General features: G+C 65.1%; 50 protein-coding genes and 1 pseudogene (1 of these 51 running past the window's edge). 28 read left to right on the plus strand and 23 right to left on the minus strand.

Annotation, left to right across the window (positions count from 1 at the left end):
• Positions 1-127: 127 nt before the first annotated feature.
• The 3 genes from QO014_RS20800 (at position 128) to QO014_RS20810 (ending at position 5493) form a co-directional block, all read left to right on the plus strand.
• A complete protein-coding gene (locus QO014_RS20800; protein ID WP_266350673.1) occupies positions 128-3952 on the plus strand; it encodes a hydantoinase B/oxoprolinase family protein in 3825 nt (1274 codons plus the stop codon).
• A gap of 181 nt (positions 3953-4133) precedes the next feature.
• A complete protein-coding gene (locus tag QO014_RS20805) occupies positions 4134-5105 on the plus strand; it encodes a hypothetical protein (RefSeq protein WP_266350674.1) in 972 nt (323 codons plus the stop codon).
• 10 nt (positions 5106-5115) lie between these two features.
• Positions 5116-5493, plus strand: a complete 378-nt coding sequence (locus QO014_RS20810) for a CU044_2847 family protein (RefSeq protein ID WP_266350675.1) — start codon at positions 5116-5118, stop codon at positions 5491-5493.
• A 101-nt stretch (positions 5494-5594) separates the two neighbouring features.
• On the opposite strand, the gene QO014_RS20815 is transcribed toward QO014_RS20810, so the two are convergent.
• The gene (locus tag QO014_RS20815; RefSeq protein ID WP_266350676.1) at positions 5595-6602 is read right to left on the minus strand and encodes a zinc-binding alcohol dehydrogenase family protein; all 1008 of its coding nucleotides are present in this window, start codon (positions 6600-6602) and stop codon (positions 5595-5597) included.
• 136 nt (positions 6603-6738) lie between these two features.
• Between QO014_RS20815 and QO014_RS20820 the strand changes: the two genes are divergently transcribed.
• A complete protein-coding gene (locus QO014_RS20820) occupies positions 6739-7092 on the plus strand; it encodes a winged helix-turn-helix transcriptional regulator (RefSeq protein ID WP_266350677.1) in 354 nt (117 codons plus the stop codon).
• A 24-nt stretch (positions 7093-7116) separates the two neighbouring features.
• Here the strand turns inward: QO014_RS20820 and QO014_RS20825 are convergent, their stop codons facing one another.
• The 10 genes and pseudogenes from QO014_RS20825 to QO014_RS20870 form a co-directional block, all read right to left on the minus strand.
• Entirely contained in the window at positions 7117-7818 is a 702-nt protein-coding gene (locus QO014_RS20825; protein ID WP_266350678.1) for a hemerythrin domain-containing protein, read from the minus strand.
• A 126-nt stretch (positions 7819-7944) separates the two neighbouring features.
• Entirely contained in the window at positions 7945-8877 is a 933-nt protein-coding gene (locus QO014_RS20830; RefSeq protein ID WP_266350679.1) for an extensin-like domain-containing protein, read from the minus strand.
• Positions 8878-8987: 110 nt separating this feature from the next.
• Positions 8988-10049 (minus strand): DUF2336 domain-containing protein, encoded by a 1062-nt coding sequence (locus tag QO014_RS20835; protein WP_266350680.1) that lies wholly within the window; start codon positions 10047-10049, stop codon positions 8988-8990.
• Between the two features lie 474 nt (positions 10050-10523).
• Positions 10524-10844, minus strand: a complete 321-nt coding sequence (locus tag QO014_RS20840; protein WP_266350681.1) for an AzlD family protein — start codon at positions 10842-10844, stop codon at positions 10524-10526.
• Positions 10841-11539, minus strand: coding sequence for an AzlC family ABC transporter permease (locus QO014_RS20845; RefSeq protein ID WP_266350682.1), 699 nt, complete (start codon positions 11537-11539; stop codon positions 10841-10843). Before QO014_RS20845 ends, QO014_RS20840 begins: the two co-directional genes overlap by 4 nt.
• Before the next feature lie 35 nt (positions 11540-11574).
• Positions 11575-15308: pseudogene (metH, locus tag QO014_RS20850) on the minus strand (methionine synthase).
• Positions 15305-15724 carry an endonuclease domain-containing protein gene (locus QO014_RS20855; protein ID WP_370877185.1) on the minus strand — a complete coding sequence of 140 codons (420 nt, stop codon included), beginning with the start codon at positions 15722-15724 and terminating at the stop codon, positions 15305-15307. The pseudogene metH and the gene QO014_RS20855 overlap by 4 nt, the downstream one beginning before the upstream one ends.
• Positions 15725-15781: 57 nt before the next feature.
• Positions 15782-16708 (minus strand): methylenetetrahydrofolate reductase [NAD(P)H], encoded by a 927-nt coding sequence (gene metF, locus QO014_RS20860; RefSeq protein WP_266350684.1) that lies wholly within the window; start codon positions 16706-16708, stop codon positions 15782-15784.
• Positions 16708-17712, minus strand: coding sequence for an ArsR/SmtB family transcription factor (locus tag QO014_RS20865; protein ID WP_266350685.1), 1005 nt, complete (start codon positions 17710-17712; stop codon positions 16708-16710). The genes metF and QO014_RS20865 overlap by 1 nt, the downstream gene beginning before the upstream one ends.
• Positions 17713-17955: 243 nt before the next feature.
• On the minus strand, positions 17956-19419 hold the full coding sequence (locus QO014_RS20870; protein WP_266350686.1) for a catalase: 1464 nt from the start codon (positions 19417-19419) through the stop codon (positions 17956-17958).
• 151 nt (positions 19420-19570) lie between these two features.
• Here QO014_RS20870 and QO014_RS20875 point away from each other — a divergent pair, with 151 nt between their 5' ends.
• From QO014_RS20875 to QO014_RS20895, 5 genes are all read left to right on the plus strand, one after another.
• Positions 19571-20503, plus strand: a complete 933-nt coding sequence (locus tag QO014_RS20875) for a hydrogen peroxide-inducible genes activator (RefSeq protein ID WP_266350687.1) — start codon at positions 19571-19573, stop codon at positions 20501-20503.
• 142 nt (positions 20504-20645) lie between these two features.
• Positions 20646-22289 carry a restriction endonuclease gene (locus QO014_RS20880; RefSeq protein ID WP_266350688.1) on the plus strand — a complete coding sequence of 548 codons (1644 nt, stop codon included), beginning with the start codon at positions 20646-20648 and terminating at the stop codon, positions 22287-22289.
• Positions 22290-22352: 63 nt separating this feature from the next.
• The gene (locus QO014_RS20885; protein ID WP_266350689.1) at positions 22353-22598 is read left to right on the plus strand and encodes a hypothetical protein; all 246 of its coding nucleotides are present in this window, start codon (positions 22353-22355) and stop codon (positions 22596-22598) included.
• A gap of 45 nt (positions 22599-22643) precedes the next feature.
• Positions 22644-24062 carry an MBOAT family O-acyltransferase gene (locus QO014_RS20890; RefSeq protein WP_266350690.1) on the plus strand — a complete coding sequence of 473 codons (1419 nt, stop codon included), beginning with the start codon at positions 22644-22646 and terminating at the stop codon, positions 24060-24062.
• A 10-nt stretch (positions 24063-24072) separates the two neighbouring features.
• A complete protein-coding gene (locus tag QO014_RS20895) occupies positions 24073-25167 on the plus strand; it encodes an alginate O-acetyltransferase AlgX-related protein (protein ID WP_266350691.1) in 1095 nt (364 codons plus the stop codon).
• Positions 25168-25173: 6 nt separating this feature from the next.
• On the opposite strand, the gene tam is transcribed toward QO014_RS20895, so the two are convergent.
• Together tam and QO014_RS20905 are read right to left on the minus strand one after the other, a co-directional pair.
• A complete protein-coding gene (tam, locus tag QO014_RS20900) occupies positions 25174-25953 on the minus strand; it encodes a trans-aconitate 2-methyltransferase (RefSeq protein WP_266350692.1) in 780 nt (259 codons plus the stop codon).
• 93 nt (positions 25954-26046) lie between these two features.
• Positions 26047-26874, minus strand: a complete 828-nt coding sequence (locus QO014_RS20905; protein ID WP_266350693.1) for a helix-turn-helix domain-containing protein — start codon at positions 26872-26874, stop codon at positions 26047-26049.
• A 157-nt stretch (positions 26875-27031) separates the two neighbouring features.
• Here QO014_RS20905 and QO014_RS20910 point away from each other — a divergent pair, with 157 nt between their 5' ends.
• Positions 27032-27712 carry a hemerythrin domain-containing protein gene (locus QO014_RS20910; protein ID WP_266350694.1) on the plus strand — a complete coding sequence of 227 codons (681 nt, stop codon included), beginning with the start codon at positions 27032-27034 and terminating at the stop codon, positions 27710-27712.
• Here the strand turns inward: QO014_RS20910 and QO014_RS20915 are convergent, their stop codons facing one another.
• A complete protein-coding gene (locus tag QO014_RS20915; RefSeq protein WP_370877193.1) occupies positions 27713-27982 on the minus strand; it encodes an MOSC domain-containing protein in 270 nt (89 codons plus the stop codon).
• 591 nt (positions 27983-28573) lie between these two features.
• Positions 28574-30226 carry an energy-dependent translational throttle protein EttA gene (ettA, locus tag QO014_RS20920; RefSeq protein ID WP_266350696.1) on the minus strand — a complete coding sequence of 551 codons (1653 nt, stop codon included), beginning with the start codon at positions 30224-30226 and terminating at the stop codon, positions 28574-28576.
• Between the two features lie 270 nt (positions 30227-30496).
• Between ettA and QO014_RS20925 the strand changes: the two genes are divergently transcribed.
• Together QO014_RS20925 and QO014_RS20930 are read left to right on the plus strand one after the other, a co-directional pair.
• Positions 30497-31399 (plus strand): DUF6502 family protein, encoded by a 903-nt coding sequence (locus tag QO014_RS20925; RefSeq protein ID WP_266350697.1) that lies wholly within the window; start codon positions 30497-30499, stop codon positions 31397-31399.
• Positions 31396-32589 (plus strand): DUF5666 domain-containing protein, encoded by a 1194-nt coding sequence (locus QO014_RS20930; RefSeq protein ID WP_266350698.1) that lies wholly within the window; start codon positions 31396-31398, stop codon positions 32587-32589. The genes QO014_RS20925 and QO014_RS20930 overlap by 4 nt, the downstream gene beginning before the upstream one ends.
• 66 nt (positions 32590-32655) lie before the next feature.
• On the opposite strand, the gene QO014_RS20935 is transcribed toward QO014_RS20930, so the two are convergent.
• From QO014_RS20935 to QO014_RS20945, 3 genes are all read right to left on the minus strand, one after another.
• The gene (locus tag QO014_RS20935; protein ID WP_266350699.1) at positions 32656-33813 is read right to left on the minus strand and encodes an MFS transporter; all 1158 of its coding nucleotides are present in this window, start codon (positions 33811-33813) and stop codon (positions 32656-32658) included.
• 89 nt (positions 33814-33902) lie between these two features.
• Entirely contained in the window at positions 33903-35120 is a 1218-nt protein-coding gene (locus QO014_RS20940; RefSeq protein ID WP_266350700.1) for an NAD(P)/FAD-dependent oxidoreductase, read from the minus strand.
• Between the two features lie 83 nt (positions 35121-35203).
• Positions 35204-36103: an N-acetylmuramic acid 6-phosphate etherase gene (locus QO014_RS20945; RefSeq protein WP_266350701.1), complete on the minus strand. Its 900-nt coding sequence runs from the start codon at positions 36101-36103 to the stop codon at positions 35204-35206.
• A gap of 301 nt (positions 36104-36404) precedes the next feature.
• Between QO014_RS20945 and QO014_RS20950 the strand changes: the two genes are divergently transcribed.
• The 11 genes from QO014_RS20950 to QO014_RS21000 all read left to right on the plus strand — a co-directional run bounded on the left by QO014_RS20950 (position 36405) and on the right by QO014_RS21000 (position 46322).
• Positions 36405-37292, plus strand: coding sequence for a glucosamine kinase nucleotide-binding domain-containing protein (locus QO014_RS20950; protein ID WP_266350702.1), 888 nt, complete (start codon positions 36405-36407; stop codon positions 37290-37292).
• Positions 37289-38038, plus strand: a complete 750-nt coding sequence (locus QO014_RS20955; protein ID WP_266350703.1) for a GntR family transcriptional regulator — start codon at positions 37289-37291, stop codon at positions 38036-38038. Before QO014_RS20950 ends, QO014_RS20955 begins: the two co-directional genes overlap by 4 nt.
• Positions 38039-38078: 40 nt before the next feature.
• The gene (locus QO014_RS20960) at positions 38079-39104 is read left to right on the plus strand and encodes an SIS domain-containing protein (protein WP_266350704.1); all 1026 of its coding nucleotides are present in this window, start codon (positions 38079-38081) and stop codon (positions 39102-39104) included.
• Positions 39105-39134: 30 nt separating this feature from the next.
• Positions 39135-40298, plus strand: a complete 1164-nt coding sequence (gene nagA / locus QO014_RS20965) for an N-acetylglucosamine-6-phosphate deacetylase (protein WP_266350705.1) — start codon at positions 39135-39137, stop codon at positions 40296-40298.
• Positions 40295-41215, plus strand: coding sequence for an ROK family protein (locus QO014_RS20970; protein ID WP_266350706.1), 921 nt, complete (start codon positions 40295-40297; stop codon positions 41213-41215). The genes nagA and QO014_RS20970 overlap by 4 nt, the downstream gene beginning before the upstream one ends.
• On the plus strand, positions 41212-41952 hold the full coding sequence (locus tag QO014_RS20975) for a copper homeostasis protein CutC (protein ID WP_266350707.1): 741 nt from the start codon (positions 41212-41214) through the stop codon (positions 41950-41952). Before QO014_RS20970 ends, QO014_RS20975 begins: the two co-directional genes overlap by 4 nt.
• Before the next feature lie 122 nt (positions 41953-42074).
• Positions 42075-43241 carry an ABC transporter ATP-binding protein gene (locus QO014_RS20980; RefSeq protein WP_266350708.1) on the plus strand — a complete coding sequence of 389 codons (1167 nt, stop codon included), beginning with the start codon at positions 42075-42077 and terminating at the stop codon, positions 43239-43241.
• A gap of 87 nt (positions 43242-43328) precedes the next feature.
• Entirely contained in the window at positions 43329-44000 is a 672-nt protein-coding gene (locus QO014_RS20985; RefSeq protein ID WP_266350709.1) for a cysteine hydrolase family protein, read from the plus strand.
• Entirely contained in the window at positions 43997-44614 is a 618-nt protein-coding gene (locus QO014_RS20990) for a cysteine hydrolase family protein (protein ID WP_266350710.1), read from the plus strand. The genes QO014_RS20985 and QO014_RS20990 overlap by 4 nt, the downstream gene beginning before the upstream one ends.
• Positions 44615-44628: 14 nt before the next feature.
• On the plus strand, positions 44629-46044 hold the full coding sequence (locus QO014_RS20995; protein WP_266350711.1) for an allophanate hydrolase: 1416 nt from the start codon (positions 44629-44631) through the stop codon (positions 46042-46044).
• A gap of 152 nt (positions 46045-46196) precedes the next feature.
• The gene (locus tag QO014_RS21000; protein ID WP_266350712.1) at positions 46197-46322 is read left to right on the plus strand and encodes a hypothetical protein; all 126 of its coding nucleotides are present in this window, start codon (positions 46197-46199) and stop codon (positions 46320-46322) included.
• Positions 46323-46384: 62 nt separating this feature from the next.
• Here QO014_RS21000 and QO014_RS21005 read toward each other — a convergent pair whose 3' ends face one another.
• The 3 genes from QO014_RS21005 to QO014_RS21015 form a co-directional block, all read right to left on the minus strand.
• Positions 46385-47179: a carbohydrate ABC transporter permease gene (locus QO014_RS21005; RefSeq protein WP_266350859.1), complete on the minus strand. Its 795-nt coding sequence runs from the start codon at positions 47177-47179 to the stop codon at positions 46385-46387.
• Positions 47180-47259: 80 nt separating this feature from the next.
• Positions 47260-48210 carry a carbohydrate ABC transporter permease gene (locus tag QO014_RS21010; protein ID WP_266350713.1) on the minus strand — a complete coding sequence of 317 codons (951 nt, stop codon included), beginning with the start codon at positions 48208-48210 and terminating at the stop codon, positions 47260-47262.
• 216 nt (positions 48211-48426) lie between these two features.
• Entirely contained in the window at positions 48427-49707 is a 1281-nt protein-coding gene (locus QO014_RS21015; RefSeq protein WP_266350714.1) for an extracellular solute-binding protein, read from the minus strand.
• Positions 49708-50078: 371 nt separating this feature from the next.
• On the opposite strand from QO014_RS21015, the gene QO014_RS21020 reads away from it, so the two are divergent.
• The 4 genes from QO014_RS21020 to QO014_RS21035 all read left to right on the plus strand — a co-directional run bounded on the left by QO014_RS21020 (position 50079) and on the right by QO014_RS21035 (position 55094).
• The gene (locus QO014_RS21020) at positions 50079-51521 is read left to right on the plus strand and encodes an NAD(P)-binding domain-containing protein (RefSeq protein ID WP_266350715.1); all 1443 of its coding nucleotides are present in this window, start codon (positions 50079-50081) and stop codon (positions 51519-51521) included.
• A gap of 9 nt (positions 51522-51530) precedes the next feature.
• Positions 51531-52574, plus strand: coding sequence for a questin oxidase family protein (locus QO014_RS21025; RefSeq protein WP_266350716.1), 1044 nt, complete (start codon positions 51531-51533; stop codon positions 52572-52574).
• A gap of 11 nt (positions 52575-52585) precedes the next feature.
• A complete protein-coding gene (locus QO014_RS21030; protein WP_266350717.1) occupies positions 52586-53782 on the plus strand; it encodes an amidohydrolase family protein in 1197 nt (398 codons plus the stop codon).
• A gap of 85 nt (positions 53783-53867) precedes the next feature.
• Positions 53868-55094, plus strand: coding sequence for an MFS transporter (locus QO014_RS21035; RefSeq protein WP_266350718.1), 1227 nt, complete (start codon positions 53868-53870; stop codon positions 55092-55094).
• 90 nt (positions 55095-55184) lie between these two features.
• Here the strand turns inward: QO014_RS21035 and QO014_RS21040 are convergent, their stop codons facing one another.
• Together QO014_RS21040 and QO014_RS21045 are read right to left on the minus strand one after the other, a co-directional pair.
• Positions 55185-56336: an FUSC family protein gene (locus tag QO014_RS21040; RefSeq protein WP_266350719.1), complete on the minus strand. Its 1152-nt coding sequence runs from the start codon at positions 56334-56336 to the stop codon at positions 55185-55187.
• Positions 56337-56444: 108 nt separating this feature from the next.
• Positions 56445-57227, minus strand: coding sequence for an SDR family NAD(P)-dependent oxidoreductase (locus tag QO014_RS21045; RefSeq protein WP_266350720.1), 783 nt, complete (start codon positions 57225-57227; stop codon positions 56445-56447).
• Between the two features lie 150 nt (positions 57228-57377).
• Here QO014_RS21045 and QO014_RS21050 point away from each other — a divergent pair, with 150 nt between their 5' ends.
• Positions 57378-57671, plus strand: the 5' portion of a protein-coding gene (locus QO014_RS21050; RefSeq protein WP_266350721.1) for a DeoR/GlpR family DNA-binding transcription regulator. The gene runs 561 nt beyond the window's last position; only the first 294 of its 855 coding nucleotides appear in the window; it begins with the start codon at positions 57378-57380; its stop codon lies beyond the right edge, outside the window.

Here is a 57671-nt window from a genome sequence, read left to right on the forward strand (position 1 = left end):
GCTCCGCCGGCTCCGTTGCGGCAACCCGCTCCGCGCCTTGTGGCGAACCGCCTCGCAAGGCGGCTGCGCGCTTGCGGCGGTCGTGCGAGCTGTGGTTCTTGGGAGCAGACAAAACAAGGGGACAACCATGACGAAGGGTGCCAAGGCGGTCGGCTGGGATTTCTGGATCGATCGTGGCGGCACCTTCACGGATATCGTCGCGCGCCAGCCCGACGGCACCATTCGCGCCCACAAGCTGCTCTCCGAAAACCCCGGCGCCTATCGCGATGCCGCCATCCAGGGCATTCGCGAACTGATGGGCGTGCCGACGGGCGAATCGATTCCTGCCGGCGCGATCGACACCGTGAAGATGGGCACCACCGTCGCCACCAACGCGCTGCTCGAGCGCAAGGGCGACCGCACGCTCCTCCTCATCACACGCGGTTTCCGCGACGCGCTGAAGATCGGCTATCAGGCGCGGCCGGACATCTTCGCCAAGAAGATCATCAAGCCCGAACTGCTCTATGAACGCGTCAGCGAAATCGGCGAGCGCGTCCGCGTCGACGGCACGATCGAGATTTCGCCCGATCCGGTCGAGATCGAGACCGCGCTGCGCGCCGCCTTCGCCGACGGCCTCCGCTCGGTCGCCATCGTCTTCATGCATGCCTGGAAATATCCGGCGCATGAGGAAATCGCCGCCGCCATCGCGCGGGCCGTCGGCTTCCCACAGATCTCGGTCTCGCACCGTGTCTCGCCGCTGATGAAGCTGGTCGGGCGCGGCGACACCACCGTTGTCGACGCATACCTCTCGCCGATCCTGCGCCGCTATGTCGAGCAGGTGGCGGGCGAACTCGGCGTGCTGCCGAAGGACATTGCGCTGCAAGCCCCCTCCCAACCCTCCCCCCTGCGGGGAGAGGGCTTTTCCGCCTCGGCTGTGGAAACGCCCGCGACAGACGCAGGCGGGCCCTCTCTCCCCGCAGGGGGGAGAGTTGGAGAGGGGGCCTCGTCGAGCTCCGCTCCGTCCGACACCCACGCCCCGCGCCTGATGTTCATGATGTCCTCGGGCGGGCTCACCGCGGCCGAGCTGTTCCAGGGCAAGGACGCGATCCTCTCCGGCCCCGCCGGCGGCGTGGTGGCGGCGGTCGAGACAGCGCGGCAGGCCGGCTTTGGCCATGTCATTGGTTTCGACATGGGCGGCACGTCGACTGACGTCTCGCATTTCGACGGCACCTATGAGCGCTCCTTCGAGACCGAGGTCGCGGGCGTGCGCATGCGCGCGCCGATGATGCGCATCCATACGGTGGCGGCCGGCGGCGGCTCGATCCTGCATTATGACGGCGCGCGCTTCCGCGTCGGCCCGGATTCGGCTGGCGCCAATCCCGGCCCCGCCTGCTATCGCCGCGGCGGCCCGCTCGCGGTCACCGACGCCAATGTCATGACGGGAAAACTCCGGCCGGAATATTTCCCCCGTATCTTCGGCCCCGGCCGCGACCAGCCGCTCGACGCGGCGATCGTGCGCGAGAAATTCGAGGCGCTCGCGAACGAGATCGGCGATGGCCGCTCGGCCGAAGAGATCGCCGACGGCTTCCTGAAGATCGCCGTCGAGAACATGGCGAACGCGATCAAGAAGATCTCCGTCCAGCGCGGCTATGACGTCACCGGCTATGCGCTGAACTGCTTCGGCGGCGCCGGCGGCCAGAGCGCCTGCATGGTGGCGGATAGCCTCGGCATGACCACGGTGCTGATCCACCCCTTCTCGGGCATCCTCTCCGCCTATGGGATGGGCCTCGCCGATATCCGCTCCAACCGCAGCAAGGCGGTGGTGAAGCGGCTCGCGGCGGAACTCTATCCCGAGCTCCACGCACTTGAATCAAGACTTGAAGACGATGTTGCCGGCGAACTTCAAGGACAGGGCGTAAGCGATTCAGAGATCACGATCTTCGTCCGCGCCCATCTGCGCTATGACGGCACCGATACGCCGATTCCGATCGAGGTGCTGAAGAAGGATGCCGAGACCGGCACGCCGTCCTGGCTGCCGCTCGAGGAGACCATCGCCGCGTTCGAGGAGGCCCATCGCAAGCAGTTCGGCTTCGTTTTCGAAGGTAAGGCGATCGTCGTCGAAAGCCTGGAGGTCGAGGCCGTCGGCGGTGGCGCCGCCATCATCGAGCCGGCGCTGGATGCACCTGAATCCCACCCCGCGCCCACCGCCGAGGCGCCGCTCTTTTCCAGCGGCGGCTTCCATACTGCCGCGATCCACCTCCGCGCCGACCTGCCGCGCGGCGCCGTCCTGGCCGGCCCGGCCCTGCTGATCGAGCCGCACCAGACGATCGTGGTCGAGCCCGGCTGGCAGGCCGAGATCACCGCGCGCGACCATGTCGTGCTGAAGCGCGTCGTGCCGCTCCAGCGCAGCCGCGCTCTCGGCACGGAAGCCGACCCAGTCATGTTGGAGGTGTTCAACAACCTCTTCATGTCGATCGCCGAGCAGATGGGCGTGACGCTGCAGAACACGGCCTATTCGGTCAACATCAAGGAGCGGCTCGATTTCTCCTGTGCCGTCTTCGACGCTGAAGGCCATCTCGTCGCCAACGCGCCGCATATGCCGGTGCATCTCGGCTCGATGGATCGCTCCGTCGAGACGATCATCGACCTGAACCGCGGCACGATGAGCCCGGGCGACGTCTATGCGCTGAACGCCCCCTATAATGGCGGCACGCATCTCCCCGACATCACGGTCGTCTCGCCCGTCTTTGACGATGCCGAAAAGGAGATCCTGTTCTTCGTCGCGAGCCGTGGCCATCATGCCGATGTAGGCGGCTCGGCCCCCGGCTCGATGACGCCGCGCGCCACGACCGTCGACGAGGAAGGCGTGCTGATCGACAATCTGAAGCTCGTCGATCGCGGCCATTTCCGCGAGGCGGCCCTGGTCGAGGTGCTGACCAACCACCCCTACCCCGTGCGCAATGTCGTGCAGAACGTCGCCGACCTGAAGGCGCAGATCGCCGCCAACGAGAAGGGCGTGCAAGAACTGCGCAAGATGGTCGAGCATTTTGGGCTGGACACGGTCACGGCCTATATGGGCCATGTGCAGGACAATGCGGCCGAGAGCGTTCGCCGCGTGCTTTCGGCGCTCAAGGATTCCGAGTTCGAGGTCCAGACCGACCAGGGCGCGGTGATCAAGGTCAAGATCACGCTCGACCGCGACAAACGCGAGGCGACGGTCGATTTCACCGGCACCAGCGCGCAGCAGGCGACCAATTTCAACGCGCCCGAGCCGGTGACGCGCGCCGCCGTGCTCTATGCCTTCCGCGTGATGGTCGAGGGCGATATCCCGATGAATGCCGGCTGCCTCAGGCCGATCAACATCATCATTCCCGAAGGCTCGATGCTGGCGCCGCGTTATCCGGCGGCGGTCGTCGCCGGCAATGTCGAGACCAGCCAGCATGTGACGAACGCGCTGTTCGGCGCGCTCGGGGCGCTGTCCTCGGCGCAGGGCACGATGAACAATCTGACCTTCGGCAACCAGACCTACCAATATTACGAGACCATCTGCTCCGGCTCACCGGCAGGTGTGTTCAACAATGGCGAAGGCTTCGACGGCACGGACGGCGTTCATACCCACATGACCAATTCGCGCCTGACGGACCCCGAAGTGCTGGAATTCCGCTTCCCCGTCCTGCTCGAGGATTTCCACGTCCGCGAAGGATCAGGTGGCCGGGGCCAGTGGTCGGCCGGCGGCGGCACCAAGCGCACGCTGCGCTTCCTGGAGGAGATGGATTGCGCCATTCTCGCCTCCCACCGCACCGTCTATCCGCACGGCCTCGCCGGCGGCGATCCCGGCATGATCGGCCGCACCGAGGTTCGCCGCATCGACGGAACGATCGAGGAACTGCAGGGCTGCGACCAGACGGTGCTGAAGCCCGGCGAGGCGGTGATCGTCACGACGCCGACGGGCGGCGGCTACGGCCCGGCATGAGCTGAACAATCACCGGCCGCTCGGCACGAGGCTGCATGCTTCCAACGAGCGGCCGCTGGCGGTTCCCGTCGACAGGCGTCATGAGCCCGAAACCCCGACTGAGCCCTGGCCGGCGCCGATTGTGCGGCATCGGGCAAGGCGCTAGAATGCGCGGTGTTTCGCTCGCACTGCGAGGGCGTCGATGCGCTTCTCGACGGACGATCTGGACAAGATTCTCCCTCGGGATCTTCCTCCCCTCGCGGCGGTTCCCGGCGTGGTGGTCGCTGCCTATGACGAGCTCACCGAAGGCGACCATGATCCGCTGATACGGCGCTCCGCCTTCTGGACCCATGCGATCTTCGCTGCCCTGCGTCGCCGGAGCTGGTCCTTCGCGCCCGAGCGAGAGATACCGCCCCTCCTTGCGACCGCCTTTGGAGCGGACGGGTTCGGGCCCAATGCGACACTCTCCGTCGGCGCGCTCGATCCGGATTTCGAGGAGGAGGCCTTCGGCCTTGTGCTGACGCTGCCGCACGAGCGGGAGTCGGCGGTCATCGGCACGATCTCGCTGCCGGAATTGAACGATGCGCGCTTTCCCGTCGCGGTGCGCGCCCTGGCGGAGGAACCGCATGCGGCGCCTTCGCTTCCCAACGCCACCACGACCTGCTGGGCCGAGGACGCCCTGTCGCCCGGTCGATGGGGCTTCGTCACCTGCAGCCATGCCCTGGCAGGCGTCGCCACCGGTGCCAGCGTGCCACTCGTCGGCGGCGGCCATGGCACCGTATTGCGCAAGGGCTGGCCCTTGATCGATGCGGCGCTCGTTCAGAGCGCGTCACCGACCAGCATTCTCGCGCCGCTGCCGCTCGTCAGTTTCCCGACAACCGGACTGACGCTGAGCGTCCATTGCGGCAGTGGCGCGGTGAGCCGCACGGTTGTCGGCGTGACCAACACGCTCGGCGTCCTCGGCGATCCGCATCATCCCATCAAGATCTATACCGACACGCCGTGCACCCCCGGCGACTCGGGCTCGCTCATCACCAGCGCGGGCGATGGCGCTGCCATCTATTGCGGCGCGCTGTCGGGCGCCACCGTCGGCGGAACCGGCGGGCAGACCGTCGGCTTCGCCCAGCACCTCGAACAGGCGGCGATCATCCTGGATTTCAAGCCATTTCAGTGAGGAGGACGACATGGCGAAGAATGCGACCAAGGCCAAGGCGAAACCCGGTTGGGAGATGACGATCCTGGCCCCCGCGGGCACGGAGGAGACTGTCCCGACCGGTAAGGGCTCGTCGGAGTTTCACAGCAAGGGCCTGATCGCCGGGATCTTCGGGGGCGAGGAAGTGCCGCTCGACGCGGCACAAACCGAGGAGACCACCACGCAATGGACCCAGACGGTCACCGGACTGCTCGCCACGGTGAACCAGTGGAGCAGCGCTGCCACGGCGAAATGGAAGATCGACGAGGTCACCGTCGGGCTGACACTGAGCGCGGAGGGCAAGCTGCTCTTCATCGCCAAGGGCAGCGCCGAGGCCAGCATCGAGATCAAGCTCAAATATCTCGGCTGACGGCTCGGCGCCCGCGCTGGCTTCACCCATGGCGCCACGGGGCAAACGCATTCGGCCCCGCGTGCCTTTGGCTTTGAGCCGCCTTCGGCGGGGCCTACGCCCTACCAGCCGGCCAGCACGACCTTGCCGATCATGCGGCCGCTCTCGACCTGTTCATGCGCCTTGCGGAGGTTGGCGGCGTTGATCGGGCCGAGCTTCCCGGTCAGCGTCGTGCGGATCTTGCCGGCATCGACGAGATCGGCCACCTCGTTCAGGAGGGTGTGCTGCTCGATCATGTCGGGCAGGCCGAAGATCGGCCGCGTGAACATCAGTTCCCAATGGAGCGATACGGCCTTGCGCTTGAACGGCACGATGTCGAAGACCTTCGGGTCGTCGATCACGCCGATATGCCCCTTGGGCGCGACGAGTTCCGGCAGTTGCGGCAGATTGTGGGTCGTGCCGGTCAGGCTCAGGATGATATCGACGGTCTTGAAGCCGAGCGCATCCAGTTGCGGCGCCATCGGCTTGGTGTGATCGACAATGTGATGGGCGCCAAGCGACCTGGCCCATTCGGCGCTGTCGGTGCGCGATGCTGTGCCGATCACGGTCAGATCCGTCAGCGTCCGCGCAAGCTGGATCGCTATCGAGCCGACGCCACCGGCCGCACCCAGGATCAGCAGCGAGCGCGTGTCGCTGCCCGCGCCCTTGCGGACGCCGATGCGATCGAACAGCAGCTCATAGGCCGTGATCGCGGTCAGCGGGATGGCGGCGGCTTCGGCGAAGTCGAGCGTCTTCGGCTTGCGACCGACAATACGCTCGTCGACGAGATGATACTCGGAATTGGTGCCCGGCCGCGTGATCGAGCCGGCGTAGAAAACCGCGTCGCCCGGCTTGAACAGCGTCACCTCGGAACCGACCGCATCGACGATGCCGGCCGCATCGAAACCGAGCACGCGCGGATCGGCCTGGTCGCCACCGGCACGAACCTTGACGTCGACCGGATTGACCGAGACCGCCTCGACCTTCACCCGAAGGTCGCGCGGACCGGGCTGCGGCGTGTCGAGGGTGATGTCGACGAGGGCATCGGGGTCGCTGGCGGGAAGGGATCGAGTGAAAGCGATAGCGCGCATGTCCGTCTCCGTTTCTGGCAGCCACGGCAATCTGCCGGGCGACATGCAGCCATTTCGACCTTATTGACGTCGATCGCAAGAATGCACATTTTGGACGTATAGTGACCGTTTGGATACTAATGGACGAGGCTTGGGATTGACGGACGATTGCCCGCCCACGACAGACGGCAAATGCCCTGTCGAGACTGCGCTGGAACTGATCGACGGCAAATGGAAGGGCGTCGCCCTGTTCCACCTGCTCGACAAGACGCTGCGCTTCAACGAGATCAGGCGGCGCATACCGAACGTCACGCAGCGCGTGCTGACCAGGCAGTTGCGCGAGCTGGAACAGGACGGGCTGATCATCCGCACCGTCTACGCCGAGGTGCCGCCGCGTGTCGAATACCGCCTCTCGCCGCTCGGCGAGACGCTGCGTCCCATCATCGTCGCACTCTGGAACTGGGGCACGGCCTACAAGGCCCGCCAGATAGAGGAGAGCGAGGCGGCCTGATCGAGTCGGGCCGCCCCTGCCCTGTCAGGCCGCGATCGAGAGCGCGTCCTCGAGCCAGCGCCAGTCGCTCGGCTCCAGTACTGGTTTCACGCCGGCATCGAGCACCGCCGCGAAGATCGGGGCGGGCATGGCCGCCTTCATCCCGCCGAGCATCCCGACGCGTTCGCTCGGGTTCATGGCCGGAATCATGATACGCAGGAAATGCAGCATCATCTCGGGATCGACCGAGCTTACGATGCGCTGTTCGATCGCCGCCAGGGTCTCGTCATCGAAGGTCTGGTGGAGCAGCGACAGCGTCTCGGTCTCCTCCTCGACCATGTGGGTGAAGTCCTCGGCGATGAACTGCGAATAGCGCAGGTAGAGCGCGCGAAGCAGGGCCGAGCGGCGCGGCGCCATGGCGACTTCGAGCGTGTTCAGCATCTGCTCGATTTCGTCGAAATCGCGCTCGTGATGCTCGTGGTCCTCGACCAGCCCGTCGGTCGCGCCGAGATGCCGCTCCTCGATCACGCCATGGATGTGCTCGTTCTCATGGATGAGATGCTTGCGGCCGAGCGTGACCAGCAGGCGCATGTCGGCGATGAGCGCCGCGAGCCCGTCATCATTGTAGGCGTCGATCGAACCGATGCGCTCCAGGAGCCGCATCTGCGCGCGGCGCAGGCCCTTGTGGATCGTCGTGTAGAGGTTGTAGCGCTCTTCGTTGACATAGATGGTGGAATGGAAAGTCATGATGTTCTCCTCACTGTTGACGTTCCTCTAGACGCCCCCGTTTCAGCCGTCTGTGATTGTTGTCACAGACAGCCAAAGCGGTTTGGAGAAGCGAAAACGGCGGAAGACGGGCCGATAGGCCGAAAATCACTGTTCGGCGTAGGACATGGGAATGGAGGCCGGCGGCGTGTAGCGTCCCGTCGCCGGCTGGGTGGGGACTGCAACCGGAGGCAGGGCCGCCGACGGAACCGGCGTATAGGCCGGGCCGGTGGCGGCAGGCGCGATCTGGTCGGGCGCGCCGAGATTATCGTCCCAGCGATAGGTGAAGGTCCGCTGCTCCATGGTCTGCGGCGGCGGCACCTGCGGATCGGGCAGGCTCACCATCGGCGTATCGAAGCCATGCACGGCCGGTGGCGGCATGGGAATGTTCGGCCGGCAATAATGCGACGTGCCATCGGCATTGTGGTGGGCGAGGTCGATATGGATATGGTCCTCGTGCAGCCGGTTCGATCCGGGCCCGAGAACGGTCGTGAAGTAGCGGCAGGCAGTCACCAGGGCCTCGCGCAGGAAGGCCTGGCTCGCGGGATCGCCATTGCGCCAGTCGGTCCGGACGCGGATGGTGCGGCCATCGGCGAGACGAAATCCGGCAACGTCGAACGCATTGGCGAAGGCGTGCTCGGAGAGCCTGTCGCCGCGCGTATTGTTGCGTGACCGGCAGGCATAGGTGCCCATGGTCAGGATCTCGGTGACCGGCATGCCGAACCGCGCCTGCGCCGCCGGCTGGATCGACTCGGTCATCCAGCGTTCCATGGTGTAGGTCATCAGGCAGCCGAGCAGCACGTCGCCACCCGTCACCGCCACCACGCCCTTCTCGAAGGCATTGACCTTCAGCGGCTGCTCGATGCCGCAGGCGCCGCGCCCATCGACCTCGCGGGCCGGTCGCTGGAAATAGCTCGGCACGACCAGCTTCTGCGCATAGCACGCACGCTCGGTCGCATCCCGCCAACTCTCTCTTTGCTCGAACAATCCGAGAGAGCAGCCGGCAAGCGAGCCGAGCGCGAGCACCAACCCGATACGCAACGCAACGCCACACAACATGAACGCAACAATGCGGCGCAATCGCTTAAGGAAAGGCTAACCATACACGCGCCTGTTGCCCCCTGTGGGAGGTCGCGGCGTCGCCGGCCGTGTCACCCCAGGCTCGTCGTCGCGACCTGCTCGGCATGGCGCGCGCGCATGAAGCGCAACGCCCGCTCGGCCTCGGCAAAGGGCAATCCGACATAGCCCTCGATCGCGGCGGCGACCGCCTCCGGCGCCTGCCCGAAGCGGCGCCCGCGAATATCCGCGATCAGCGCGAAGGTGTCGTCCTCGATCCCCGCCGCCTTGCAGAGGATGGCGAGAAGCGCGGAATCCGTCTTGGCGATCATGCGACTGACCAGATCGGCGGGGAGCCCGGCATGATCGGCGAGCAGGATCGCCACTTCGAGCATCCGGTCATGCGAAGCGATGGCGCTGATCACCGAGGCGACCGGTCGGCTCGCCGCATCGGCTGCTTCGCTCCTGTCGGCCATCGCGGTCTTGAGAACCACGACTTCACCGGTCGCCTGGTCCGGATCGACCTTGCGCGGCGAACGCGGCGCATGAACCGGGAATGGCACCAGTTCGCCCATGGCGCCCAGCGGCTCGCCCGAACGGCTGGCGAGGCCACGGCGCAGGGCCGGGTCGGAACCCGCCTCGGTCACCAGGCGGCCGAGGCCAGCGATCGAGAGCCGTGCCCGCGGATTGCGCGCAACGGCCTGCAGCACGGTGGTGTCGCCATTGTAGATCAGGGCGTCCGAGACGCTCTCAGAGAGCTCGCTGCGACCGGCGATCGCCACCATGTGGTCGCGCGGCAGGCTTTCCGACAGGCGCACCAGGTCCTCGTCCGAGAGCACCGTCGAGTGACGCAGGATCGGGTCCGCGAGCAGGATCTCGTCCTGCGCCAGCGCGATGATCAAGGCATGCGGCGCTGTTTCGAGCTCGGCCAGGCGCAGCGCGATCTCCGCGCGCTCCGCCATGGTGATGCCCGGCACCAGATGCCACACGATGTCGCTGTAGATCTCGGACACGTCGCTCGAAACGCCGTGGCCCGCGCTCGCGAAGAGATCGGTGATCGACCGCAGCAATTCCGCTCGACGGGCCGGTGAACGGTCATGCGCCAGCGTCGTCAGATGGTCGAACATGCGCGCCTCGACAACTTGAAGGTTATGCATCGCAGCTTCGCAGCTAAGTCATAAAAAACGATTGATGAAGGCGGCCAATTCGTCCGCGCCGCTTAGCAAAGATGGCAATTCGGAGGCGGAACGATCCGTTCGGCACGGCAGCCCCAGCAGGCCGATTAGGGTAGATAATTCTACGGCTTACCCGAAAATTGGCACGAATCCGCCACGAACGGAGCGGCGCTGCGATTCATGCCTCTTGTGAATATGGCGAAATGCGTTAATGTTTACAGCGGAAATAGGACGTGAAAGAGAGACCCGGGAGATGTCCATGAGCCTCGCTAGACCGTTCCAGCTGCTCGCTGTCAGCGCCGCTTTCGTGTTTGTTGCGGCCATCATCCTCGGAGCGATCTGAGGCGAGGCAGAGCAGGATCGGCACAGCCGACACGGGTAGAGACCGGGCCTTCCCAGGAAGCGTCCGGTTTTTTTGTGCCCGGAGCGCCTCCGTCGCGATCCGCCCGAGGCCCTCTACAGGCCGAACAACGCGCGCATCGCGGCGACCGCGGCCATGCCCGCCAGCGCGGCGATGATGTCGTTGCGCCGCCAGAGAAAGACCGCGATCGTCGCGGCGAACCCGGCATATTCCGCCGGCCCGCCATGCATCGCGATCGGCGCTAGGATCGCGCCCATGATGGCGAGCGGCAGGGCCTTCAGCCATGCCTCAACACGCGGCGTCACCGCCACGAAGCGCATCAGGAAAAACCCCGATATGCGGGTGGCGTAGGCGGCGAGCGCCATGGCGAAGACGATGATGGCAAAACCCGCCGTCGTGTTCGGATCGATGCTCATGCAGCAGCCGTCCCCTTGGGTCGGAATGCCGCGACGAGGCTACCCGCCAGGCCGCCCGCCAGCACATGCCAGGAGCCGCCGACGAACCGTTCGAAGATGACGGCGACAAAGCCGCCCACCACCAGGGGCAGTATGTCTTCCCTGCCCTTCCAGAAGCCGCAGGCGAGCGAGAGGAAGAAGGCTGGCAGGAAGAAGTCGAGGCCGAGGCGCCGCGTATCGCCCAGAAGCTGGCCGAAACCCGCTCCGACGATCGATCCCGCCACCCAACCCACCATGCAGGCAAGGCCCATGCCGACGAACACGGCAACGTCATGCCGCCCCTCGTCGCGTTCGCGCATCGCGACCGCCCAGTTGGGATCGACGAGGAAAAACAACGAGCTATAGGCGATCCACGGCGAGACGCCGCGCATCCAGGGCTGAATGGCGGCGCCGAACAGTATGTAGCGCGCGTTCATCGCGACAACAGCGACCACGACAGCGATGACAAGATCCGGCGCGCCCCAGGAATGGAGCGCCAGCAGCTGCGCGGTGCCGGCGAACACGAAGGTGCTCATCGTCGCGGCGCCAAGGACAGAGATGCCGATCTGACCTGCCACGACCCCAAAGACGGCGCCGAACGCGACCATGCCCGGCAGCAAGCCAATACCCTCGAGAAAGCCGCGGCGGAAGCCGTGCGACGTGAAATGCCCGCTCATGTCGGCGCTCCTCGGCCCGTCCGGTGATGCCGTGCCTACTCAGCCGCCTCGACGCGGACGGGGTCATAGTTCAGCACCGGCGCCAGCCAGCGCTCGGCCTCGCGCAAGGTCCATCCCTTGCGGGCGGCATAATCGGCGACCTGATCCGCCTCGATCCGGCCGACGCCGAAATAGAAGCTCTCGGGATGCGCGAAATAGAGGCCCGAAACCGACGATCCCGGCCACATCGCATAGCTTTCCGTGAGCTTGATGCCGGCCTGCTTCTCGACGTCGAGAAGCTCGAACAGCGTGCGCTTCTCGGTATGGTCCGGCTGCGCCGGATAGCCCGGCGCGGGCCGGATGCCGGCATAGGTCTCGCGGATCAACTCGGCCGGCGCCAGTGTCTCATCCGGCGCATAGCCCCAGAACTCCTGCCGCACGCGCTGGTGCATGCGCTCGGCAAAAGCCTCGGCAAGGCGATCGGTCAGCGCCTGGCTGAGAATCTTGGAATAGTCGTCATTGGCGCGATCGAAACGCTCGGCGACGGCCTCCTCGCCAATGCCGGCCGTGACCGCGAAGCCGCCGATATAATCCGCCACGCCGGTTTCCTTCGGCGCGATGAAATCGGAGAGCGCGACATGGCGGCGCTTGTCGGTCGAGCGGGCGATCTGCTGACGCAGCGTGAAGAAGCGGGCAGCCTCCTCGGAACGCGCCTCGTCGGCATAGAGCGCGATATCGTCGCCAACAGCATTGGCCGGCCAGAAGCCGATCACCGCATTGGCCGAGACCCACTTCTCGTCGACCATCTGCTTCAGCATGGCCTGCGCATCATTGAAGAGCGCCTTCGCCGCCTTGCCGACCTTCTCGTCCTCGAACAGCAGCGGATAGGTGCCCTTGATCTCCCAGGTCGCGAAGAAGGGCGTCCAGTCGATGAACGGCACCAGCTCCGCGATCGGATAGTTCACAAAGCTCCGGCTGCCGAGGAAGGACGGCTTTTTCGGGCGATAGGCGGACCAGTCGAGCTTCAGCCCATCACTGCGCGCAGCCGCCAGCGTGATGCGGCGCTTATTGTCCTGCGCGCGGGCATGGGCGTCGGCAATCTTCAGATAGTCCGCCTGGACATCGGCGACGTAATTCGCCTTGTCGCGGCCGAGCAGGCTGGAGGCGACGCCGACGGCGCGGCTTGCATCGAGCACATAGACCGCCTGGCCGCGCGCATAGTTCGGATGGATCTTGACGGCGGTGTGGACCTTCGACGTCGTCGCGCCGCCGATCAGTAGCGGCACGTCGAAGCCTTCGCGCTCCATCTCGGCCGCGACATGACACATCTCGTCGAGAGACGGGGTGATCAGGCCGGACAGGCCGATCGCATCGACGTTCTGCTCCTTCGCCACCGCGAGGATCTTCGCCGCCGGCACCATGACGCCGAGATCGATCACCTCGAAATTGTTGCACTGGAGCACGACGCCGACGATGTTCTTGCCGATGTCATGCACGTCGCCCTTGACGGTCGCGAGCAGGATCTTGCCAGCAGAGGACGAGCCGGTCGTGCCGAGGCGGAGCTTTTCCTCTTCCATGAAGGGCATCAGATAGGCGACGGCCTGCTTCATCACGCGGGCGGATTTCACCACCTGCGGCAGGAACATCTTGCCGGCACCGAACAAATCACCGACCACATTCATGCCGGCCATCAGCGGGCCTTCGATGACGTCGAGCGGCCGGGTGGACTTCGCCCGCGCCTCCTCGGTGTCGATCTCGATGAAATCTGTCAGGCCGGAAACGAGCGCATGTTCCAGCCGCTTTTCGACCGGCCATTCGCGCCAGGCGAGATCGGCTTCCTTCTTGGTGCTGGCGCCGCCCTTGAAGCGCTCGGCGATCTCGAGCAGCCGCTCCGTGCCATCGGCGCGGCGATTGAGGACGACGTCTTCGCAAAGCTCGCGCAATTCCGGGTCGATATCGCTGTAGACCGGCAGCGCGCCGGCATTGACGATGCCCATATCCATGCCGACCGCGATCGCATGATAGAGGAACACCGAATGCATCGCGGCGCGGACCGTCTCATTGCCGCGGAACGAGAAGGAGAGGTTCGAGACGCCGCCGGAAATATGGGCGTGCGGCAGGTTCTGGCGGATCCAGCGCGTCGCCTCGATGAAGTCGACGCCGTAATTATTATGCTCCTCGATGCCGGTGGCGACCGCGAAGACGTTCGGATCGAAGATGATGTCTTCCGGCGGATAGCCGATCTCATGCACGAGGATCTTGTAGGCCCGCGCGCAGATCTCGGTCTTGCGCTGGAATGTGTCGGCCTGGCCCTTCTCGTCGAAGGCCATGACGACGACGGCCGCGCCATAGCGGCGAAGCTTCTTCGCGTGCTCGCGGAACTGCTCCTCGCCTTCCTTCATCGAGATCGAATTGACGATCGGCTTGCCCTGAACGCATTTCAGGCCCGCCTCGATCACCGACCATTTCGAACTGTCGATCATCACCGGGACGCGGGCGATATCCGGCTCGGCGGCAAGCAGGTTCAGGAAGGTGACCATCGCCGCTTCGGAATCGAGCAGGCCCTCGTCCATGTTGACGTCGAGGATCTGAGCACCATTGGCGACCTGCTCGCGCGCGATATCGAGCGCGGCGGAATAATCTCCCGCGGTGATCAGCTTCCGAAATTTGGCAGAGCCGGTGACGTTGGTCCGTTCACCGATATTGACGAAGATCGCAGTCGACTTGGTCATGAAGCGAGTTCGAACGGTTCGAGGCCGGAGAGGCGCATTTTCGGCGCGATCTCGGGCGGATGGCGGGGCTCGACACCCTTTACCGCTTCTGCGATCGCATGGATATGGTCCGGCGTCGTGCCGCAGCAGCCGCCAACTACATTGACGAGGCCCGAACGGGCAAATTCGCCGACGAGCTTGGCCATCGCCTCGGGGCTTTCGTCATATTCGCCGAACTCGTTCGGCAGGCCGGCATTCGGATAGGCGCAGACGAAGGTGTCGGCAACGCGTCCGATCTCGTCGATATGCGCGCGCATCTCGCGAGCACCCAGCGCGCAGTTGAGCCCGATCGAGAACGGGTTCGCATGGCGCAGCGAATACCAGAAGGCCGATGGCGTCTGGCCGGAGAGCGTGCGGCCGGACAGATCGGTGATCGTGCCGGAGATCATGACGGGCAGTTCGACGCCCTTTTCCTCGAACACGTCCTCGACAGCCGCGACGGCCGCCTTCGCATTCAAGGTGTCGAAGATGGTCTCGATCAGGATGATATCGGCACCGCCATCGATCAGCCCCCTTGCCGCCTCGGCATAGGCCGTGCGCAATTCGTCGAAGGTCACACCGCGAAAGCCGGGATTGTTGACGTCGGGCGAGATCGAGGCCGTGCGGTTGGTCGGACCGATGGCGCCGGCGACGAAGCGCGGCCGGCCGGTCTCCCGCGCCACGGCATCGGCAGCCCGCTTGGCCACGCGCGCACCTTCGAGGTTCAGTTCATAGGCGAGCGCCTCCATGCCGTAATCGGCCTGGGCGATCGTGGTCGAGGAGAAGGTATTGGTCTCGACGATATCGGCACCGGCCTCGAAATACTGCCGGTGGATCGCCTCGACGGCGTCGGGCCTGGTGATGACGAGCAGGTCGTTATTGCCCTTCAGATCACGCGGCCAATCCTTGAACCGCTCGCCGCGAAAATCGGCCTCGGTCAGCTTGAGCCGCTGGATCATCGTGCCCATGGCGCCATCGAGCACGAGAATGCGCTCGGATGCGATGTGGTGGAGGGTTAGGGCGGAGGCAGCCTTACTCATCGTTCATTCTCCAAACCGACCTGGGACGCTGGCGCCCCCTCTCCCTCAGGGAGAGGGTTGGGGTGAGGGCCTTGCCGCACCATCCGGACAATCTCGGTTGCTACACCATCAATATTGGTCAGCACATCTGAATTCCAGAAACGCAGGACACGATAACCCAAGCCCTGCGGATACTCTGTTCTTCTTGCATCATAGTCGACCCGCACACCGGCGTGTTGACTGCCGTCCAGCGCGACGACCAACATCGCCTCGATACAGACAAAATCCGCAACATACGGACCAATCAGGACCTGCCGTCGAAACTTCAGCCCTTCAAGACGACGATCGCGAAGCTGGAACCATAGCGTGCGCTCAGCATCGGTCTGACCGCGACGAAGCGACTTTGCCAGGCTGGTCTTATGCCGCAAGGCCCTCACCCAACCCTGTCCCAGAGGAAGAGAGCTTCGATCGCGCCCTTCCCTCCATCATTGCGTTCACGCCGCCGCCTCGGTCGATTGCACCGGCTTCTCCGGCCGCATGCCCAGAAGATGGCAGACGGCATAGACCAGATCGGCGCGGTTCATCGTATAGAAGTGGAAATCGCCGACGCCGCGATCAACCAGGTCGAACACCTGCTCGGCGCAGACCGCCGCCGCCACCAATTGGCGTGTCGCGGCATCGTCTTCCAGCCCCTCGAAGCGCGCCGCGAACCAGGCAGGAACCGTCGCTCCCGCCTTCTGCGCGAACTTCGCCGTCTGCGTGAAGTTCAGCACCGGGACGATGCCGGGAACGATCGGGATCGAAATACCGGCGGCCGCGACGCGGTCCAGGAAGGCCATGTAGAGATCATTGTCGAAGAAGAACTGGGTGATGGCACGGCTCGCGCCGGCATCGACCTTGCGCTTCAGATTGTCGAGCTCGGTCTGCCAATCCGCACTTTCGGGGTGACGCTCGACATAGGCCGAGACGGAGACCTCGATTTCAGGACGGCGGCGGCGGATCGCTTCCACGAGATCGGCGGCATGGCTGTAGCCTTCGGGATGCGGGCGATAGACCGAGCCGATGCCTTCGACCGGATCGCCGCGCAGCGCCACGATATGGCGGACGCCGGCCTCGGCATATTCATCGACGACGGCATCCACCTCGGCCCTGGTTGCGCCGACGCAGGTCAGATGCGCGGCAGGCTTAAGCGCCGTCTCGGACAGGATGCGCGAGACCGTGGCGTGCGTCCGCTCGCGCGTCGAGCCGCCTGCGCCATAGGTCACGGAGACGAAGTCGGGCGAGAGCGGCGCGAGCCGCTCGATCGACTTCCAGAGCGTCTCTTCCATCGCCTCGGTCTTGGGCGGAAAGAACTCATAGGACACCCGCAGGCCCGACGAGCCAGCCCCGCTCCGACTTGCCCGATCGATCACATTCCCCATCACGCCGTCTCCAACCCCAATGATGCTTTGGCGACAACGAAGCGTGGATCGCGCGCGAGCCACAATGTCACCGTCAATTGTTCCGTCTCGGACTTGGCGCCGAGATCGATGACCTGTTCCAGCACCAGACCCGCCTGCTCCACCCAGCCGCGCATCGTCTCATGCGAAAAACCGAGGCGGCGATGGGCATGTTGCTCACGGAGGAATTCGAGACCATGCGGCGCGAAATCAACCACGAGCAACCGCCCGTTCGGCCGCAGAACACGCGCAGCCTCGGCCAATGCCTGGGCCGGATCGTCGAGATAATGCAAGACCTGATGGATCGTCACGACGTCGAAACTGTCGCGCGCCATGGGCAGCTTCATGATGTCGCTATGGCGGATCTGCGCATGCGCGATGCCCGCCTTGTCGAGATTGGCGCGGGCGACGGCGAGCATCGCAGTCGAGGCGTCGATGCCGACACCCCTGCGGTAGAGCGGCGCAAAGAGTTCGAGCAGGCGGCCCGTGCCAGTGCCAATATCGAGTAGGCTATCGACGGGACGACCGCCGATGATCTTCAGCATCTCCGCCTCGACGGCCGCGTCCGGCACATGCAGAGAGCGGGTCGTATCCCAGTCGGCGGCATTCGCGGCGAAATAGCGTGAAGCCTGCGCCGCATGCTCGCGCTTGACGGCGGCGAGCCATTCGCGGTCGCGCACCAGCGCCGGATCAGATGGATCGGCGAGTGCGACGAGGTCACGAACCAGCCGCCGCTCGGCCCCCGATTCGGCGATGCGGTAATAGACCCACGCCCCCTCGGGATAGCGCTCGATGAGGTTCGCCTCGGCGAGCAGCTTCAAATGGCGCGAAATGCGCGGCTGCGACTGGCCGAGGATCGCGGTGAGATCCTTGACCGTCAGTTCACCGTCGGAGAGCAGCGCGAGAATACGGTAACGCGTCGCCTCACCCGCGCCCTTCAAGGCGGCGATGATCGCATCGGTCGAGAGAGAGGATGGCGCGGACATGGTTCCTGCGTGTGACGGCGATGGCGTGGCAATACATATAAAGATATCTTTATATCTGTAAAGGCTACCGACACGATTTCCTCCGCCCAGCGACCAGCGGCGTCCGCTGGACCAACGATCCGCCGCCACGACTGACGAGGGCCTGTGAGCCAAGGCCAAAACGAAAAAGGCTCCGTCCGGGGTGATCCGGGCGGAGCCTTCTGAACTTTAGCGGCCGGCACGTCCCGGCCGCGATCAACCCGCTTATTCGGCGGCCGTGGCGAGACCTTCGGTCGGCAGGCCCAGCTTCTTCGCGACACCGAGACCATATTCCGGATCGGCCCGGTAGAAATGCACCAGCTGCCGGTTGATGATCTCGACCGGAACGCCCTGCATCGCCGCTGCGAGGTTGCCGAACAGCCGGTCCTTCTCCTCGGGCTTGAACAGGCGGAACAGATTCCCCGCCTGCGTATAGTCGTCATTGCCGAGGCGATGATCATAGCGATCGGCATCGCCCTTGATCTTGAGCGGCGGCTCCTTGACGGCCGGGTCCTGCTGCGGGCCACCGAACGAATTCGGCTCGTAATAGGCGTCGTTCGGCGTCGTCGGCGGGAAGAACCGCATCGCGCCGTCCTTGTGATAATTGTGCACCGGCACCTTGGGCGCGTTCACCGGCAGCGCCTCATAATGCGTGCCGAGGCGGTAGCGATGCGCGTCGGCATAGGAGAAGATGCGCGCCTGCAGCATCTTGTCGGGCGAGAAGCCGATGCCGGGAATGATGTTCGACGGCGAGAACGCGACCTGCTCGATCTCGGCGAAATAATTCTCCGGGTTGCGGTTCAGCTCCAGAATGCCGACGTCGATCGGCGGATAATCCGCATGCGGCCAGACCTTGGTCAGATCGAAGGGATTGTAAGGCGTCTTGTCCGCATCGGTCTCGGGCATGACCTGGACCTGCATCTTCCAGCGCGGGAACTCACTCTTCTCGATCGCGCCGAAGAGGTCTTCCTGCGTGGATTCGCGGGTCTTGCCGACGACGGCCGCGGCCTCGTCATTGGTCCAGTGCTCGTGGCCCTGCAGCGTCTTGAAATGGAACTTGACCCAGAAGCGCTCGTTCGCCGCATTGATGAACGAATAGGTGTGCGACCCATAGCCATTCATCTTGCGCACCGAAGTCGGCAGGCCGCGATCCGAGAACAGGATCGTCACCTGATGCAGGCTCTCCGGCGAAAGCGACCAGAAATCCCACATCGCCGTCGGCGAGCGAAGGTTGGTCTTCGGGTGGCGCTTCTGCGTGTGGATGAAGTCGGGGAACTTCAGCGGATCGCGGACGAAGAAAACCGGCGTGTTGTTGCCGACGAGGTCCCAATTGCCCTCCTCGGTGTAGAACTTGAGCGCGAAGCCGCGCACGTCGCGCTCGGCATCGGCTGCGCCGAGCTCGCCCGCCACGGTCGAGAACCGGGCGATCATGTCGATCTTCTTGCCGATCTGCGAGAAGACCTTCGCCTTGGTATAGGCGGTGATGTCACCCGTGATGGTCAGCGTGCCATGGGCGCCCCAGCCCTTGGCGTGGACGACGCGCTCCGGAATGCGCTCGCGATTCTGATGCGCCAGCTTCTCGACGAGCTGCCAATCCTGCAGCAGGACCGGGCCGCGCTCGCCAGCGGAAAGCGAATTCTGATTGTCTGCGATCGGCGCGCCGGCCGTTGTGGTGAGTTTGTCCGTCATGACGGTCTCCCGATGCTGCGGCACTCGCGGCCGCTTCGAACCGCCGCCAGAATGCCACGCGTTTAGATCAGTTCCAATCATATTGAATGGTGATTGCGATAAGAATAGCTTATCGGCAACCATTCCAGATCCCGTTTGGACCCGCACGCGTTTGATCACACTCCGCCAGCTCCGCTATTTCGAGGCGGTCTCGCGCCATCTGCATTTCGGCCGCGCCGCTGAGGAATGCGCGGTGACACAGCCCGCGCTCTCGCAGCAGGTGCAGGAAATGGAGGCGATCCTCGGCGTTCCATTGCTGGAGCGTGGCCCGCGCCGGATCGCGCTGACGCCGAAGGGCGAGGCCGTCGCCCGCCGCGCGATCCGCATTCTCGGCGATGTCCGCGACCTGATGGATTACGCGCAGCACGGCGGCGCCCTTCTCGCCGGACCGCTGAAACTGGGCGTCATTCCCTCCATCGCGCCCTACCTGCTGCCGAAGGTCCTGCCTCTGGTCCAGGCGCGCTATCCGCAGCTCGAGCTGCATCTGCGCGAAACGCTGACGACCGCCCTCGTCGACGAATTGCTGCAGGGCAAGCTCGATGTCGTGCTGATGGCGCTGCCGGTCAGCGATACGAGCCTCGAAAGCGAAGCCCTGTTTGTCGATCGCTTCCTGCTTGCGAGCCAATCCGGACCGGCGCTTGATTCGGCTGCGGTGGCGAGCCCGGAGATGATCCCGCCCGACCGGCTGCTCCTGCTTGAAGAGGGCCATTGCCTGCGCGATCAAGCCCTCACCTATTGCCGCATTCCGCGTTCCGGCATGCTGAACGGCTTCGGCGCAGCCAGCCTCTCGACCATCATGCAGATGGTCGCGAACGGCTATGGCGTCACGCTGCTGCCGGAGATCTGCGTCGATATCGAGGCCCGCGACAAGCGCATCGCGCTGACCCGTTTCGCGTCGCCCGAGCCACAGCGCGAGATCGGCCTCGTCTGGCGCCGCTCATCGCCGCGTCGCGGCGACTTTGCGGCCCTGGGTGAACTGCTCGTCGAGGGAATGAGCCGGCCTGCCGATCTGCTCCACCCCGCGGCGAAGGCCGTGGCCGGATAGGAAAACGCGTCTGCGCAGCGGGTCTTGGCAGCAGGTCTTGTATGACGGGCCGTTAACCTTATTGGCTTTATGATCCGTGCCATGATTCATTTGCCATCGGGAGGGGCCGGTGGGGCGGCGAACGGCATTCGGCAGCATCGTCATGGCAACCGCACGCGCGAGCGTTCGGGCTGAGCGCATGGCACGGGCAGCGGCGATAAGAGCGGAAAAGGATGCAGCCTACGAGGCGCGCCTTGCCGAGCGCGCTGCTTTGCGTGCGCAGCAGCGGCCGGTCCTCGAAAGCGTGAGCGGTGGACGCGGCACCGTCTCCGCGCATGCGAGCGAGAAGGCGCGGCGCGAGGATTATATCCGCAACCGCAAGGCGGAAGCCTCCGACATCAACGAGACCTTGCGCGACTATCTCGCCAGCCTGCATGCGCTGCTCGAGAAGACGACGGGCTACGACCAGCCAATATCCTTCGCCGAACTGCGGATCACTGGCGAGCCGGAGCCATTCGAGCCCGTCGCCGCCGATCTGGCGCCGCTTCCCCGCCCCCGGCCGGAGAGCTTCATGGCCGAGGCGGCACCGCCCAAGGGCGTATCGGCCCTGTTGCCGGGCGCCAAGAAGCGCTGGCATGGCGAAGTGGAGCGGATGAGCGAGCAGGTCCAGGCAGAATATGATGCCGCCCTGACGCACTGGATGGAACTGGAGCGCGCCCGCCTTGAGCGGCTGACAGAGCAGGAACTCGACTATTCGATCCGCCGCGAGGGCTTCCTGCGCAAGCAGCGTCTGCGCGATCGCGCGGTCGCGGAATTCGAGGCAGATTACCGGACCGGCGATCGCGACGCCGTCGCGATCTATGTCGGCATGGTCCTGGAGCGTTCACTCTACCCCGATAATTTCCCGCACGATTTCTCGGTCAGCTTCGTCCCGACGGCCAATCTGGTGGTCGTCGACTACGAACTGCCGACCATCGAGGCGGTGCCGAAGACCTTCGAGGTCCAGTATATCCAGTCGAACGACCGGATCGTTTCGGTGCCGGTCCGCAAGCTCGACCGCACCGGGATCTATCAGGACCTCATCGCCGCCATCGCCATCCGGACGCTGCATGAAGTCTTCGCGACCGATCAGACCGGCCTTGTCTTCAATGTCTGCTTCAATGGCTATGTGCGGACGACGAACCCGGAGACCGGCGAGAAGGAGATGCCCTACCTGCTCTCCGTCAAGGTGACCAAGCCGGAATTCGAACGGATCGACCTGGCCCGGGCCGAGAAACGGACCTGCCTGCGCGGCTGGGGCGCCATCGTTTCGCGGCAGCCCGACGAACTCGTGCCGATACGCCCGATCGTCGATCTCGACATGGCCGACCGCCGGCTCGTCATCCAGACCGATGGCTCCACCCGCGCCGCCCAGCCCGTCGACGTGATGAGCGTTTCCGAGCCCGATTTCGAAGGTCTGTTTAGCAGGATCAGCGCGCGGCTCGGTTTCGATGGCGCAACGACAAGACGCCCCTCCGCGGACGCCGTCGAATGCGTCGCCTATGATTCGAGGCCCGAAATGGCCGGCGCCGTCATCGTCCGCGCGACGCGTCGTCGCGAGCCGGTCGACGGGACGGCGGTTGGCGGCTTCTTCGAGACCATGTTGAGCGAGCGCGAGAGCATCGGGCTCCACTTGACGACAAGCGCCTATACGCATGAGAGCTTTGCCTTCGCGCGTGAACGTCCGATCGAACTGATCGACGGCAAGGGCTTCCAGTTCCTCTTGCGTGAGGCCGGCATCGAGGCAAGGATCGGCACGGCCGACTAATGTCAGGTTCGCCGCCTCGCATCAGGAGCCGGCATCCTGCCGCGTCAGCTCCTGCGCTGACATATGGGCGCGATCGACGGATCGCGCTGTTTTGCCGGCTGGCAAAATCTGGACGGTTCAGCCATTGCAGCACCGCTGCGGCTCGCAATCGTTCTGCAAAACGGCAACACTTGTAACATTTTGAAACCGTTCCAGCCTCGAACTGCTGCCAAAGGGTCGACAGCCCCGCCTGATCTCAATACCAAGTTGCACGAGTGGTATTGGCGCTCGGGGTCGCCGCGCGGCGCCGATCTGACCGCAAAACAATGACCGGCCTGCGGAAAATAAAAGTAGCCGAAAGTGAAACATTAAGACATGGCCTTCTCTTCGGTTACATTTCTATTCTATTTTCTGCCGCTCTTTCTGATAATATACTTCATCACTCCGGGAATTCGGGCCAAGAATACGGTCCTCCTCATATTCTCGCTGGTGTTCTACGGATGGGGCGGGCTCTCCAATCTGATCGTGCTCGGCTGCTCGATCCTGGGTAATTTCCTGCTCGCCCTGTGGATCGACCGACGCGAACCACATGCGAAGTTCATCAGCCTCATCGTGGCGGTCTCGGCTAATCTCGCCGGGCTCATCGTCTTCAAATATATCGGGTTCTTCGCGCAGAACCTGAATGTCGTGCTGGCGCCACTGAACCTTGCCGTTCCTGTGCCACATCTCGAGCTGCCGCTCGGCATTTCATTTTTTACATTCCACGCCATTTCCTATCTGGTGGACATCTATCGCGGCAAGGCGCGGGCGAACCCCCGGCTTGAGGAAATCGCCGTCTACCTGACGATGTTTCCGCAGTTGGTCGCCGGCCCGATCGTCCGTTATTCGACGATCAACTCGCGCCTGCGCGAGCGCCGCACGACATTGGGGCGCGTCTCGGCGGGTCTGCGCATCTTCATCATCGGCCTGTCCTGGAAGGTGCTGATCGCCGATGCGGTGGCGCCGCTGGCCGAGCAGGTGTTCGACAAGATCAGCTCGCCCAATCTCGCCGAAGCCTGGATCGGCGTGCTGAGCTATACGCTGCAGATCTATTTCGATTTCGGCGGCTACACCAACATGGCGATCGGCCTTGCGCTCGCCATGGGGCTGAACTTCCCGCGCAATTTCCGGCTTCCCTACAGCGCCCGGTCGGTCGGCGATTTCTGGCGCCGCTGGCACATGAGCCTGTCGAGCTGGTTCCGCGACTATCTCTACATCCCGCTCGGCGGCAACCGCCGCGGCCACCTTCATACGGCGCTGAACCTGTGGACGGTGTTTCTGCTCTGCGGCCTCTGGCATGGCGCGAGCTGGAACTTCGTGATCTGGGGCATCCATCACGGCACATTCCTCGTGCTGGAGCGCACGCGCTTCGGCAAATGGCTGGCCGCCCTGCCGCGCCCGCTGCCCAATCTCTACACGCTGGCCGTCGTCATCACCGGTTGGGTCTGGTTTCGTGCCGACAGCCTCGAAGGCGCGGAGCAGATGTTCAGGGGCATGATCGGCCTCAATGGCGGCCTGGAACTCGGCACGGCGACGATCGCCGCGCTCCAGCCCGCCACAATCCTGGTCTTCATCATCGCCTGGCCGCTCGCGATCTGGGGCATTCCCAGCATCGGCAAGGGATGGCTCTCGGTCACCACGCGCCGCCGCATCTATGCCCCGCTCGATGCGCTCGGCGCGCTGTTCTTCTTCATCCTGAGCATCGTGACCGTCGCCGCCTCCGCCTACAGCCCCTTCCTCTATTTCCGGTTCTGAGGAGCAAGCGATGACACTTCTCCTTTCCTATCGGCGCTGGTGGGCAATCATATTCGTGGGGCTGCTGGTCCTGCCGTTCTTCGGCCATTTCATGGGCGACCTGCCGACGCCGGTGCGCACGCGGATCGCGCCCGAAGAGCAATGGTGGCGGAACGCGGCCGCGCGCCTCGACCCCTTCATCAATGAGACCTTCGGCTTTCGCGGCGTGATGCTCGCGGGCAACCGCGCCTATCTGCGCGTACTCAAATCATCGCGGTCGCGGCCGGTCATCATCGGCGCCGAAAAGCAGATGTTCTATACGGGCGACCAGAATCTCGAGAAGGCGCTCGGGACCGTCGTCGACAGCGAAGGCCTCGCACGGCTGTTCAGTGTCATCGATGATCTTAATGCACGGGCCAAGGCGGTCGGCGCCAAGCTGGTGGTCACCTCGCCGCCATCCGGCGAGACGGTCTATTTCGACCTGTTGCCGAGCTGGGCGCGAGCCCAGAAGGTCAAGCCGACGGAATACGACCTCCTCCAGAGCGCCATGGCCGAGCGGGGCGTAACCTTTGCCGACCTGCGGCCGGCCCTGATCGCCTCACGCGAGGGCGGCAGGCCGTATCGCCGCACCGACACGCACTGGAACTTCCGCGGCTCGCTGATCGGTCTGAACGAGGTGCTGAAGGCAGCCGGCCGACCGGATCTCGAAGTGTCGGAAGAGAAGATGCTCGGGCCGCTCGAACCGGAAATATCGGGCGATCTCGTCCGCCTCAACGGCGATCCGCCGAGCAAGGACGACGAGAACTATCGCGTCAACGATTGGAATGGCTGGCGGGAGCACATCACGCCGATCGACGGCATATTCGCGACGCCGGATGAGCATGAATTGTTCCCGCCCTACGCCTATGAGACGGGGCATCCCGGACCGCGCGTGTTGATCTATGGTGATTCCTTCACCCAGGGCTATTGGCCGCCCTTCCTGGTGGACCGCGTCAGCGCCCTCGCCTGGACCCACCACAAATATTGCGATGCCGACCTGAGCGCGGTCGAGCGCTTCAAGCCCGACATCATCATCTATGCGCCGACCCAGCGCAGCCTCGCCTGCAAGGCCGCGCCGGCGCCATAGTGCCGGTCACGCCCTGACGGCGAGCACGAAGATCCGGGGGAAGCGCAACAAGACGCGACCATCCGCCATTGGCGGATAGGTGGCCGCTATGCGCGCCGTATAGGCGGCCAGGAATTCTGCGCGAAGGTGCGTCGGCACGCGGTCGAGATAGGGTCGCAGGCCCGTCCCCTTGACCCATTCGACGATTGCGGCGGCGTCGGCGAGTGGGTGATTGTAGACCGTGTGCCAGACGTCGACACGGGCGGAGGCCGCGTGAAGCGCGTCGAAATAGGCTGAAGGCGCCGGCAAGGCCCGCCGCCGCAGGCTCTGTCCGGCAAAGGCTGATGCCCACGGCCCGGAATGGGCAACTTCCTCCATCAGCAGATGCGTCGGCTCGCCCAGATTGTCGGGCATCTGCACGGCGAGCGCACCGCCCGATGACAACGTGCCCAGCAGCCGAACCAGCACCTCCAGATGATTCGGGATCCACTGGAACACGGCATTGGCGAAAAGCACGTCGACCGGCGCCTCCGGCATCCAGTTCGCGAGATCGGCAGCGATGAAGCGATGATCCGGCAGGCGCTTGCGCGCCGTCTCCAGCATGTCCGGGTCGGAATCGAGGCCAGTCAACTCGGCCGCCGGCCAGCGCGCGGCGAGAAGCTCGGTGGAGTTCCCGGGCCCGCATCCAAGGTCGATGACCGTCTTCGGCGCGGTAAGCGGCACCTGCGCCAGCAGGTCGCGCGCAGGGCGCGTCCGTTCATCTTCGAATTTGAGATATTGGCTCGCCGACCATGCCGTTGCGTTCATGGGCTCTTCTCACTCCGCCGCTGATTTGGGCTGCAAGATAAGCCCGTTCCACCGATCGGCTACGCCCGTTCGGCAACATTTTCGTGAAGCCGCTCAGAGGTAATGCGCGACGGCGACACTGCTCGGCAGGCCCGAATCGAGAAATTGCGCACCGGCGGACGACACGCCGCGACGGCCGACCTCGCCCGGCGTCAGGCCGAGATAGCTGCGCCAGTTCCGGATCTGATGCGCCTGGTCGGCATAGCCGTCAATCGGATCGCCCTCGCCGCTCAACACGGCGTAGAGGCTGCGCTGCAGCCGGTGCACGCGCTGGAAGCGTTTGGGCGAAAGCCCGAGATGCTCGGCGAAGACGCGTTCCAGTTGGCGGACGGAGAGATCGACGCTGCGGGCCGCATCCGCGACGCTCGCGCCGTCCAACGTCAGACGTTCGGCTGCAAGCGCGAGACCATCGATCGCGCGCAGCGTGGGCATCCGCTCGAGCCGCCGGCGTAGCCAGGCGAAAACGGCCTCGCCCAGCGCGACCTCATCGGGCGCCGCGGCAGCATGACGGCGGAGCCGTTCTATCTCGCCATCGCCGAGCAGCCCGCCAAGGTCGATGCCGTTCCCGGCGATTTCCGTGCCGATTGACGGGAAGAGGCTGGCCGCTCCACGGGGGGTCAGCAAAATCAGGAGCGTGCGGGTCGCGCCGGCGGGCCGGAAGAGGCGGATGCGATCCTGAATGCCGTTGAGGCTCGCCAGCGGGCGCCGATCCTCGAATTCGGTCTCGACAGGTTCACCCAGATGAACGCAAAGGACCGTGCCCGTATGGGGCGTCACCCGGAGCGCCTCGCCGACCAGCGCCCCTGACAGGTCCACGCAATGCCAGACGGCGCTGACGAAAGGCGCGATATCGGCCCGGATCGGAAGAGTGGAAAACTGCATTGTCGGCCGCATCGATCGATCGGTTGAGACCCGCCATCATAGCGCAAGAGACGGCGGGCCGCTGTCGCATTTGTTCAATATTGCGGTCCGGTCGGCCGCTAGACCTCGTCACACCGGCGGCAATGCACCGCTGTTCCCGAACTTGAAGGAGACGATTATGAGCCCACCCATCCCCGATTTCTATGGTCCGATCCATAAGGCGATCCGGCTTGCCCTCGGCGACTTTCTCATCCTTCTGGGCTCTTCGGATGCGGCCGACCGCGCTCACTGGACCCGCGTCGAGGTCGAATGGAGCCGCATCGAAGCCCTGCTCGAAGCGCATAGCCATCACGAGGACGTGCATGTTCATCCGATGATCCATGTCGCGGCGCCGGAGGTCGCGCACACGCTCGATGCCCAGCACGAAACGCTCGACAGCAGCATACACGCGCTTGCCGAGACCGTGAGCGAGCTGAAGGCCCTCGATGGCGCGGATGATCGGCGACGGGCCGCGCGGTCGCTCTATCTGCGCTATTCGACCTTCATGGCCGCCTATTTCCATCACCTGATCGAGGAAGAGATGCGCGCCATGCCGGCCCTGGTCGAGCATTTCCCACCGTCGGCCCTGCTCGACGCGCACCGCGCGCTCGTGGGCAGCATCTCGCCCGAGGACAAGCTGGCCGACCTGCCGATCATCGCACGCGCGCTCGCGCCGCATGAACGGATCGGGCTTATGCTCGCGACGCGGGACAACGCACCGCCAGCGTTCTTCGCCGATGCTTGCCGGATCATGCAGCAGGCGATCGGGCGCGACGCCTTCGAGCCAGTAGCCGCCGCGCTCAAGAGACAGGCTGCCTGATCAGAGATGGAGGCGCTGCTCGGGCAATTTGACCGTGGCGATATCGCCGGCCCGCACGGTGCCCGGCTTCTCCACCCAGGCGACCACACCGCGTTGGCGCTTGGCCTTTTGCGGAAACAGAAGGTCGAGCCCGGCGCGATCGGGAAAGTGCCGGGCGGTCGAACGTCCGGCCGAGCGGCACGGCGCGTTCTGTCCCTCGATCACGATCGTCGCGCCATCGGCGATGAAGACCGCATCAACCTTGGCCTCGAAGCGTCGCCCGGCCGTGATTCGCGTTTCCAACCCGCATTCTCCCGCGATCATCGCATGCTGTGACCCGCGTCACAGACAAGGCCCGCTCGATAAGGCAAGTTCAACTCAAGTCAGCGCGACGGACACCCCACCGAAGCGCTGGCGGAACGAAGGCCCGGGCAGTTGAATGGACCTCCAAGCCACCAAGCCCGGCCGACATTCCGCCACGAAACGAGCCGCACCGACGCCCTGCTGCATGGCGCGAAGGATGCGGACCACGAGACCCTCGACCGCTTGCGGTCGGGGAAGAGCGGACGGCCTTGCCCCTGCCCCCCTAGACCCAGGTGAGGTCGTCCGCTGGCATATTCAGATGGTCGTCGCAAGACGGCTCCGCCTAAACCGGCCAGGCCGGTGGGGCGACGGACGGTCCCTCGGCCCCACGCTGGGCTGGGGGACCGTTCGTACGATTCTGGCTGGTCGATTGCCCGACTGATCGCCGTCGGACTGGCGGGCGCTCAAATCCCGATAGGATTCGCGCAATAGCCTGCAGCGCCAATGATGGCGCGGCGTTGCCGGGCAGATCTGCGTCAAGCGACGACAGAAATGCCCGACAGGATCGCGGCTGGCTGATCAGCGCGTCAGGCGCTTGTACTTGATGCGCTTCGGCATGACCGAATCGGGACCGAGGCGACGCTTCTTGTCCTCCTCGTAATCCGCGAAATTGCCCTCGAACCACTCGACATGGCTGTCGCCCTCAAAGGCGAGGATGTGCGTCGCGAGGCGGTCGAGGAACATGCGATCATGGCTGATGATCACGGCGCAACCGGCGAAATCCTCCAGCGCCTCCTCAAGCGCCGCCAGCGTCTCGGTATCGAGATCGTTGGTCGGCTCGTCGAGCAGGATGACGTTGTTGGCATCCTTCAGGAGCTTGGCGAGGTGGACGCGGTTACGCTGGCCGCCGGAGAGCGAGCCGACCTTCTGCTGCTGGTCGCCGCCCTTGAAGTTGAACGAGCCGACATAGGCGCGCGTGTTCACTTCCTTCTTGCCGAGATAGAACACTTCGGCGCCGCCGGTGATCTCTTCCCAGACCGTCTTGTTCGAGCCGAGATCATCGCGGCCCTGATTGACGTAGCCGAGATGCACGGTGTCGCCGAGCGAGATCGAGCCTGAATCCGGCTTCTCCTCGCCGGTGATCATCTTGAACAGTGTCGACTTGCCGGCGCCGTTCGGCCCGATGACGCCGACGATGCCGCCCGGCGGGAGCTTGAACGACAGATTGTCGATCAGCAGGCGATCGCCATAGGACTTCGACAGGTTCTCGACCTCGATGACCTTGTCGCCGAGACGCTCGCCGACCGGGATGACGATCTGCGCCGTCTGTAGCGTCTTGCCCTCTGCGCGCTCGACCAACTCGTCATAGGCCTTGATACGGGCCTTCGACTTGGACTGACGCGCCTTCGGCGATTGCTGGATCCACTGGCGTTCGCGCTCGATCGCCTTCATGTGGGTCATGTCCTCGCGGCCTTCCTGCTCCATGCGCTTGGCCTTCTTCTCCAGATAGACGGAGTAGTTGCCTTCGTACGGAATGGAACGGCCGCGATCGAGTTCGAGGATCCAGCCGGTGACGTTGTCGAGGAAGTAGCGGTCATGGGTGACGATCAGGATCGCGCCCGGATAGTCGCGCAGATGCCCTTCGAGCCAATTGATCGATTCGGCATCGAGATGGTTCGTCGGTTCGTCGAGGAGCAGCAGATCGGGCTGTTCCAGCAGCAGGCGGCAGAGTGCGATGCGGCGCTTCTCACCGCCCGAGAGATTTGCGACGGATGCCTCGCTCGGCGGGCAGCGCAGCGCGTCCATCGCCATCTCGACCTGGCTTTCCAGATCCCAGAGATTTTGCGCGTCAATGATGTCCTGGAGCTTGGCGCCCTCCTCCGCGGTCTCGTCGGAGTAGTTCATCATCAGCTCGTTGTAGCGGTCGACGATCGCCTTCTTCTTGGCGACGCCTTCCATCACGTTCTCGAACACGTTCTTCGACGGATCGAGCTGCGGCTCCTGTGCGAGATAGCCGACCGTGGCGCCCTGTGCCACCCAGGCCTCGCCCGTATAGTCCTTGTCGAGCCCGGCCATGATCTTGAGCAGCGTCGACTTGCCCGAACCGTTCGGGCCGAGCACGCCGATCTTGGCGTCGGGATAGAAGGAGAGATGCACGTTCTCCAGGACCTTCTTCCCGCCCATATAGGACTTGGTCAGACCCTGCATGAAATAGATGAACTGCCGCGCCATAAACTGCTCCGAACGCCCCGCTGTCGTGAAGGGCCAGATATAGGAATTGGATTGGCGCTCTTCTAGTCGATGCGACGCAACGGGGCAACGCGGCCCTTGACCGCGCTGCAAGATGATCGGAGCCGGACGAGAGAGTTCATCACCCCGCCAGCACAGTTCGGCTTCTGCGAGAGGCTAAAGCTATGTGGGACAATTTCACACGCCAATCAAACGAGATTCCGCAAACGTGAAAAAATGGGATAATGTCCCACGGAATTTGTGGGGAGAGAGATGCCCGGATCGAAGGGACCAACGCTCAACGGATCGCAGATGCATGCGCCGCTCGCATGGCTGCTGCGCCCGCTGGTCCGACTCCTGATCCGTAGCGGCATCACCTTTCCCGCGCTGGCGGACATTCTCCGCGAACTCTATGTGAACGTGGCGGAACACGATTTCGTATTGCCCGACAAGGCGCAGACCGACAGCCGGGTCAGCCTGCTCACCGGGATCCATCGCAAGGAAGTGAGCCGTCTGCGCGGTGCCGGTGCGCCGGTCAATGCGGTGCCGGCCACCGTCTCGCGGACCAGCCTGATCCTCGCCCATTGGTTGGCCTCGAAGGACTTCACCGGCCCGGACGGCCACCCGCTGCCGCTGCCACGCACGGCCGAGGAACCCGCTCCGTCCTTCGAGAAACTGGTCGAGGCCGTCACGCGCGATGTTAGGCCACGCGCCATTCTCGACGAATGGCTCGATCGCGGTCTGGTCGTCCACGATGCCGAAGACAGGCTCGTCATCGCCGAAACGGCCTTCACCCCGCAACCCGGCAGCGAGCGACAGCTCTATTATCTCGGACGAAACCTGCACGACCACATTGCGGCGGCGGTCGCCAATGTCGAGGGAAACAGCCCTCGTTTTCTGGAGCGGGCCATGCACTATGACGGCTTGTCGCAAGTCCTGGCCGAACAATTGGAAGAGCGTTCAAGAGGTTTGGCCATGGAGGCCTTGCTGACGGCCAATCGTGAGGCGCACGAAGCCTGCCAGACCGACGAGCCGGGAGACTGGCGCATCAATTTCGGCATTTACGTCTACGCCGAGCAGGTGACGGATCGCAGGTCGTCCGAGCCAGGCGCCAGGGCGGCCGACGGCGAGGCCGGACCGCCGGAAGGCCGCGACGACGGAGGCGCAAGCTCATGAGCGTCAAGCTCTCCCTCTCCCGTCGCCATCTCCTCCGTGCGCTCGGCAGCGTGTTCCTGTTTCCGACGCCGGGTGCTCGCGCGCAGGACGACAAGCCGGCCGACCGCGGCATTGGCGGCACGGGCATCTCGCGTTCCGGCGTCGACAATGTCTACGGCTTCGTCGGCACGATCGAGCGCTTCGGCAGCATCTTCGTGAATGGCGTGCGGATCCAGTATGGCCGCAACGTGCGTGTCCGCATCGACGGAGCACCGGCATCCGTCCGCGACCTTCGCATCGGCCAGGTCGTCCGGGTGACCGCGACGGCGCGGGGCGACACCTATTCAACGACGGCGATCGACGTCACGAGTATCGTCGTGGGACGGATCGAGAAGGTCGAGGGCTCCCGGCTGACAGTTCTCGGACAGACCGTCATCGCAGATCGGCTGCCTGCCGCCAAATGGTGGAAAGCTGGCGCCCGCGTCGCGATCGGAGGTCTGCGTCGCCCCGATGGCGCCATCGTTGCGAGCCTGATCCAGAGGCGACGCTCGGGCCCCGATCGGATCACGGGCACGCCGCTGCTCTCGAACGATCAGGTCCGGATCGGCACCCTCGCGCTGTATGGGCTCGACCGCAAACTCATCGGACGGCCCCTCGCGATTGCCGGTCGCCCCGCCGATGGCGGACTGGTCGTGGCCGACGCCACGCTGGACGGATTGCCACGCGGCAACAATCTCACCAGGCTCTCGATCGAGGCCTATGTCACCCGTGACGGGCAGGACATCCGGGTCGGCTCGGACCTCTTGATCCGCGATGTGGGTCAGGCAACCTTCAATGCCCATGGCCGGACCGTCGTGACGGCGACGATCGACCGCTCAGGAGCGGCCCGGCTCGACTCAATCCGGAGCGAAGGCAAGGGCCAGCGCTGGGGCAACGGCAACGCGCCCCCCGGCATTATCCGCGATCGCTTCGATAATGGACCGGGAGACGGGCCGAATGGGTTCAACCCGTTTGGCGGCCAGCCACCATCGGGCCCGGGTCACGATCGTTCCGGCATGGGCGGCCCACTGGGCAACGCGCCGGGGCCGGGTGGCGGCACGACTGGCATGACCGGTGGTATGAACCGCGACGGCCCACCCCCTTCGGGCGGCTTCAACGGCGGAGGGTTCGGCGACGGCAATGGCCCGGGCCCGGGCGGAATGGGACGCTGACCGGATTGCCGGACAGGAACGACCCATCCGACGGCGACATCGGCGAAATAGCGGTAGCGGGCGGCTTCAACCGCCGGTCTTGAGCAGACGCCCGCTGAGTGCGACGCCAACGAGCGCGATCGCGACCAGCACGAAGGCTGTCGGCAGGCTGGTCAGATGGGCGACGAACCCGATGGCCGCCGGTCCCGCAAGAATGCCGGAATAGCCGAGCGTCGTGATCGCCGGCACGGCGATGTGCTCCGGCATGGTCTTCTGCTGCCCGACGGCCGAGTAGAGCACCGGCACGATGTTGGAACAGCCGGCGCCGACGAGCGCATAGCCCATGAGACCGGCGAACCAGAGCTGGACCGTGGTCGCGAGCAGCAGCCCGGCTGCGGCGCAGAGGCCACCAAACAGGATGATATTCGTCCGCCCGACGCGGCGCACGATGGCGTCGCCCGTCAATCGACCGATCGTCATCGTCGTGGCGAAAGCAGTGTAGCCGAGCCCCGCATAGGCCGGATCGAGCCCGCTCACCGTGCTCAGGAAGACGGCGCTCCAGTCGAGGACCGCGCCCTCGGTCAGGAAGACGATGAAGCAGAGAATACCGATGAAGAGCACCACGCCGCGCGGAATGGCGAAGGCCGGTCCGTTGCTCTCGCTGCCATAGGGCAGAAGATTCGGCGCCGCATAGGCGAGCGCCAGGGCAACGATCGCGGCGACGCAGAGCGTGGCGACCAAGGGCGAGGCGCCAAAGCCGAGCAAGGCACTGACCCCGCCGGCGCCGACGATGCCGCCCACGCTGAAGAGGCCGTGAAACCCGGACATCATGGTGCGGCCACTGGCGCGCTCCACGATCACGGCCTGGATGTTCATGACGCAATCGATGGAGCCGACGCCTGCGCCGAAAATCAGCAAAGTGGGGATCAGGAGCGCGAAACTGGAGAGCGTCGCGAGAAGCGGCAGCGGCAGCACGAGCAGCAGCGCCGAGACGATGATGACCGCCCGGCAGCCGAAGCGCGATGCCAGCGCCCCGGCGATCGGCATGGCAACGATCGAGCCGAGCCCGAGGCATAGCAGCAGGAGCCCGAGCGAGCCATCATCGAGGCCGGCGCGGGCCTTGGCGAACGGCACGAGCGGCGCCCATGACGCTGTACCGAAGCCGGAGATGAAGAAGGCGACCCGGGTCGACAGCTGTTCCGGAGCGCCGGGAAGCTGTCTCATCGCGATGGCTGAAGCGGTCATGGCCGATAGGCTCCCTGCTGCGTGGGACAGGCAGGAGAGCCGTGGCGAGCCGGGCTGTCAATCACCCGGCCAGCGCGTATGCCGGCAGATCAGGCGACGACGAGCTTCTTCAGATCGACGCTCTCATCCGCCACGCTTTCCGGGGCGGGAGATGCGCCGGCGCCGATCCAGCGCCGCCCGAGCATGTGATCGGTGGCACGATTGACCGAGTCGATCGCGACCAGTTTGTCGCCCTTGTAGTGAAAGACCGAGAAGCTGCCATCTTCAGGCTTGCCGCGCAGCACGCTGCGATCGGCATCGTTCAGGAGGCCGACCATCTGCAGCTTGGCATCACCCTGATCCGACCAGAACCACGGCACCGCCTTGTAAGGCTCAGGCTTGCCGAGCAGGGTGGCGGCGGCGGTCTTCGCCTGGTCCACCGCGTTCTGCACGCTTTCGAGCCGAACCGGCCGGCCGAGCGCCCAATGATGGAACGACACGGCATCACCCGCCGCGACGATGCGCGGATCGGCGGTCGCCATCGTCGCGTCGACCACGATGCCATTGGCGACTTCCAACTCCGCCGCCTCGGCGAGTTCGATGTTCGGCACCACGCCGACACCGACGATCACCGTATCGGCGGGAATGCGCTCGCCCGACAATGTCTCGACCGCAACGACCGCGCCATTCTCACCGACGAGCCCAGCGACCGGGGTTTCGAGCCGGATCGTCGAACCCCAACCTCGGTGGAGCTCGAGAAAATGCGCCGAGATCGCGGGCGCAACGGCACGGCCCATCAGCCGCGGTGCCGCCTCGAGGACGGTGACGGTCTTGCCGAGGAGCCGGGCCGTCGAGGCGAGCTCAAGGCCGATGAAACCGCCGCCCACGACCACGACATCCTGCGCCTCGTGGAAGCGTGCTTTCAGCCGGCGCGCGTCATCGGCCGTGCGCAGCATGAAGACATTGTCGAGATCGATGCCATGAACGGGCGGCACGCGGACGCGCGCACCCGTGGCGAGCACGAGACCATCGAATGGCAGATCGCCATCATCGAGCCGGACCAGCCCGGCGACGCGATCGATTGCCGTCACGGTTCGGCCGAGCAGCAGCTCGATGGCGTTCTTCTCGTAGAAAGCGGCCGGGCGCAGCTCCTGCAATTCACCCTCATCCGCCTTGATGAACGCCTTGGAAAGGGGCGGGCGATGATAGGGCAGCTCGCGTTCCGACGAGATCAGGGTGATCTTGCCGTCGAAGCCATCGGTCCGAAGGCTGGCCGCAGCCTGCGATCCCGCATGGCTGCCACCGATGATCACGATATTCTTGGTCATGTCGTCCGCCTGTCAAAATGCGGCCGCGACAGTCGCATCGAGACGGCGCGCCGCGCAAGGGGGACATGAGCCGTGATCGCGGCTCAGGTCGGGCGCAGGCCCTCGAGCGCGAGGCGAATATCGCCGCCGGTTCGTTCGAGCAGTGCCTCTGCGGTCGCACTATCGGGCGCGCCGGCGGCAAGCAGGATCGCGGCCTTCACCGCGCCATGGGCCATCTCCAGCGCCTGATATGCCGTAGCCTCGTCGACCGATGCGATCCGGGCCACGATCCCCGTCGCGCGGCCGACGAGCTTGCGATTATCCGCCCGCACATTGACCATCATGCCGTCGACGACATGGCCGAGGCTGATCGCGATCATCGTCGAGAGCATGTTGAACGCGGCCTTCTGCGCCGTCCCGGCGCCCATGCGGGTGGAGCCGGCCAGCACTTCCGGGCCCGAATCGAGCACGATCGCGATGTCGGCCTCGGCGTGAAGCGGCGTCGACGAATTGCAGGCGATCGCCGCCGTCCCCGCTCCGGCGGCTCGCGCCAGCCTCAGGGCCGTGACGGTATAGGGCGTGGAGCCACTCGCCGAGACACCAACGACAAAATCGCCGGGCGTCACGGCGGCGCGCGCAATATCCTCGGCGGCGAGAACCGGATCGTCCTCGGGCCCACCGGTCAACGTCGTGGTCATCGCCGCGCCGCCGGCCAGCAGCACGATGATCTGCTCCTGCGGGATGCCGAAAGTCTGCGGCAGTTCGAGCGCATCGATCAGCGCGATCAGGCCGGACGAGCCCGCACCGACATAGACCAGCCGTCCACCGGCGCGAATCGCCTCCGCAGCCTGCCCCGCCGCCAGTGCCAGCGCCGGGATTGCATCCCGGACGGCCGACGCACCGCGCACCTGACCATCGGCGAGCGCCGCCAGAATGTCGGCCGCAGGCCAGAGATCGATGCCCTTGTAACGATCCTCGACCGTTTCCGTGCGCGGCGATGCCATGAACCGAGAGGCTCCATTTTCAATCAGGAACTGATACCAACGCAATACCATTGCGTCCAGAGGCTCGTACCGAATTGCGCATCTGCCATCGCGATCGCTCACAGTCAAAGCGATAAATTGTGTTAAATCTGATAGTTGCCGCCAACGCCGGCTCACATTGGGTCCAACCTCACTCGAGAACGGCTTTGATTGGTCTTTCCGCTTGGCAATTGGATTTATTTTGGTATCTTCGTGCGCATAGGATCGGCGGGTGCGCATTCCATGCGCCGCATGGCCGGATAGAACCTTTGGGGCTGCGCACGTGACGGAACCGGTCATTCTCGTTGGCGTCGATGGCGGCGGCACACGTTGCCGCGCGCGGGCACGGCAGCTTGATGGCACGCTGATCGGCGAATGCGTGACGGGCACGGCCAACCTGCTGGCCGGGGTCGAAACGGCGCTCAGCAATATCGTGGCGGCGGTGACCGGCGCGCTGGAGGCAGGCGGCCTCGGCGCGGCGGATCTCAATCGGTGTCTGGTCGGGATGGGCCTTGCCGGCGCCAATATTCCCGAGCTCGCCGATCGCTTCCTCGCCTCATCCCTGCCCTTCCGCCGCACGGCGCTCGAAATGGACGGCTGGATCGCCTGTCGCGGCGCCCATCCGGGCGGCAATGGTGCGATCGCCATCCTCGGAACCGGCACGGCCTATGTTGCGAATATCGGCGGGCGCTTCATCACCATCGGCGGCTGGGGCTTTCATGTCGGCGACCAGGCGAGCGGCGCCTGGCTCGGTCATCAGGCGTTGCGGCAGAGCCTGCTCGCCTTTGACGGGATCATCGCGGCAACGCCGCTCTCCGATGCGATCCTGGCCCATTTCGACAACAAGCCCGATGCCATGGTGGCGTTCGGCAAGACAGCCCTCCCCCGTGACTATGGCGAATTCGCCCCGCTGGTCCTCGACCGTGCCGATGCCGGCGACCCGATCGCGACCGCCATCGTCGACGAGGCGGTCGGCGATATCGAGGCGTCGCTGAGGAGGCTCGCCAGCCTCGGCGCCGATCGGATCAGCCTCTTTGGCGGGCTCGCGCCGCGCTATGCACCGCGACTTTCGCCGGCGATCTCCGCCATGATCGTGCCGCCGGCATCCGACGCGCTCGAAGGCGCGCTGCAGCTGGCCGCGACGCTCCTGCCGAAGGAGGCCTTCGCATGAACGAACTCGTGCTGGCGCCGGAACGCCTCGCAGGCGAAGAAGGCGGCCCGCTCTATATGCGTCTCCAGACCATGATCCGTGGCGCCATCATGGAAGGCCGGCTGGTTCCGAATGATGCGCTGCCGGCCGAGCGCGAAATGGCGGCGTCGCTGCATGTCTCGCGCGTCACGGTCCGCAAGGCGATCCAGGGCCTGGTCGCCGAAGGTGTCCTCAGGCAGCGCCACGGCTCGGGCACCTTCGTTTCCAGCGGCGTCGGCCGGGTCGAGCAGCCGCTCTCGCGCCTGACTTCCTTCACCGAGGATATGAGAAGCCGCGGCCTGATCCCGACGGCGAGCTGGCTCGAGCGCTCGATCGGCATGCCGACCTCGGCGGAGGCCATGATCCTCGGCCTGTCGCCGGCGGAGCGCGTCGCGCGCTTCAACCGCCTCCGCCTCGCCGACAACGAACCAATGGCCATCGAGCGGGCCGTGGTGCCGGCGCGCATCCTGCCGGATCCGCTCGTCGTCGAGAATTCGCTCTATGACGCGCTCGCCGCCGTCGGCATGCGCCCCGTGCGCGCCGTGCAGCGCCTCAACGCCGAAAATGTCGGCGGTGCCGATGCGGCCATGCTCGGTTTGGCGCCCGGTTCGGCCGCGCTCTCGATCGAGCGCATCTCCTACCTGCCCGATGGCCGCGTGGTGGAGTTCACCCGCTCGCATTATCGCGGCGATGCCTATGATTTCGTTGCTGAACTGAACCTGAGCTGAGACCTGCCCGGCCGATGGTCGGAGAATGAAGGAAATGGATATGACGACGACCCTGATGCGCGCCGAGATCGACGAGGCACCGGCCGCCGTGCGCCGGCTGCTCGACCAGTCGGGCGACGCGATCGCCGAGGCCGGCGCGCGCCTGCGGGCGCTCGATCCCAAGGTCTTCGTCACCGTTGCGCGCGGCTCGTCCGACCACGCAGCGACCTTCTTCAAATATGCCTGCGAGATCGTGGCCGGCGTGCCAGTCGCCTCGCTCGGCCCGTCGATCGCCTCGATCTACCATGCCCCGCTCCGGCTTCAGGGCGCGGCCGCCCTCGCCATCTCGCAATCCGGCAAGAGCCCGGACATCCTGGCGCTGATGGAGGCGGTCAAGGCCGCGGGCGCCACCAGCTTCTCGCTCGTCAATGTCGAGGACGCGCCGCTGGCGGGCCTCGCCGATAGCTTCATCCCGCTGCGCGCCGGCCCCGAGCGCAGCGTCGCCGCCACCAAGTCCTATATTGCCGGTGTCGTCGCCTCGATCGCCATTCTCGCGGCCTGGCGCGAGGACAAGGCGCTGCAGGCGGCGATTGCCGCCCTTCCCGACCGGCTCGAGGAAGCGCTCGCCTGCGACTGGAGCCCCGCGCTCGAGGCCTTCGTCAAGGCAACGTCGCTCTACACGATCGGCCGTGGCCCCGGCTTCGCCATCGCGCTCGAAGCGGCGCTCAAGTTCAAGGAGACAGCGATCCTGCACGCCGAGGCCTATTCGGGCGCGGAACTGCAGCATGGCCCCGTCTCGCTCGTGGACGAATTCTTCCCGCTGCTCGCCTTCATCCCGAATGATGCGGCGGCGCCGAGCCTGATCGCCATGGTATCGGCGCTCCATGCCCGGGGCGCGCAGGTCTTCACCGCCACCGCCGCCGATGTTCCCGGTGTCAAGCTGCCGATCGCGCCGACCGGCCATGCGATCACCGACCCCATCTCGATCGGCCTCTCCTTCTACCGCTTCGTCGAGCAGGTTTCGGTCGCGCGCGGCTACAACCCCGACCAGCCTCGCCACCTGAAGAAAGTGACGGAGACGGTCTGACCGATCCGTATTCATTCAAGGACAATTGCTATGTCGACCCTCACCGCCTTCACGGGCGCCGAACTCTTTGACGGTGCAAACCGCCGACGCGATGTCGCCGTCCTGGTCGAGGACGGCCATGTGAAGGCTGTCGTCGAGCCGGGTCATCTGCCGGCCGATGCGACACTCATCACCCTCGATGGCGGCCTGCTCGTGCCGGGCTTCGTCGACCTGCAGGTCAATGGCGGCGGTGGCGCGCTGCTGAACAGTGCCACGACCGTCGAGGGCGTGCGCACGATCTGCACGGCCCATGCCCGCTACGGCACGACGGCGCTGCTGCCGACGCTGATCACCGATACGCCCGAGGTGACGGAGGCCGCGATCACCGCCGTGCGCGACGCGATCGCGGCACGGGTCCCGGGTTGCCTCGGCATCCATATCGAGGGTCCGCATCTGTCGATCGCGCGCAAGGGCGCGCATAATCCGGCCTTCATCCGCCCGATGAGCGAAGCCGACTTTGACCGCCTGACCTCGACCGGCATCGACCACGTGCTGACGACCGTCGCGGCCGAGACCGTCCCGCCGGCGCAGATTGCCGGGTTGGTGGCCAAGGGCGTGCATGTGACGATCGGCCATTCCGACGCGTCCTATGAGACCGTGACGGCGGCCTTCGCGGCCGGCGCGCGCGGCGTGACGCATCTCTTCAACGCCATGAGCCAGCTCGGCCATCGCATGCCGGGCGTCGTCGGCGCGGCGCTCGACAGCCCCGATGTCTGGTGCGGCCTGATCGCCGATGGTTTTCATGTTCATCCGGCAGCGATCAGCAATGCGCTTCGCGCCAAGCGGGCGCCGGCGCGCATCTATCTGGTGACGGATGCGATGTCGAGCGTCGGCTCCTCGCTGACCGAGTTCACGCTGAACGGCCGCGTCATCACGCGCGAAGGCGGCAAGCTGACGCTCAGCGACGGCACGCTCGCCGGCTCCGACCTCGACATGATCAGCGCGATCCGCTTCATGACGGAGACGATCGGTCTCTCGCTCGACGAGACGCTGCGCATGGCCTCGCTCTATCCGGCGGAATATCTCGGCATCGACCGCACGCATGGCCGCATCGCGCCGGGATCGCGCGCCGATTTCGTGCATCTCAAGGGCGATCTCGACGTCGCCGGCGTTTATATCGCCGGCGCTCGCCAGACCTTCGCGGCGCTCCAGTGAGACTGGTCGACATGAAGGGCGGTGCGGCTTTCGACATCGGCGGTTCCAAGATCGAGTTTGCGCGCGTTCATGCCGACGGCACGGTCACCGATCGTTCCACGCTGCCCACGCCCCATACGGGCTGGGCCGACTTCTCCGACGCGATTGCAGCCCTCGTCGAGCGTGGTGGCGGGGCGAGCCGGATCGGCATCTCGATCGCCGGCACGGTCGATCCGGCGAACGGAATCGCGCAGGCCGCCAACCTTCCCTCGATCAATGGCCATCGCATTGAGGCCGAACTTGCCGAACGCTTGGGCATTCCGGTCAAGGTCGGCAATGATGCGGATTGCTTTGCGCTTGCCGAGGCCAGTGTCGGCGCGGGGCGAGGCATGCCGATCGTGTTTGCGATCATCCTCGGCACGGGTGTCGGCGGCGGCCTCGTGGTCGGCGGCCGTCTCGTGCGCGGCGCCCATGGCGTCACGGGCGAATGGGGCCATGGCCCGATCCTCGCCGATGCGGTCCGGGCGCGCGGCATTCCGCTCGTCGGCTGCGGCTGCGGCCAGATTGGCTGCGTCGACACTTATGGCTCGGCGCGCGGGCTGGAGCGCATCCATCAGGCGCTGGCGGGCGAGGCCCGCACCAGCCAGGCGATCACGGCGGCATGGCACAATGGCGAAACGGCCGCGGCGCGGACGATCGATGTCTTCATCGATCTGCTCGCCGGCCCGCTCTCCGTGATTGTGAACACGCTGGGACCATCGGTCATCCCGGTCGGCGGCGGTCTGTCCTCGGACAATGCGCTGCTTGGCCGTCTCGATGTCGCGGTCCGGGAACGTGTGCTCGGAAACTATAACGCGCCCCTCGTCGTACCTGGCCTGACGCGCGGCGCCAGCGGGTTGATTGGTGCGGCGATGCTGGCGGAGGAGGATCCGGCATGACGATCAAGGTTGAAATCTGTGTCGACACGCCAGACGGCCTCGCAGCCGCCATTGCCGGGGGCGCCGACCGGATCGAGCTTTGCAGCGCCCTCGCACTCGGCGGGCTCACGCCCTCGCCGGGCCTGATGCGGCTCGCTGGCAAGGCGCCAGTACCCGTCTATGCGATGATCCGGCCACGCGAGGGCGACTTCGTGTTTTCGCCGGCCGAGATTGACCAGATGCGGCGCGAGATCGACGCGGCACGCGTGGCGGGCCTCGCCGGCGTGGTGCTCGGCGCCTCTGAGCCCCGGGGCAGGCTCGATAGCGAGGTGCTGTTTCGGCTGGTCGGCCACGCGGAAGCCCTCGGAACCACGCTGCACCGCGCCTTCGATCTGGTTCCGGACCCGAACGAGGCGCTTGAAACCGCGGTCGCTCTCGGCTTCGAGCGCATATTGACGTCCGGCCAGGCTTCCCGGGCGGTCGATGCGCTGCCGCGGCTGGCGGAACTGGTCAAGAAGGCAGGTGCGCGCATATCGATCATGCCGGGCTCCGGCATTCGGCCCGGCAATGCCGAGCAGGTGCTGCGGGAAACCGGCGCGCACGAAATTCACGCATCTTGCCGCACCGCCACAATCGATGTGGCGCCCGAGGCCGTTCACCTCGGCTTCGCCCCCGCGGCCGTCCTGCCGGCAACGTCTGAACAGTCGGTGTCGGAACTGGTGGCGACCGTCAGGATGTTCGAATTTGTGCGCGGCTAGGGCAGGCAGAACGATCAAAATCCCGTTTCTTGTTCGATACTGGTAGAAATTTCAGCAAAATGGCACTTTGACAGCCGGCAACGCCGCATGGCACTTTCGGCTGGAAATCAAGGTAGGGACCCATGGCTGAAATCGTCTTCGATCGAGTCACCAAGCGCTATGACGACGGGCAACTGGCCGTCAACGCGCTCAATCTGACGATCGAGGATGGCGAATTCCTCGTGCTCGTCGGACCCTCCGGCTGCGGCAAGTCGACCGCGCTCAGGATGATCGCCGGGCTCGAGGAAATCTCCGATGGCGAGCTCAAGATCGACGGCACGGTTGCCAACGATCTTGCCCCGCGCGATCGCAACATTGCCATGGTGTTCCAGTCCTATGCGCTCTATCCGCATCTGACCGTCGCCGAGAACATCGCCTTCGGCCTCAAGGTTCGGGGCGCCGACCAGGCCGAGATCGACCGGAAGGTCGCCGAGACGGCGAAGCTGCTCGAACTCACCGACTATCTGAAGCGCAAGCCCGGCAAGCTCTCGGGCGGCCAGCGCCAGCGTGTCGCCATGGGCCGCGCCTTGGTGCGCTCCCCCAAGGCGTACCTGATGGACGAGCCGCTCTCCAATCTCGATGCGCGCCTGCGCGGCCAGATGCGCGCCGAGATCGCCCGCCTGCAGAAGATGACGGGCGTCACGACCGTCTATGTCACGCACGACCAGGTCGAGGCGATGACCATGGGCGACCGCGTCGCCGTCATGAACAAGGGCGTCCTGCAGCAACTCGCCGGTCCGCGCACGCTCTATGACGCGCCGGCCAATCTCTTCGTCGCCGGCTTCATCGGCTCGCCGCCCATGAACCTGCTGGCCGGCCAGATCGTCGGCGAAGGCGGCAACCTGACGCTGCAGCTTGGCCAGCTGACCATCCCGCTCGACCAGGCCGCGCTTACCGCGCGCCCGGCGATTACCCGCAATATCGGCAAACCCATCATCGCCGGCGTCCGTCCCGAGGCGTTCCATTGCGTCCTCGGCGAGGCGACGCCACCCGGGACGCTGCCCGGCACGGTCGCCTTCGTCGAGGATCTGGGCGCCAGCCTGCTGGTGCATGTCGATCTCGACGGCGCCTCCGTGGTGGCCGCGGACGATCCGAGCGGCGGCGACGAGATGGTCGCCGCACGCACCCGCCTTCGTGCCGTGCTGGACGGCACGTTGCATTTCAAGGCCGGCGAGCGCATCCGCCTCACGGTCGATCCCGCGCGGATCCATCTCTTCGATGCCGCCACCGAGCAGGCGATCACCAGCTAGAACTTTTTCCGAGCGAAGTGGAAACCGGTTCGCGCGAAGGAAGCGCGACACATCAAATAGCTAGATCTGACGACTGGACGTTTTGACATGACGCTTTCCTGGCCGGTTTCCGGCTCGCTCGACCTCGACCGCACGGCGCTGGTCGTCATCGACATGCAGACCGATTTCTGCGGCCCAGGCGGCTGGATCGATCGTCTCGGGCAGAGTTTCGACAACACGCGCAAGCCCATCGGCCCGATCGCCGATCTCCTCGCCGCTGCCCGCGCTGCCGGCATGACAATCATTCACACCCGCGAAGGCCATCGGCCTGACCTGACCGACCTGAACCCGGTCAAGCGTTGGCGCAGCCGCGTTCATGGCGTCGGCATTGGCGATGAAAGCAACCAGGGCCGGGCGCTGACGCGCGGCGATCCCGGCCACGACATCATCCCCGAGCTCTATCCCGAGACCGGGGAGATCGTCATCGACAAGCCCGGCAAGAGTTCGTTCCACGCCACCGAGTTCGACCAGGTGCTGCGAGCGCGCGGCATCGAAGCACTGATCGTCTGCGGTGTCACCTCGGATTGCTGCGTGCAATCGACGATCCGGGACGGTGCCGATCTCGGCTATGACTGCGTGCTGGTCGTCGACGGCACGGCGGCCGTCGAGAGCGCCAATCATCAGGGCATGGTCGACGTGCTCTCGGCCTATGGCGGACGCTGGGGCGCCGTCATGCCGTCTTCCAGCCTGGTCGCCATGATCGAGGGGGCCGGACAATGACCAGCTTCGCACCGGTTGCGTCGAGACCCTATGCCTGGCCCTTCACCGGCAGTTGGTCGACTGAAGATACCGCGCTCTTCCTGATCGATTTCCAGAACGAGATCGCCGCCGAGACCCGCGCGGAGGATACCATCGCCGCGCTCGCGCCGCTGCTCTCCGCCTGGCGCGCGACTGGCGGACTGGTGCTGCATGGCCGCCGCGGCTTCGATCCGACGGTCGGGCTGCCACGCGTCGCCGCCCTCCGCAATGCCGCCCGCCCGGTCGACAGGATCCTGCCGCGCGGCACCGACGGCTGGCAGATCGTCGAGACGCTGGCGCCGCAGGATGGCGAGCCGGTCATCGATCACGCCGGCGACAATGCCTTCATCGGCACGGATCTCGATTTCCTGCTGAAGCGGCAGGGCATCGCGAACCTGATCATTGCCGGCCTGCGCACCGAGGGTGCGGTCCACGCCACCATGCGATCGGCCAATGATCTCGGCCTCGAATGTCTGCTGCTCGAGGATGGCACCGTGACCGATCTTCCCGGCGCCAAGGATTCCATCCTCAACATCACGCGCTTCGGCTACGCCCTCTTCGGGACGACCGCCCCGATCGCCGCCATCAAGCTTTGAGTGAAGACAACACCATGACTGCCACCTGGTCGCCCGCCACCGGCTCGCTCGATATCGCCACGCTGCAACGCCTCTATACCGAGGGCGCGCTGACGCCGAGCGCAGTCATCGACGCGATCTATGACCGCATCGCAGCGCGCGGCGATGATCATGTCTGGATCTATCTCGCCCCGCGCGCCGACCTGCTGGCGGAGGCGAGGAAGCTCGAAGAGACGGGCCCGACCGGCGATCCGCTCTGGGGCATTCCCTTCTCGGTCAAGGATTGCAACGACGTCCCCGGCATGCCCACGACCAATGCGCTGCCGGAAATGGCCTATACGCCGGAGACCACCGGCCAAGCGATGAACCGCCTGCTCGAAAGCGGCGCGCTCTGCCTCGGCAAGGTCAATATGGACCAGTTCGGCATCGGCCTCGTCGGCGTGCGCACGCCCTATGGCGCCTGCTCGTCCGTGTTCAACGAGGAGTTCATTTCGGGCGGCTCCAGCTCCGGCTCGGGCGTCTCCGTCGGTGCGGGCCTCGTCTCGTTCTCTGTCGCGAACGATGCGGCGGGCTCGGGCCGCGTTCCAGCCGCCTTCAACAATATTGTCGGGCTGAAGCCGACGCCGGGCTTCATCTCCAATTCGTCCGTCTCCGGCGGCGGCAGTCTGAAGAGCGCGGAGACGATGACCGTATTCGCGCTGACGGTCGAGGATGCCGTGACGGTCGGCAAGCGCATGGGCGGCTACGATCCGAGCTATGAATTCTCGAAGCCCGAGGCCGACCAGGTCGATCTCACCATCGCTCCGCTGCCGAAGAGCTTCCGCTTCGGCGTCCCCGCCGGTGCAGCGCTGCGCTTCTTCGGCGACGATGAGGCGGCGAAGCTGTTCGACCAGGCGATCGCCCGGCTGGAGACCATGGGCGGCACGCGGGTGGATGTCGATTTCACGCCCTTCGAGGAGACGCAGAAGCTGCTCTATGGCGGCCCCTTTATCGCCGAGCGCGCGCTCTCCATGGATGCCGTCACTGCGCAGTATCGCGAGCATATCCATCCGGTGACGCTCTCGATCCTGGAGACGAGCAGCAATCACACCGCCGTCGACGTGTTCCGCGCGATCCACAAGGTTGCGGCGCTGAAGCGCGACACGCGGGCGACCTGGGATGCGATCGACATCCTGCTCGTGCCGACGACGCCGACCATCTACCGCAAGAGCGAGATCCTGGCCGATCCGATCCAGCTCAATGCGCAGCTCGGCATCTATACGAACTTCGTCAACCTGATGGGGATGTGCGGCGTCGCCGTCCCGAACGGGTTCCGGCCCGACGGATTGCCGCTCGGCGTGACCTTCCTCGCCCCCTCCTGGCAGGACGCAAAGGCTGCGAGCTTCGCGGCTGCGTTCCAGAAGGCGACCGGACTGCCACTCGGCGCAACGGGTAATCCTCTGCCCGCCTGACCGGGCCTTCACGATCGTCAATCGGCTTCTTCTCCCCACCCCGCCTTACGCGGGGAGCGGGGAACTGCGGCAGTTCAGCCGCGCTTGATCAGGATCAAAGCGCGTCTGGGCGACCACGCGAAAACTCCCTGCGCAAGCCAAGGAGTTCAAGCATGTCTTCGACCAATATCGTCGCGATCATCGGCATCGTGGCTGCCTTCACGGCGTTCATGATCACGCTCGCCTGGGCCGAGCGCCAGACGCGCACCCTCCCGCAGCGCATCACCACAAAGAAATAGCGGCAGGAGCTTCCGCCGCCTGCCGCTTTTCAATCGTCCGCCGGGCTTCTCGCCTCGAGCGTTCAGTGCACGCCTTTGGTCAGTCCCTGGACGAAATAGCGGTTCATGAACAAGGCCATCAGCATGATGGGGACGGTCGAGAAGTGCGCCAGCGCACCGAGCGTGCCCCAGGTGATGTCCTTGGTGCCGAAGGCGGCGAGCAGCGCGACCGAGAGCGGCTTCGAATCGAGGTTCGTCAGGAACATCGCGACCAGGAAGTCGTTCCACGAGAACATGACGCAGAAGAGCGTGCTGGCGATGATGCCCGGCACGACGGTGGGCAGCGCCACGCGGATGAAGGCGCCCCATTGCGTGCAGCCATCGGTCAGCGCCGCCTCTTCCATGTCGCGCGGCAGCGACCGGAAATAGGAGAACATCATCCAGGTCACGAAGGCGCAGTTGAGCGTCGTGTTGATCAGGATGACGGCCCACCACGTTCCGAGCAGGCCGATATCGCGCATCATCAGATAGAACGGGATGAGCGTCGCGATGATCGGCACGGTACGGATCGCGAGGAAGAAATAGGCGACCCAGATCGCATAGCGCGATTGCGAGCGCGCCAGCGCATAGCCGGCCGGCACGCCGAGCAGCAGCGATAGCGCGGCCGAACCGAGGCTGATGATGATGCTCGACTTCAGCAGCGACCAGACGTCGAACACTTCGAAGACGCGCTGGAAATTGTGCAGCGTCGGCGTGAAGACAAAGCTCGGCGGAGACGAGAACATGTCCTTGGGCGGCTTGTAGGCGGTCGCTACCAGCCAGACGACGGGGATCATGTAGACGAGGATGATCGCGACGAGCGCGATGCGCTCGATCATGATCCGGCGCTGGAGCGCGGTCTGGCGACGGCGGCGGACGGCCGGAAGAGCGGAGGCGGGAAGCGTCGAAGCGGCGGAGCTCATTGTTCGTTGGCCTTCACGTCTGCACGGCGGATCATCAGCGTGAACGCGGCCGCCATCAGCCCGATGCAGAGGATCGTCACATTGCTGATCGCGGAGGCATAGCCGATATTGAAGAACTGCAGGCCCTGCTTGACGCCATAGACCATCAGCGAGGTGGTCGCATCGGCCGGCCCGCCGCCCGTCGTCACGAAGATCGAGTCGAAGACGCGGAACGCATCCATCATCCTGAGCACGAGCGCGAGAAACACGGTCGGCAGCAGCAGCGGCAGGATCACAAGCTTGAAGCGCTGCCAGGATGTGGCGCCATCGGCCAGCGCCGCCTCGAGAATATCGCCGGGCAGAGATTTGAGGCCGGCGAGCAGGATCAGCGCCACCAGCGGCGTCCATTCCCAGATATCGATGAAGATCAGCGTCGGCAGCGCCGTCGCCGTGCCAGCGAACAGGCCGCGCGGGCTCGTAATGCCCCATTCGGCGAGATAATAGCCGATATAGCCATAATCGACGGCGAGCAGCGCGCGGAAGATCAGGCCGACGACGAGCGGTGTGATCGTGACCGGGATGAGCAGGAAGGCGAGGCAAATCCGGTTGAAGCGCCCGTCGCGCCAGAGCAGCAGCGCCAGGCCCAGTCCCAGGACAAATTCAAAGAACACCGCGCCGATCGTAAAGACGAACGTATTGATGATCGCCCGCCGACCGGTGTTGTCGGTGAAGAGCTGGACGTAATTGTCGAGCCCGATGAAGGTCATCCGACCGCCATTCTTGAGCAGGCGGTAATCGAAGAACGAATACCAGATACCCTGGACGAGCGGATAGAGCGCGATCAGCACGATATAGGCGACGGCCGGAACGGCGAGCGCGATCAGGAAGAACCGGCGCCGGTCGCGAAAGCCGAGCCCCGAACGACGGCGCTGGGGAATGGACACAGAGCCTGAGGCAAGAGACGTCAAGGGCGAGTTCCTCGGTATCAGAGACCGGGACAGCCACTCGCGGCGTGAACCTCGGTCGGTCCCCTCACCTTGCGGGGAGAGCCAGGGAATGTATCGGCCTGGGATCATTAACAAGACCCGAGCCGGTACAAGCATTCCTCATATCGGAATTGGTCCCCCCTCCCCAGCCCTCCGCGCCATGGGCACGGAGAGCCAGAAAGGAAGGACCATGTTCGATCAGAACAGCTGGGCTGCCTTTTCCTGCGCTTCGTCGAGCGCGGCCTTCGGGTCGGTGCCGCCGACGAGCACGGCGTTCACGGCCGTGCCGAGCAGGTCCTGCATTTCCGGATATTGCGGGATGCGCGGACGATAGTCGCCATCGGCATTCTCGAACGACTTGGCGATGACGGGCAGGAACGGATACTTCTTGTTCAGGTCCGGATCGGCGAGCGTCGACTTGCGGATATAGCTGCCCGCGCCTTCCATGTTGAACTCCTTCTGGACTTCAGGGCTGGTCAGCCACTTGATGAAGGCCCAGGAGGCTTCCTTCTGCTTGTCGTCGATATCGGCGTTGATGCCCATGCCCCAGCCGCCGAGGCCGTACTTGACCGGCAGGCCCTTGCCCACCGGCGTATAGGTGATCGCGACGCTGTCGACGATCTTCGACATGTTGGGATCATAATAGCCCGGAGCGCCGACCGACCAGGTCTCCATCATGGCGACGAGGCCCTGACGGAAGCTCTCCTCGCGTCCACCCCAATCATAATCGACCGCGCCGGGAGGAGCCGCCTTGTCGAAGAGCTCCTTATAGACCTTGAGGCTCGCGACATTGGCGTCGGAATTCAGCGTCGGCTTGCCGTCGGCGCTCAGGATCGAGCCGCCGAGCTGGGCGTTGTACTGCAGCCAATCCTGCGCCACGGCGGCGCCCTTCTGGCCGTTGGCGACGAAGCCATAGATCTTCTTCGACGGGTCAGTCAGCTTGATCGCGGCGGCGACGAAGTCTTCCGCGGTCTCCGGCACCTTGATGCCGGCCGCGTCGAGCAGATCCTTGCGGTAGGCCATCACGGCAGCGTAGCCGGCGAAGGGGAACGCGACCTGCTTGCCGTTATACTGGCCGATATACTTGATGGTAGCCGGATAGATATCGTCGAGCTGCAACTCGGCGGCGTCACGCTTGATCCAGTCCGTCAGATCGACCGTGTAGCCATTGTCGGCATACTGACCTGCCCAGACGATATCCATCGTGATCAGATCGTAATTCTTGGTGTGGCCGACGAAATCGGCCTGCGTCTTGGTGAGCAGCGAGCCGTAGTCGAGGATGTCGACCTTGACGGTCGCGCCGGTCTTCTCCTCAAACTGGGGCGCAAGCTTGGCGATCACCGCGGCGAACTGGTCGTTCTGGGATGCCAGGTTCAGCGTCAGGCCCGCATAGGGCTTGTCCGCGGCGAGAGCCGTCGAAGCGAGAGCCAAGGAGGCGAGCGCGGCGAGACCGAGCCTCTTGGCAGATGTCTTGATCATTGTTCAGACTCTCTTCTGTTGTGACAAGGGAGCGGAAACGGAGTATACATCAAACAAAATCGCGCTCAAGAAACCACATTTGTTCAGGAATCACACAAATATGCACATCGCTCCTGCAAATGATCTAAATCAAGACATAGCGTCCAAGATGGATGCCACAATCAAAGCGATGTTAATCAGAGAACTATCACTTTGTTCGAATTTTTGAACCTGAACACGGTTTCGGCGCGATTAAGCGATCAGAGCATTGAATATTCGTGGAATGACATGACGCGGACCCTCTCGACATCCGGGCGATTGCCCAATTTCGCATCAAGCCCGCAATGCGGTCAATCGACTCCTGCCTGCATCCATGCCGGAGATGCGCGCCCATGAGCGGGACGGACCAGGGCCACCTTACGGGCCTCGCTGCTCTGGAACGGCGGATTGCCGCCGATCTGGAGCGCATCGAAGCGATGCCGCGCGACTGGATGCCGAGGCGTTCAGGGCCGGAGGGCGCGCCGCTTTATGACGTCGTCATCATCGGCGCCGGCCTGTCGGGGCTCTCGATCGGGTTCGGACTAAAGCGTCTCAGCGTCGATAATGTGCTCATAATCGATCAAAGCGCCGAGGGCCGCGAGGGTCCGTGGATCACATGCGCCCGCATGGACACGCTGCGCTCGCCCAAGCAACTGACAGGACCCGATCTCGGCTTGCCCAGCATGACCTACCGCTCATGGTACGAGGCGATCCATGGCGAGGCGGCATGGGAGGCGGTCGGCAAGATCGACCGCGCCGACTGGATGGACTATCTGCGCTGGTATCGCGCCATCACCGCGCTCAATGTGCGCAACAGCACGATGCTGAAGGGCGTCACGCCCCATGGCGACATCCTCGCGCTCGACGTCGAAGGCGCCAGCGGCGCCGAACGGCTCTATGCCCGCAAGATCGTGCTCGCCACGGGAATCGAGGGCGCCGGCGGATTGTCGGTGCCGAAATTCGTTTCCGAAGGCCTGCCGCGCGATCGCTGGACCCATAGCGGCGAGGAAATCGACGCGGAGCGCTTCGTCGGCCGCGAAATCGGCATTGTCGGCGCCGCCGCCTCCGCCTTCGACTGGGCCGTCGCCTCGCTACGGGGCGGCGCCGCATCGGCCACGCTCTTTGCGCGCTCGAGCGAGTTCCCCAAGACGGAAGTGCTCGCCTGGACGAATTTCCCGGGCTTCCTAGGCCATTTCGCCGATCTGGACGCGCTCCGGCGCTGGCGCTTCATGCGCCGCGTCTTCGATCTGAAGACGCCGCCGACCAATGAGATGTACCAGGCGGCCCATGCCTATCCCAATTTCAGGGTCGAGCTCGGCTGCCCGCCGCTCAGCGCCACGATGAATGGCGACCGTGTCCGGCTCGATACGCCGCGCGGCGCGTTCGAATTCGACCATCTGCTGCTCGGCACCGGCTACCAGATCGATCTCGGCCTGCGGCCGGAACTCGCCGCCTTCGTCGACCAGATCGCACTCTGGGAAGACCGCTTCTCACCGCCCGAGGGCGAGGAGGATCCGGGCCTCGGGCGCTATCCCTTCCTCGGCCCGAACTTCGAATTTACCGAGAAGATGCCGGGCATGGCGCCTTGGCTCGCCAATATCCATGTTTTCAATAATGGCGCCGTGCCGAGCCTCGGTCCGATCTGCAACGGCATTACCGGGCTCAAATATGGCGTGCCGCGCATGGTCGCCGCGCTGACGCGTGGGCTCTTCCTCGCCGATGCGGATACGCACTATGCCGACCTGATGGCTTATGACGAAGAACATTTCCGCCCGGAAGATCGCGGAACCCGATAGGAGGACACCATGGCTCTCGCTCAGACATCCCAAAGCAGCACGCTCGAAGACCTCCTCGTCGATGCGCGGCGCGACAGCGTCGAGTTCCCCTATCTGCTCGCCAACCATGTGCCGATGATTCTCGTGGCGCTGAACCGCCTCGGCGCCAGCGATGCGCGTCTCGTCGAATATCTCGCCATGTATCGCCGGGTGAAGGGTCTCGTGCCGATGCCGCCGCGCGTCGCGCCGATCGCCCGCGAGAACTGGCTGGAGGCGCTCGGCGATCGCACGCGCGAGGCCGATTATCGCGACCTCTTCGTCGCCGAAGTGCGCCGCCTCGGCATCGAGGATGCGGTCAAGACTTACCTGCCGACGCTCATTCCCGGCGTCGGCGCGAGCGCGCTGCACTGCCTGATGCGCATTTCCTATGGCCTGCTGCGGATGGATCCAGCCGAAGTCGGCACGGCGATCGGCTATTGGGCCGCGACCTATCTGAAGATGCCGGTCGCGACCGGCGCCGAGCCCGTCACGGATGATCCGGGCGCGGTGCTCGCTGCGTCGAGCGCCATTCCGGACATGCACCATCTGGAGCCCGAGACGGATCTGCTCTGGCATTCGATCCGCGCAGCCGGCGAAGCACCCGGCTTCGCGCCCGTGGTCGACATGCTGGCAATCCATCCCGATTGCCAGCGCCGCCTCGCCGAGACATCGCTCGCCCTCTTCGCGGCGACGATGGATTTCTCCGCCCTGCACGCGGTGACCGGCACCCATTGGGTGCGTCTCACGGCGCCCTTCCTCGCGCCGGCCGACCGCGCGCTGCTCATGCGCCATTTCTGGCAGGTCATCGCCTCGCTCGTGCCGAAGATCGGCTTCCCGTCACTGCCGAGCGCCGAGCAAATCGAGGAATGGCGCAATCTGCCGGCGCCGGGCTGGGACGAGATCGCGGCCGCGGCCTGCGCCTCCGACGACGAGCACGACATCAGCCTGACCTTCTCGGCGCGCGAGGAAGAAAAGATCTATGGCGACCGTCTCTACCGTGTCGTCGCAGCCCGCCGCGTCGGCTTGATCGCCTAACAGGAACATTCATGCAGCCTGATCTCGTCATTGCCGGCGCGCGGTCGCCGGAGGGAGCGCTCGTCGACGTTGTCGTCACGGGCGAGACCATCGCCGCCATTCTTCCCGCCGGCTCGTCGCCTGAGGGTGGCATCCGCATCGACGGCACGAACAAGCTCGTCGCGCCGTCCTTCGTCGAGGGACATATCCATCTCGACAAGACCCTGCTCGGCCTGCCCTTCATCCCGCATATTCCCGGCAATACGGTCGCGCTCCGCATTGCGGCCGAAAAGGAACTGCGCCGCACGGTCTCGCTTTCGGTCGAAGAGCGCGGCGGCCGGCTGATCGAGCAGATCGCGGCCTTCGGCACGGGCAGCATCCGCAGCCATGTCGATATTGACAGCGAGGTCGGCCTCAAGGGGCTGCATGCGGAACTGGCGCTGAAAGAGCGCTATGCCGATCTGGTCGATATCCAGATCGTCGCCTTCCCGCAGAGCGGCGTGATGCGCGATCCCGGCGTCGCCGATCTCCTCGATGCCGCCATGCTGGAGGGCGCCGATCTCGTCGGCGGGCTCGACCCGGCCGGCATCGATGATGACGTGACTGGCCATCTCGACGCGATCTTCGCTGTCGCCGAAAAGCACGGCGTCGGCCTCGACATCCATCTGCATGATCCGGGTCCGCTCGGCGCCTTCGAACTGCGCCAGATCGCGGCGCGCACGATCGCGCTCGGCCTCGAAGGCCGGGTCGCGGTCAGCCATGCCTTCGCGCTCGGCCAGATCGACGATTTCGAGTTCGGACGCACGGCCGAGGCGCTTGCGACGGCGCGGGTCGCCATCATGACCAACGGTCCCGGCCCGGTCTCGATGCCGCCCGTCAAGCGGCTGGAGGCGGCGGGCGTCACGGTCTTCGCCGGCTCGGACAATATCCGCGATGCCTGGTCGCCCTATGGCAATGGCGATCCGCTGCAGCGGGCGATGATCATCGGCTACCGGCAGGAGTTCAACGCCGACGAGGATCTCGCCCATGCCTTTGCGATGGTGACGGCCCTGCCGGCTGCGGTGATCGGCCTTTCCGGCTATGGTCTGGCTGCCGGCAATCGCGCCGATCTCATCCTCATCCCGGCCCTTTCCATCCCGGAAGCGGTGTCGGGCGTGCCGGGCCGGCGGACCGTGATCAAGCGCGGCAAGGTGGTCGCGACGGACGGTGTTCTGAGCCCCCGCGTATAGCGCGCTCATACATCCAGATGATTGGCTTGGCGCCGGAAAACATGGCATGTCTGGCGCCTATCCTCCGGCCCCACGAGAACCAGCCATGAGTTCATCCCACGCACCGGACGCGGCGCATCACCACGCCGCGCATCCCAAGATCACGCCGGCCACCACCTTCCTGATGGCTTTCGCCTGCGGCGCGATCGCGGCCAATCTCTATTATGCGCAGCCCCTGATCGCCCTCATCGGCCCCGATGTCGGCCTGTCGCCGCATGTGGCGAGCCTGATCGTGACGCTGACGCAGCTCGGCTATGGCGCGGGCCTCGTGCTGCTGGTTCCCCTCGGTGACGTCGTCGAGAACAAGCGCCTGATCATCAGCGCCATCGCCGTCACGACCGTCGCGCTGATCCTGATCACGCTGGCGCCGAACTCGGCCCTCTTCCTGATCGCCGCGCTCTGCATCGGCGTGGCATCGAGCGCCGTGCAGATGCTGGTGCCGATGGCGGCCAGCATGACCGACGAGGCGACGCGCGGCCGCACCGTCGGCAATGTCATGAGTGGCCTCATGGTCGGCATCCTGTTCGCGCGGCCGCTCGCCGGCATCCTCGCCGATATTGCCGGCTGGCGTGGCGTCTTCGCCTTTTCCGCCGCTATGATGGTCGTCGTCGCAACGCTGCTGTCGCTCTATCTGCCGCGGCGCCATCCGGGCCAGGGCCAGAGCTATGGCAAGCTTCTCGCCTCGCTCTGGACCATCATGCGCGACACGCCGCTGCTGCGCCGTCGCGGCTTCTACCAGGTCGCGCTCTTCGCCGATTTCAGCCTGTTCTGGACGGCGGCGCCGCTGGAACTCGCCGGCGCGCCCTTCCACATGTCGCAGACGCAGATCGCGCTCTTCGCCCTTGCCGGTGCCGCCGGTGCGCTCGCCGCCCCGATCGCCGGCCGCCTCGCTGATCGCGGCTTCGTCACCATCGGAACGGGCATCGTCATCCTCGGCACCATCGCCGCCTTTGCGCTCGCCGGCCTCGGTGGTGCGACGGCGTCGCTGATGTCGATGGTGGTCGCCGCGATCATCCTCGATCTCTTCGTCCAGTCGAACACGGTCTTCGGCCAGCGCGTGCTCTACACGCTCTCACACACGATCCGCAGCCGCCTGAACGGCCTCTACATCGCGATGTTCTTCGTCGGCGGCGCCATTGGCTCGGCGATTGCGAGCCCGGTCTACGAATCCTATGGCTGGCCCGGCATCGTCGCCGCCGGCATCGCCTTCCCGGCGGTCGCTTTCCTCTACTACCTGACGGAGTTCCTGCCTGGGAACCGGGTGCGGGCGTAGAGCACCGCGCCTCCCGCCCGACATGTCCGCATCTTGAAGTGACATGAAGCGCGTATCGCCGCCTGCCGCCAAGGCTGCGGGCGGCGATGATCAGCCATTTGCCGTCCGCTCGCGCAGCGGCAAGAGGATCAGCGCGACCCCGAGGCCGAGCGCACCGCCGATCAGTGTCTCCCAGATGCGGGACAGGAACAGCAGCAGCGAATGCTCCCCGGTTATCGCGAGCGTGACGATCAGCGTGAAGGCATAGGCGCCGCAGGCGATGTCGTAGCGGTTGGGTAGCGCCATGGCATAGATGATCATGGCGAGCGCGGCCGCAGACCAGAGGAGCATCGGCGCCTCCGTCGCGAGCGGCAGGCAGGCGATGCCGAGCGGCACGCCGATCAATGTGCCGAGGATGCGGCGCCAGACTCGCTCCATCGTGCGCGCGCTCGAATTGCCGATGACATAGGTGCAGGCGGTGATCGCCCAGGCGGCTTCTTCGAGGCCGACGAAATCGTCGAGCATGACGATGATGAGCGCCGCAATGGCCGCCTGCAGGCCCATGATCAGTTCGGGCGGAGATCGGAGCGGGCCAAGGGCTGGCGCCGCATCGGTCGCAGCCGCGATCACCGGATGCTCGGCCGGCCCGCTCAGCACGCGCGGCACGATCGACGCGCCGATGGCGATCAATCCGGCGATACAGACCATCGGGAGGTCGGCCACGCCGAGCCCGGCACCATAGGCGAGCAACTGGCCGATATAGATCTGCGACCCGATGCCCGAGCCGAGAACGCCGAAGCGCTTCAGAAAACCGACCAGAAACGCGCCGGTCACCAGGGTGAGTTCCGCGCCGTGCTGGCCGACGCCGCCGAGAAGCGGCGCGAGCGCGATCATCATGGCGGCCCCGAGCACGGCCGCGGCGCACAGCAGGAGAAGGTCGCGGCTCGATTCGCCACGCTTGATGCGAGCCTCTGAAACGCTCGCCCAGAGCGCGAAGCCGCCGGCGAGCGAACTCAGAGAAGCCCCGCCATGCAGGCCGGCCGAGATGGCCGGCAGCGCGCCCATCATCGCGGCGATGCCGTAGGCCGTGACGAGTCGAAGCCCCTTGATCCGGCGATGTGTGCCGGGATCGATCGCGTCGAGCCAGGCGGCGAAACGCTGCAAGCGACCGGCTGAGGGACCGGCGGCCTTGACCGCCTCGCCATCACCTACAGGGCCGGCTCCAGGCGTACCGGCGCTCGCCTCTTCCCGGATATCGCTCAAGACCGCGCCCCTACACGTGATCGCGTGGCGCCAAGCCTTCGAATTGCGCCCTCGTCACTATCGTGCCGGCGCACTCGTCTTTTCAAGTGGACTGAAGCGATGCCCGCCTCAATCCATCCGGACGCCGCCGGTGATGTTGATGCCCTGGCCCGTCATGAAGCGCGAGGCGTCGGAAGCGAGGAAGACGACGACGTCCGCGACGTCCTCCGGTTCCTCGATCCGTCCGAGCGGCGTCATCGTCACATATTCGGCGCGGACCGCCTCGGGCGTCATGCCGCGCAGTTCCGCCTCCCAGACGATCTCGCGCTCCTGCATCGAGGTCTTCACGAAGCCGGGGCAGACGCAGTTCACGCGGATGCCCTTGGGCGCGAGTTCACGCGCCAGCGACTGCGTCCAGCCGAAGACCGCGAATTTCGACGCCGAGTAATGCGCGAGCAGCGGCGCGCCGACCTTGGCGGCGAGCGAAGCCGTGTTCACGATCACGCCCTTGGTGCCCTCGGCGAGCCAGCGCCGCGTCGCGATCTGGTTGGCGAGGAACACGCCGCGCGCATTGACGTCGAAATTGAAGTCCCATTCCTCATCGGTGATGTCGATGGCGGGCTTCATCGTCGATACGCCGGCATTGGCGCAGAGAAGGTCGAATCCGCCGAGCCCTTCCACGGCCAGATTGAAGGCATGCTCGACGGATTCGCGCTTGGTCACGTCGATCTCGACCGCGAAGCCGCCATTCTTGAGTTCGGCGACGACGCTCTGCGCGGTCATGACGTCGAGATCGGCGATCGCAACGGTCGCCCCCGCTCGATCGAGTGCACGGACAATGGCAGCGCCGATGCCCTTCGACCCGCCAGTGACAATGGCCTTACGGCCGGTGAGATCGAAAATATCCGCCATGGTCCAGCTCCTCAACGCGAAAGCGCCGTCAACAAATCGCAAAATCGAACAGTTTACAACGCTCCGTTTCGCGCATTCTGCGACTATTCAATCCTTTGATGTTCGGTTATGTTCGAACCTGTTTCAGCCTGAACGTCCGGAGGTTTGCATATGGGGCCGGACACACACCCCAATTACGATGCGGCCCTGCGCCTGGGGCGCATGCCGGCCGGCGCACGGCAATCATTGATTCTCGATGTCGTCGAGATGGATGGTTTCGTCTCCGTTTCGCAGATCGCATCCAATCTCAACGTATCCGAAATGACGATCCGGCGCGACCTCGTGGTCCTGGAGGAACGTGGCCTGCTGGCGCGCACGCATGGCGGCGCCGTCTCGGCCGCAACCAGCCCGCGCGAGGTCTTCGATCTGGAAGAGCCGGCCTTCAAGCGCCGTCGCCACCGCAAT

It is taken from the genome of Kaistia dalseonensis, assembly GCF_030814715.1.
Taxonomy (GTDB): Bacteria; Pseudomonadota; Alphaproteobacteria; order Rhizobiales; family Kaistiaceae; genus Kaistia; species Kaistia dalseonensis.

Excerpts from the sequence above, each read along its gene's own strand:
- QO014_RS20800 (WP_266350673.1), top strand. The coding sequence starts at position 128 with ATGACGAAGGGTGCCAAGGCGGTCGGCTGGGATTTCTGGATCGATCGT.
- QO014_RS20805 (WP_266350674.1), top strand. The coding sequence starts at position 4,134 with ATGCGCTTCTCGACGGACGATCTGGACAAGATTCTCCCTCGGGATCTT.
- QO014_RS20810 (WP_266350675.1), top strand. The coding sequence starts at position 5,116 with ATGGCGAAGAATGCGACCAAGGCCAAGGCGAAACCCGGTTGGGAGATG.
- QO014_RS20815 (WP_266350676.1), bottom strand. The coding sequence starts at position 6,602 with ATGCGCGCTATCGCTTTCACTCGATCCCTTCCCGCCAGCGACCCCGAT.
- QO014_RS20825 (WP_266350678.1), bottom strand. The coding sequence starts at position 7,818 with ATGACTTTCCATTCCACCATCTATGTCAACGAAGAGCGCTACAACCTC.
- QO014_RS20835 (WP_266350680.1), bottom strand. The coding sequence starts at position 10,049 with ATGCATAACCTTCAAGTTGTCGAGGCGCGCATGTTCGACCATCTGACG.
- QO014_RS20840 (WP_266350681.1), bottom strand. The coding sequence starts at position 10,844 with ATGAGCATCGATCCGAACACGACGGCGGGTTTTGCCATCATCGTCTTC.
- QO014_RS20845 (WP_266350682.1), bottom strand. The coding sequence starts at position 11,539 with ATGAGCGGGCATTTCACGTCGCACGGCTTCCGCCGCGGCTTTCTCGAG.
- metF (WP_266350684.1), bottom strand. The coding sequence starts at position 16,708 with ATGGGGAATGTGATCGATCGGGCAAGTCGGAGCGGGGCTGGCTCGTCG.
- QO014_RS20865 (WP_266350685.1), bottom strand. The coding sequence starts at position 17,712 with ATGTCCGCGCCATCCTCTCTCTCGACCGATGCGATCATCGCCGCCTTG.
- QO014_RS20870 (WP_266350686.1), bottom strand. The coding sequence starts at position 19,419 with ATGACGGACAAACTCACCACAACGGCCGGCGCGCCGATCGCAGACAAT.
- QO014_RS20880 (WP_266350688.1), top strand. The coding sequence starts at position 20,646 with ATGGCAACCGCACGCGCGAGCGTTCGGGCTGAGCGCATGGCACGGGCA.
- QO014_RS20885 (WP_266350689.1), top strand. The coding sequence starts at position 22,353 with ATGGGCGCGATCGACGGATCGCGCTGTTTTGCCGGCTGGCAAAATCTG.
- QO014_RS20890 (WP_266350690.1), top strand. The coding sequence starts at position 22,644 with ATGGCCTTCTCTTCGGTTACATTTCTATTCTATTTTCTGCCGCTCTTT.
- QO014_RS20895 (WP_266350691.1), top strand. The coding sequence starts at position 24,073 with ATGACACTTCTCCTTTCCTATCGGCGCTGGTGGGCAATCATATTCGTG.
- tam (WP_266350692.1), bottom strand. The coding sequence starts at position 25,953 with ATGAACGCAACGGCATGGTCGGCGAGCCAATATCTCAAATTCGAAGAT.
- QO014_RS20905 (WP_266350693.1), bottom strand. The coding sequence starts at position 26,874 with ATGCAGTTTTCCACTCTTCCGATCCGGGCCGATATCGCGCCTTTCGTC.
- QO014_RS20910 (WP_266350694.1), top strand. The coding sequence starts at position 27,032 with ATGAGCCCACCCATCCCCGATTTCTATGGTCCGATCCATAAGGCGATC.
- ettA (WP_266350696.1), bottom strand. The coding sequence starts at position 30,226 with ATGGCGCGGCAGTTCATCTATTTCATGCAGGGTCTGACCAAGTCCTAT.
- QO014_RS20925 (WP_266350697.1), top strand. The coding sequence starts at position 30,497 with ATGCCCGGATCGAAGGGACCAACGCTCAACGGATCGCAGATGCATGCG.
- QO014_RS20930 (WP_266350698.1), top strand. The coding sequence starts at position 31,396 with ATGAGCGTCAAGCTCTCCCTCTCCCGTCGCCATCTCCTCCGTGCGCTC.
- QO014_RS20935 (WP_266350699.1), bottom strand. The coding sequence starts at position 33,813 with ATGACCGCTTCAGCCATCGCGATGAGACAGCTTCCCGGCGCTCCGGAA.
- QO014_RS20940 (WP_266350700.1), bottom strand. The coding sequence starts at position 35,120 with ATGACCAAGAATATCGTGATCATCGGTGGCAGCCATGCGGGATCGCAG.
- QO014_RS20945 (WP_266350701.1), bottom strand. The coding sequence starts at position 36,103 with ATGGCATCGCCGCGCACGGAAACGGTCGAGGATCGTTACAAGGGCATC.
- QO014_RS20955 (WP_266350703.1), top strand. The coding sequence starts at position 37,289 with ATGAACGAACTCGTGCTGGCGCCGGAACGCCTCGCAGGCGAAGAAGGC.
- QO014_RS20960 (WP_266350704.1), top strand. The coding sequence starts at position 38,079 with ATGACGACGACCCTGATGCGCGCCGAGATCGACGAGGCACCGGCCGCC.
- nagA (WP_266350705.1), top strand. The coding sequence starts at position 39,135 with ATGTCGACCCTCACCGCCTTCACGGGCGCCGAACTCTTTGACGGTGCA.
- QO014_RS20975 (WP_266350707.1), top strand. The coding sequence starts at position 41,212 with ATGACGATCAAGGTTGAAATCTGTGTCGACACGCCAGACGGCCTCGCA.
- QO014_RS20980 (WP_266350708.1), top strand. The coding sequence starts at position 42,075 with ATGGCTGAAATCGTCTTCGATCGAGTCACCAAGCGCTATGACGACGGG.
- QO014_RS20985 (WP_266350709.1), top strand. The coding sequence starts at position 43,329 with ATGACGCTTTCCTGGCCGGTTTCCGGCTCGCTCGACCTCGACCGCACG.
- QO014_RS20990 (WP_266350710.1), top strand. The coding sequence starts at position 43,997 with ATGACCAGCTTCGCACCGGTTGCGTCGAGACCCTATGCCTGGCCCTTC.
- QO014_RS20995 (WP_266350711.1), top strand. The coding sequence starts at position 44,629 with ATGACTGCCACCTGGTCGCCCGCCACCGGCTCGCTCGATATCGCCACG.
- QO014_RS21000 (WP_266350712.1), top strand. The coding sequence starts at position 46,197 with ATGTCTTCGACCAATATCGTCGCGATCATCGGCATCGTGGCTGCCTTC.
- QO014_RS21005 (WP_266350859.1), bottom strand. The coding sequence starts at position 47,179 with ATGATCGAGCGCATCGCGCTCGTCGCGATCATCCTCGTCTACATGATC.
- QO014_RS21015 (WP_266350714.1), bottom strand. The coding sequence starts at position 49,707 with ATGATCAAGACATCTGCCAAGAGGCTCGGTCTCGCCGCGCTCGCCTCC.
- QO014_RS21020 (WP_266350715.1), top strand. The coding sequence starts at position 50,079 with ATGAGCGGGACGGACCAGGGCCACCTTACGGGCCTCGCTGCTCTGGAA.
- QO014_RS21025 (WP_266350716.1), top strand. The coding sequence starts at position 51,531 with ATGGCTCTCGCTCAGACATCCCAAAGCAGCACGCTCGAAGACCTCCTC.
- QO014_RS21030 (WP_266350717.1), top strand. The coding sequence starts at position 52,586 with ATGCAGCCTGATCTCGTCATTGCCGGCGCGCGGTCGCCGGAGGGAGCG.
- QO014_RS21035 (WP_266350718.1), top strand. The coding sequence starts at position 53,868 with ATGAGTTCATCCCACGCACCGGACGCGGCGCATCACCACGCCGCGCAT.
- QO014_RS21045 (WP_266350720.1), bottom strand. The coding sequence starts at position 57,227 with ATGGCGGATATTTTCGATCTCACCGGCCGTAAGGCCATTGTCACTGGC.